The organism is Tenacibaculum sp. AWR4_210 (genome assembly GCF_056160945.1).
Genome location: NZ_JBSWYF010000005.1, coordinates 56559 through 114229 on the forward strand (window position 1 = coordinate 56559; position 57671 = coordinate 114229).

The window sequence follows — 57671 nt, forward strand, 5'->3', positions numbered from 1 at the left end:
GTAGGAGGATTACGCGTATTAGATGCCAATTATAAGCAAGCTAAAGAAGGGGTGTTAACCGAGACTCCAGGAGTATTGTCGAACGACTTTTTTGTGAACTTGTTAGACATGGCAACCTATTGGGAGCCTAAAGATGAGGAAGGTGTCGTATTTATCGGAAAAGATAGAGAGACGAAAAAAGAAAGATGGACAGCCACAAGAGCGGATTTAATTTTCGGTTCAAATTCAGAGCTGCGCGCCATTGCTGAGGTGTATGCAAGTAGTGATGCAAAACAAAAATTTGCGGAAGACTTTGCCAAAGCATGGGAGAAAGTAATGAACCTTGACCGATTTGACATAAAACAGTAGTAGTAGTTTAATGGTAACCACCTGTACTTGGAAAATTATAGCCAGTATAGGTGGTTTTTTTATTACAAATTGTATATTTGTCTCACACTGGGGATGTAGCTCAGTTGGCTAGAGTGTTTGACTGGCAGTCAAAAGGTCGCGGGTTCGAGCCCCGCCTTCTCCACAAAAGAACCCCGAAATTTTTCGGGGTTTTGTTTTTATAAATACTGTTGCCGTTGAAGTAGTGTGAACATGAATTATTCCGGGGCTTAGACCTTGCCGGTATCTCCGGGAAGTTACCGAGCACGTCGCTGCGTAGGCAATGAACAAACCATTAAAATGACAATTACGAAGGTTAATATTAAGAGTCCACATCTAGCTGTATTTTACGTGTTATTTCTGTGTTTAGCCATAGGGATGTTGGGATATTATTTTAAAACGGATAGAGTAGATATTCTCTATGTTTCAGGAGGATTATTTTTGTTTGTAGGTCTCTTGATTTTTATTGGGACGTCGACCAAAATTCGCATTGAAAGGAAGGGAATTACACAGCGTACCCTGATGAAAGATTGCGGATTGCAATGGCACGAAATTAAAACCATAGGTGTGTACCGTATTAATAAATTTGGCCTGAAGGTTATGCAACCAGAAGAGTACGATACTTTTAGTTTGCTAGGACAAAAGTTTATTTACGTATCCAATCAACCGGAGTATGTTCCTAAGCAAAACGAAGCAGCTTCAGAAGCCTATGTAAGTTTCCATTGGAGAAAAGAAGCATGGGATGAAATTCAGAAGTACAAAACTAAAATGCAATAGCGATTAAAAGAGTTACTTCTTTATAAAGCAGGAAGTCGCTACGAAAAATAAAAAAAACCGAAGAAATTCGGTTTTTTTTGGTATTAATCGTGCTTAATCTTTTAGAAAATCAAGGAGATTTTTGATGTTTTGTTGGGTAAGATCTTTAAATTGATGCTTGTAATTGAAGGTATTGGTACCTACATTTATTTGTAAGGCAAGTGGATGCTGCTGTCGCAATAAGGAATCTTCAGCCCTAATAAATGCTCCGAAAATATCAGGAGGCATTTGGAGATTTCCCAAGGCAGGGCCGATGAGTTTTTCTGATACTTTATGGCAACTTGCACAAAGTGCTTTAAAAAGTTTTTTCCCTTCTTTTGTTTTAGGATTTTCTAAGGTACTATCAATGAATTCAGTGCCGCAGGTGGCCACTGAACTTGTTTCCGACGGCATAAAAGAATACAGCACCATAAAAATCAAGGTGGCGAATACTACAGAGTACGATATTAGTATTTTGGTCTTGATGGACATGTTTATCTTAAGGCTTGTTTTGCTCGCTCGTATTCTTCGGGAGTGTTGATATTTTGGATGTATTTTTCATCTACAGTTACGAGAGCAACGTCGGCATTGATGAGCATTTTTCGAGGACAGGAGTACCCTTGTGCTAGGTATTGTAACAATTTTCCGTAAGCTTTGGGTTCGTAAATACAAATAAGAGGCTCTGGAAAAGGTTTGTCAGTTCCAATAATCGCGGTTGCCACCTTACTCGGATCCCTCTTTTCCAATAGTAATTGAATGAGCTCTTTATTTACAAAAGGCAAATCACTCGCGATTACCAACCACGCGGTATTGGGATTTTTCTGAAAAGCGGAACAGATGCCTCCAAACGGTCCTAGATTTAAAAAGGTGTCATGAATTTCATCATGAGCATTGCGATTGCTTTGAACTGAAAAAAAGCTGGTTAAATTACAGGCTTCTAAGAGTTCTTTAGCGTATTCTTTTTGAGGTTTCCCGTGGTAGTCTAATACTGTTTTATCGGTACCCATTCGCGTACTTTTTCCGCCGCTCAACACCAGTCCTTGAACGGGAGCAATGGCTCCTTTAATGAGGCGTTCTATATGGTTTGTGATGCCTTCGATATCTTCAAGTGCATAGCAGGTACTATTTTTTATAGTTGGAAATCGTTCTACTAAACAATCAAAGTATTCAGATTCGTCATCTAATTTAATAACGAACTCAATGTTTGTAAATTGGTCTAATCGCTTTTGTATAGAGGCCTCTTTGTTTTTGTCAAGGATGATGATTTGCTTTGCCGCCGGATAGTGATTTCCGTTTATAAAGACCAAGTCGTGATGGTAAAATTGCAGGCGTTGTTCGTAGTGGTTAATGGTACTTCGCGTAGTAAGGGTTAGGTTACCTTCGTGGTGAAATGTATATTCACTCAAGCTATTCGGAGTGACTTCCTTTGCGTGAGAAGCATCGAAATACCCCAAGTTGTATTGAGAAAGTCGTTGACTTACCTCATAAACTAAATCGGCGATGATGCCGCATTTGGTTCCTACTATAGCTAATTCGTTAGGTGCGTATTGATCGTTGTCTTTACGTGTAAGGTTGGTGTGTTTAGTGTGCTTTTTCTCCATAGTGATAATCGGATTTTCCTCCCGTTTTTTTCAGTAGTTTAATTTCTTCTATGCGCTGTTCATGGCTCAGTGCCTTGCACATGTCATAAATGGTAAGACAACAAGTAGAGGCTCCTGTAAGAGCTTCCATTTCAACTCCTGTTTTACCTTCGATACTCACGGTACACAGCACGCGAATACGCGTGGTACTGATGATGTCGATGTCGATGTCGACCCCGCTAATTAACAGGGGATGACACATAGGAATAAGCTCAGAAGTTTTCTTGACTGCTTGAATTCCTGCGATGATAGCAGTTTGAAAAACGGGACCTTTTTTCGTGGTTAATTCGTCGTTTTCAAAATGCTGAATAATCGATGTTCCTAAATACATGGTCGCCTGTGCTGTTGCACTTCGTTTCGTGATGTTTTTTTCCGAAACGTTGACCATTTTAGGATGATTTTTATCGTTGATATGTGAAAAACTACTCAAAATATTGTGGTTTTAGCTGTGTTTTAAAGCCAAGTATATGGCGTTGTTTTCTAGTACATTGTTCGGTATCCTACATAGGTATAGACGCTGCCTTTGGCATAGGTTGTGCCTTCCTTTTTAGGCAAGCAAATAAATCCGTCTGCTTGAACCAAACTCGCCAAGTCTCCTGAACCATTTCCTTTTACTGGAGTGGCGAATAATTGTCCATTTTCAACATGGGTCACTACTTGTAAGAAATACGTTAACGCCGGTTTAAAGTGGACCTCTTCGGTGAGAATTGCACTGATTTCAGGTACCGTAATACCTGTAGTTTGATAGTACCATGGCGTAAAATACATCATGCAGTTTACATAGGTAGATACCGGGTTTCCGGGGAAAGCAAAAATACGACACTGTTTGTAGGTTCCCATCCAAAAAGGTTTTCCTGGGCGTTGACTTACGCGGTGGAAGAGTTTTTGGACACCGAGCTCGTCAAAAACTTCAGGGAGGTAATCGAACTTACCTTTGCTCACTGCTCCACTGCACAAAATAGCATCGTACGCTTGTAAGTACTGTTTCATACTTGCTGTGATCTGAGCTTTTTCATCGTTTAAATGGATGAGAGTTACGGGAATCCTATGTGCTTCTAAAAGGGCTGCAAGGCTGTGAACATTACTCTTGCGTATTTGATGCGGTAAGGGTTGTTCTGAAATATTGACCAATTCATCACCGGTAGAAACAATTAAAACTTTAGGGAGTTTAGCGACTGTCACTACTGCTTTTCCTACAGTTGCCAACACGCCGATTTCTGCGGCTGTAATTCGCGTTTCTTTTGCGATCAGCAGACTGTCTTTTTCGGTGTCTGATCCTTGGGTATGTACGTTTTGTCCTTCTTTAATTTCTGTGAGGTTTACACTGGCCATCAGTGTTTGAATATCGAGATCTTCATAGCGAATAACGGTATCTGTATTTGCAGGTAAACAGGCACCAGTCATGACTTCATAGCAGTTTGCTGCGTTCTCTAAAGTTTGTTGAGCTGCTCCTGCGGCTTGTATACCTTCAATCTTAAAATCTCGTACCCCATATTGAAAAAAACGGTAATTGATGGCTATTCCATCCATAGCAACGCGATTAAAGGGAGGGAAATCTCTATCGGCATAGATGTCTTCCTTTAAAATCCGTCCCAATGCTTGCGCTAAGGGAATGCATTCGGTACCGAAATCGCCGGGGTGTTGTAAAATGAGTTCTTTGGCTTCTGCTACGGTTATCATATTCGTTTGGTGTATTAACCTCCAATGGTTGACATGCTTTCCGAAACGGAACCTCGTTTTCTGTTTTGTTCCGCTTCGAAACCGTTTTTTGGTTTCTGTTTTACCAATTGGAGAAACAATTGTTTTAAGTCATCGTTGCTAGCTCCCTCTCGTATAAAATCGCGAATATTAAAAACGCCATCATCGAACAAACAGTTCTTTAAGAGTCCGGTAGAGGTGAGACGTATGCGATTACAGTCATTGCAAATAGTTCTGGTAAAGGCAGGAATAATTCCAACAGTACCCAAATGATTTGCAGCGCGGTAATTTCTGGAGGTTTCCGAAGGAGCCCCCGGTAGTTTTGTCAGTGAAAATTCTGAGGAAATTTCATTTAAAATACGTTGGAAGTTCCAAGCTTCTTCCAAACTACGCTGTCCTTTACCGTTAAACGGCATTTCTTCAATAAAGCGAACGGCAATGGCTTTGTCACGCGTTAGGCGCACAAAATCGTTGATTTCATCCGTATTAAACCCGGATTGTACTACTACGTTGAGCTTGAGGTCAAGAGAGCTTTGCTCGAGCAGTTCGAAACTTTCAAAAACTTCCTTGTAAACATCGCGTCGGGTGATGGTATGGAACTTTTCTGATTGAAGGCTGTCAATACTGAGGTTGATGCTTTTGATTTTTGACAGTTTTTCGAGCGTAGGAATGTGTTTTGCTATGAGTGCACCGTTGGTGGTAATATTGATAGTTTCTAAGAGGTCGTTAAACGAGAGCATCTCCAAGAACTGAACAAAATCTTTTCTTACAAAAGGTTCTCCACCCGTTAAACGTACTTTTTGAACGCCGAGTTCAGTAAGTACGCGGATAATGCGGTACATTTCTTTATACGTCAACAGTTCCTTTCTCGGAACGATGTCGATTCCTTTTGCAGGCATGCAATACTGACAGCGCAAATTACAGCGGTCTGTAACTGCCAAGCGCACGTAATTTATTTGTCTACCAAAGTTATCAACGAGTTTCTGCATAAGACAAAGGTACGGATTTCGTACTGCTTCCGATACAGGAAAATGAAATTAAGGAGCCTAAACGAGTAGTCCTAAACGATTTCCATTTTTTTGAGTAAAAACGAAGCATTCATATTTTTACAAATTCCGGTTTTCATAGTATAGTCAAAACTCAATTCGTCCCCAGTAATCGTAGCTTCAAAAAAGTAATTGTGGATGCTCGGAACTTCCGTTGCGAGTTCACACAGGCTAACGTCGTGGGTAGCGATGATTCCCGTTGAATTAGAACGACTCAGCTTGTGAACGAACTGCTTTGAACCTTGTGCTTTATCAAAGCTATTGGTACCTTTTAAAATCTCATCGAGAATAATAAAATAACGATCTGTTTTAATGGTATCTACGATAAATTTAAGTCGCTTGAGTTCAGAGTAAAAGTACGATTCATCTTCTGCGAGCGAGTCGGCCGTTCGCATGCTGGTAATGAGTTTGATAGGACGGTATTTAAACGAGTTCGCACAAACAGGTAAACCGCAATTGGCGCTGACTATAGCCAGTGCTACGGTGCGTAAAAAGGTGCTTTTTCCCGCCATGTTTGCTCCAGTTACAATAAAGAAATCGGCTGTCTGTATTCCGAAATCATTGGCTACACGGACCGTTGGCTTCAGTAAGGGGTGAGCCAAAGAGGAGGCTTCAATTCCCGCATCGTGAGATTGTAACTCTGAGGTACAAAATTCAGGGTGGTTGTATTGGTAATTCGCCAGAGAATTGTAAGCGTCAAAAAACTGTACTGCTTCAAACCAAGAGGCTACTTGAATTTGATAATGTTGTAGCCATTGTTCAGCTTTGAAAGCTTGTTTCCAGTCCCATAAAAACAGCCCATTCCCAACAAGAGCAACAATGATATTATTGCGTTGATCAAAGGCGTCGAGTATTTTTGAGAATTGCTTGATAATTGCCGAGGCTTTGCGTTGTTCACTTTCAATAGCACGTTGTTTTGCGACGAGTAAAGAAGCTTCAAACTGTTGATTTTCGATCTCTTCGAGTAGCAGTTGGTACTGCTTAAACAAATCTTTCGCCGCGCTCGCTTGGGTGTAAATGGCTTGTGTTTTTTTTAGTTGGGTAACACTGATGGCAAGGCCACTGATTAGCAGGGCTACTAGCACTCCTATGGGGAGTATACCGAATGCTGTGAGTACTAGGGTAACTACTGAAATACCACCAAAAACTAAAGGTACAAAAGCACTGTATTTGGGCAAGTCACTACGGTAGTTTTTAATCCAGTCGATAAGAGCATCGGTGGTCTTGTCAGAATTTACAGTACTGGCTTTGGCAGAAAAATCTTGACGCCATATAGCTTTTGTTGCCAATTCTTTTACAGCAGCTTGTTTATTGGCGATTTCAGTGATGTCATTACTTGTAAGCAAGGTTGCTAAATGTTGTTTACCATCGCGGGTAACCGTCCTGTTCACGTATTGGAAAAAAGATCCTTGTCCAAACAAATCAATGTCGTGACTGAAGGAATGTGAAGGATTGGAAAATTCTTTACCGGTGCTTGTGAGCACCGAAGTATCTCCATTGAGCACAGCCAGTTCTCGCAGGTTGTAGTCACGCTTGAAATTCAGGATTTTTAAGCGGTGCTTGAACTTTTGAAATTGGACGACGAGTACCGTAAAAACAGCGAGCCCGCAAGCACCAGAGCTCACGAGGATATACGGTTGAGAAAAATAGAAATACATACAAGCAGCAACACTTAAAAAGACAAGTAAGCGCCCTATGCGAAGGCTATTTAATGTTTTTTTTGTTTTCTCGAGTTCTTTATCTAAGAGGGATACCTGATTGGTATAAAAATTGATTGGACTAGTCATGCTATATTTTGAACGGATAAAAGTAAGCTATTAGCTGCATATTTTTTTATAAAATCGTATTTTCGTAGTATGCCAACAGCATTAGAATTACAAGTAAAAACACTCCCAAATCAGCCAGGAGTATATCAGTATTTTGACAAAAATGATACCATAATTTATGTAGGGAAGGCGAAGAATTTAAAAAAGCGCGTTTCCTCTTATTTTACCAAGAATCACGAACACGGTAAAACCCGAATTTTGGTACGAAAAATTGTGCGCATAGAACACATCGTGGTCGATACCGAGACGGATGCCTTGCTGTTGGAAAATAACTTGATAAAGAAGTACCAACCTAGGTACAATGTACTCTTAAAAGACGATAAGTCATATCCGTGGATATGCATAAAAAAAGAACGATTTCCGAGGGTGTTTTCTACGCGGAGAGTCGTAAAAGACGGTTCGGAATACTTTGGTCCCTATACCAATGTAAAAACCGTTACAGCGCTTCTTGAACTCATCAAAGAGCTCTACAGCTTGCGCACTTGTAATTACGATTTACACGAAACAAAAATCCAAGCAGACAAGTACAAAGTATGCTTAGAATATCACTTGGGAAATTGCAAAGGCCCTTGCGAAGGCATGCAAACAGAAGAAAATTACCAACGCGATATCAAAGCAATACGAAATATCATTCGCGGAAATTTTAAAGACAGTTTGGCGTATTTTAATCAGGTGATGATGGATTACGCCGCTGAAATGAAGTTTGAAGAGGCTCAAAAGATCAAGGAAAAGTTAGGGGCACTTCAAAACTATCAGGCGAAATCAACCATTGTAAATCCATCGATCAACAATGTGGATGTTTTTTCGATTATTTCGGACGAGCAACACGCCTATGTCAACTTTTTTAAAGTGATGAACGGGGCTATAGTCCAGTCGTATACCACAGAAATTAAAAAGAAGCTCGACGAGACAGATAAGGAAATCTTAGAGCTTTTTATTTTTGAAACACGACAGCGTTTTACTTCCCTTTCGCGGGAGGTGTACGTGCCTTTTGAGGTGGATTTAGGAGAAAAAATAAAAGTGATAGTTCCTAAATTGGGAGATAAAAAACGCATTGTTGACCTCTCAGTACGGAATGCTAAATACTACCGTCAAGAGCAGTTTAAGCAGGTGAAAATAGTAGATCCTGAGCGTCATGTAAAGCGCATTATGGCACAGATGCAAAAAGATTTGCGTTTGCGAGTTGAACCGAGGCATATCGAGTGTTTTGACAACTCCAACATACAAGGGACCAATCCCGTTGCTGCCTGTGTTGTTTTTAAAGACGGTAAACCCAGTAAAAAGGACTACCGCCATTTTAACATAAAAACCGTGGAAGGTCCAGATGATTTTGCATCGATGGAAGAAGTGGTGTACAGGCGTTATAAACGATTGTTGGACGAAGACAAACCCCTGCCTCAGCTCATCGTGATCGATGGGGGTAAAGGACAGTTATCGTCGGCATTGAAAAGTTTGGATGCCCTGGGGTTACGCGGTAAAATTGCCATTATTGGTATTGCCAAACGCTTGGAAGAAATTTACTATCCCGGTGATAGTATTCCCCTGTACTTAGACAAAAAATCAGAATCGCTAAAGATTATTCAATTTTTGAGAAATGAGGCGCACCGCTTTGGAATTACATTCCACAGGAACAAGCGAAGCAAGAGTGCTATTCAATCCGAATTGGAACAAATACCGGATATCGGTAAACAAAGTATTACAAACCTGTTGCGAAAATTTAAATCGGCAAAACGGGTGAAAAGTGCTAGTTTAGAAGAATTAAAGGAAGTTGTAGGGCATGCAAGAGCCCAAAAAGTATATCAGTTTTACCACAAAGATTAACCTATGAAAAAGCTACTATTACTACTACTGTTAAGCACTGGGATTTTTGCCCAAGAAAAACCCCGCATCGGATTGGTGTTGAGCGGAGGTGGAGCTAAAGGATTTGCCCATGTCGGCGTTTTAAAAGAACTGGAAAAAGCCGGAGTGCAAGTTGACTATATCGGTGGTACCAGCATGGGAGCCATAGTAGGTGGACTCTACGCCGCGGGATATTCGGCGAGTCAAATTGAAAAGGTAATTGATGAGGCCGATTTTATGTCCTTGTTACAAGATAAAGTTACCCGTGATGCTAAGCCGTTTTTTAGGAAACAATACGGAGAAAAATACGCCATTACGCTGCCCATAAAAAAAGGAGGCGTAGGTTTGCCTTTGGGCCTCTCCAAAGGACAAAACGTACTTAACTTTTTGACAGAACTCCTCTCACCAGTAGACGAAATAGAAGATTTTTCTAAGCTTCCTATACCTTTTTATTGCATTGCCACAGATATAGAAGCCGGAAAACAGGTAGTATTAGAAAAGGGATCATTGCCCTTGGCGCTCCGAGCCAGTGGGGCCTTCCCATCACTACTTAATCCTGTAGAAATAGACGGACGTCTGTTAGTAGATGGAGGTGTGGTTAACAATTACCCCGTCGATATCATGCGTACCAAACCCGTTGATTTGGTTATTGGAGTCAACGTTCAAGGGCAGTTGCTTAAAAGAGACGAGTTGTCGTCTGTGGCGTCCTTGCTGCTGCAAATCATCAATTTCCAAATGTATAAGAAAGCAGATGAGCAGGTTAAATTACTCGACATTTCGCTCAAGCCTAATATTTTGGAATACAGCGTAATTTCTTTTGATAGAAAAGGAGAAATTCTGAAAGAGGGTATTCGGGCAGCAAAACCTTACCACGCGGTGTTTGACAGTATTGCTAAACTACAGAAGCGAAAGAAACGCATTTTGACACAGCCCAACAACAATGCTAAATTTTTGGTTGACAGAATTATTATCAATGGAAACAAAAACTACACGGACAATTACGTTTTAGGAAAGCTACAATTGCGTGAAGGAGACAGTGTGTCGTACAAAGATGTTTCAAAAAAAATCAGTTCGTTAACAGCCACTAATAATTTTGAGCGCATTGATTATCACTTCCAAAAGTCGTTTCAGGGTAAAAAACTAGTACTTACCGTAAAAGAAGATAAAATTAAATCGTATTTGCGTTTTGGACTGCATTACGACCTGTTGTACAAATCGGCGGTATTGCTAAACTACCACGATAAAAAAGTGCTGCGTCAGAACGACGAATTCAATTTTGATGTCGGTATCGGTGACCGTATACGTTACGAACTCAATTACTTTGTCGATAATGGTTTGCTGCCGAGTTATGGGTTTACCTCGCGATACAATTCATTTAAAGGTTCTTTTTTCTTCGATGAAGATGTGAACATCAATTCTATAAATTTGAGGTATTTAGACTTTACCAATGCCTTGTATTTACAAACGACTATTGATAAGAAATTTGCCTTTGGTGTGGGGGTTGAAAACAAGCGAATCAAAATTACTTCTGATACCTTTTTAACCAACGGAGAGGAAACTATTTTTGACAATAGTAATTATATCAACCTGTACAGTTTTTTAAAGTTAGACTCTTATGATCACGCCTATTATCCTACGCGAGGTGTCCATGCAGACATCGGGTTCAAATGGTATGTATGGTCTGACCGAAATCGAAAAATGGCACAATTTCCGCAAGGAAGTGATGGCTACAGTCAGTTTTCTCAAATTTCTGGAAGCATAGGTGTGGCGACCACATTTTTTGACCGATTGACTTTTCAATATACCTCTTCAGCGGGCTATACTTTGGGGAACTTATCCAATGAATTATTTGATTTCCGTTTGGGAGGCTATAACAAAAACTTCATTAATAATTTCGTGTCTTTTTACGGATATGATACGGGCATGCTCAACGATCAGTCGTACTTAAAGTCAGAATTTGCGTTTAGGTACCGCGTAATACCCAATCATTTTGCGAGTTTTATAGCCAACTATGCGCGTGTAGAAAACGATATTTTCGCTGGAGGAAAACTCTTTGATAATACCAAATCGGGGTATGCGATTGGTTATGGCGTAGATACCTTTATCGGGCCGATAGAAATTAAATATTCCTGGTCACCAGACCACGATGAACAGTATTGGTTATTCAACTTAGGTTTTTGGTTTTAAACGGCTTTTTCTAGGGTAAATGAGAACTCAGAACCTTCTCCGAATTTACTTTTGAGCAGGATGGTTTCTCCGTGTGCTTCGATGATGTGTTTAACGATAGAGAGTCCTAACCCTGAACCTCCTTGTTCGCGTGATCTACTTTGATCAACGCGGTAAAAGCGCTCGAAAAGTCGTGAAAGGTGTTCCTGTTTAATTCCCTCTCCATTATCGGTAACCTTGATGATGAATTTTCTGGAATTGTAATTTTCGATACTCACTGTAGTAATACCGCCTACTTTACCGTATTTGATAGAGTTTACAACGAGGTTAATGAGTACTTGTTCTATGCGTTCCATATCACCTTTTACGAAAAAGGGAAATTCATAAACGCGATCAAAAAGCAACTTGATTCCGCGTTTTTTTGCCTTCATCTCGAACAAATCAAACACGTTTTGGATGAGTTCTAAAATATTAAAGGTTTCGATATTCATTTTCATACCCTCTGTTTCTAGTTTGGCAATCATGTCCAAATCTTTGATAATTGAGGTCAAACGTTCGACTCCTTTATTGGCGCGTTCTAGGTATTTTGTACGAATTTCTTCATCGTCAGCCGCTCCTTCCATAAGCGTTAGAATATACCCTTGTACTGTGAATAATGGAGTTTTTAACTCGTGGGCAACATTCCCAAGAAAATCGCGTCTAAAAGAATCTCTTTGCGTCAAATGCGCAATTTCTTCACTCTTTCCTTCCACGTATTCCTGCACGGTTTTAGTCAATGCTTCTACATCGGTAGTAACTTTTTTTCGTTTGAGATCATTGACATCTAAAATAGAAATGTTCTCGTAGAGTTTTTTAATTCGCTGATAAATAAAATGTTCGGCGCGGTATTGAATGACAAAAAATGAAATTACAAATAGCAGGAGCCCAAAAATAACCACCGTCACAAATCCTAAGTATTTAAATAACAATAAATAAGACAGAACGGCAAAGGTAATTGACAGTATGGTCAAGTAAAGGGCTGAAGACAGCGCGTATTTGTAGGTTTTTTTAATTTTCACGAGTAAGAAATTTTACTTTTGCTGTGTAAATAATAAAAGTAGATTGCGGTAAGGCAATCTACTTAGTGTATGGTATTTTTTTAAGTTTTGGGGCTTATTTGTCTGCGTTTTCCAGTACAAATTTATACCCAACACCTTTTACAGTTTTAAAATAATCGTCTCCAATTTTTTCTCGGAGCTTTCTGATGTGAACGTCGATGGTACGACCTCCCACCACAACTTCATTACCCCAAACACTGTCTAAAATTACTTCGCGTTTAAAAACTTTTCCAGGTTTAGAGGTCAGCAATGAAAACAATTCGAATTCCTTTCTAGGTAAAGAAATCTTATTCTCTCCCTTGAAAACTACGTATTCATCGCGGTTGATAACAATATCACCAATCTTTGTCGTAGCGTCTGCTTGTTCTTCCGTTTTAAGCCTGCGGAGTAGTGATTTTACCTTACTTACAAGTACCTTAGGTTTTACGGGTTTGGTGATGTAGTCGTCAGCACCAGCGTCAAATCCGGCTACCTGTGAATAATCTTCTCCTCGTGCCGTTAAAAAGGAAATAATCACATCTTCTAACGATTTGATTCCCCTAATTTTTTCGCAAGCTTCAATACCATCCATCTCTGGCATCATGATGTCTAACAGAATTAAATGAGGACTTACTTTCTTCGCGGTTTTCACTGCTTCAGCACCGTTATTTGCTGTAAAAACTTGATATCCTTCAGATTTCAGGTTGTAACCAACTATTTCTAAAATATCTGGCTCATCGTCTACCAACAAAATCTTAATATCACTAGTATTCATACGTGTTTTTTTAGGTAATAATACCCAAAAGTAACGATAAAATAACAATTTGACTGCATCGTGCTTTAACTTAACGTTGATTTAATGTTACTGAAACTTCTACGAGTCCTAGCCTTTATTTTTCAGGTACTTAACGTTAAGTTAATATACAATGCGCTGCGGTTTTATAATTTTGTTCGACAAAAATTAAACCTACAAGCAAATGAAAAAAAATTACTTTTTTGTATTATTATTAATCCTTTGCCAAGCAACTTTTGGCCAGGCTACTGATCTGTACATTAGTATGTACGCTGAAGGGAGTAGTAATAACAAGTTTATCGAAATTTACAATGGAACGGGAGCGAATGTGGACTTATCGAAGTACAAAGTTCGCGGATCTAACAACGGAGGAGATTGGAAAGCCGAAAGAGATGTGGCTTTGACAGGAACTTTAAACGCCGGAGCCGTATACGTGATTGCGACAGATGCAGCCGATGCGACTATTTTAGCGAAAGCAGATTTAAAATTAGCCTATGAAAGTCCTGTTCACTATAATGGAGATGATGCTATAGGTTTGTTTAAAGACAACGGTTCAGGAGCCTTTACCTTAATCGATGTGGTAGGAGTTCCTACTACTGACCCAGGAACAGCTTGGGAGGTAGCAGGTGTTGCCAATGCAACCAAAGACCATACCTTAACGCGTAAAGCAACGGTGTGTAAGCCGAACGCAGATTGGGCAGCCTCTGCAGGAACCAATGCAGGAGATTCTGAATGGATAGTAACGGCTAAAGATTCAGAGTGGGGAAGTTTAGGAAGCTTTAACGGATGTTCTTCAACACCTTCGTTAAGCATTTCTTCACCTACCGAAAATCAAGTAGTACCTTATGCAGCTACCGTAACGGTGAAGTTTAACGTAACTAATTTTAACGTGGCTACCGGTGGTACTGGAGATGGATATATCAAATGGAAATTGAATGACGTAGCGCAAGCAGCAAAATACGATACCAATGACATCAGTATTAATGTAACTGCTGGAACGAGTTATAAGGTTTATATGGAGTTGGTAGACAACAGCGGAAATCCTTTAGCTACAGCGGTGAATGTGACCAGAAATTTCACGGTAAATAAACCTTGTGATTTAGTTATTGGAGCTATCGAAACGACCTGTGATGCACTTACAGCAGGTACCGATACTTTCAGCGGATCAATTGCCTTTACTGGTGGAAATACAGGGGTTACTTATACGATTAAAGCACAAGTAGGCGGTTCAGATGTTGGAACCATCGGAGGTGACAACCCGAGCACTGTGGCTTCTGGTAAAATCACATTTACCGGATTAACGGAAGGGACAGACGTAAAAGTAACCATCGTCGGGGATGCTACGAGTAGCTGTGATTTTTCGAGAACTTTATACAGTCCTACCTGTACAGCGTTTCCAATTGTAGAAACGTTTGATTACGCTGCCGACAGTAAATTAACAGATGCAGCTTTATGGCAAACAACGTCAACTTCAACGGACAAAGTAAAAGTAGTAGCGGCCACTTTAGGAAATCCTTACCAAGCAGCAGAGTTCCCAAATCCAACAGGAAACATGGTGAGTTTTGACGGAGCTGGAGCCGATCCATACCTAGAGTTTTACCAACAAAAGGCAGGTACTGTATATGTATCATTTGTATTTACAGCTGCAGATATCACGAAATTGACCAATGCAAACGGCGGTTATTTTGCTGTTTTAGCAGAGCCAGGAGGATCGTATAAAGGTAGAATTTGGTTAAAGCAAGATGCTACCGATGCTACCAAGTACAAAATCGGAATGAGCACAGGAAGCAGCAGCGCGAGCTATACAAGTACTTTACACACTCCAAACGAAGAAGTGTTTTTAGTAGTTGGATTTGATTTTACGAGCAAAGAATTGTTGTTGTGGGAAAACCCAGCACCGGCTTCTTTTGCAGCAGCCTCAGCACCAGCAGCTACGTTAAAGGCAACAGCTACAGGAAACGATATTCCAAGTAGTTTAGGACGTTTCTTATTGCGTCAAGATTCAACCAGTGAAACACCGAGTATTTTATTCGATGAGTTGAGAATTGCAACTTCTTGGAAAGACGTGACTCCAAAAGGAGCAACAGCCTCGATAGATAAAAATAGCATCGCCGGATTTGCTGCCTATCCAAACCCAGTTTTGGATAAAGAGTTTGCGTTGACAACAGCGTCAAGCGAAGCAAAGAAGGTAGAAATATTTACAGTTTTAGGAAGCAAAGTTCACACCGAAGTGGTAAAAGGATTGACAAACCGTATAGATCTTCACGGATTGAATGCCGGTATTTATTTATTAAAAGTTACCGAAGGAACTAAAACAGCGACTAAGAAATTAGTAGTAAAATAAAAGAACTGCCCGTCAGTTACACCAAAGAGAGTCATTAAAAAATGGCTCTCTTTTTTTGTGCTAAGAAATGCTACATTACCTAAAAAAGACCAAATGGGTAAGAAAAAGTTGGGGCTGAATTCCCCGTTTACACGGCGTTCGGAGAGGTCGAGTTGTCTGCGGACTTTGAGTACATTGCTATTTATTGATATTGAAACTGTACCTCGCTTTGAACACTGGAATGAGGTACCTGTAGCGGAGCGGCAGTTGTTCGAAAAAAAGACCGCCTATCTGCGCAAAGACGTATTGCCAGAAATTTACTACGAACGCGCTGGTATTTGGGCAGAGTTCGGAAAGGTGATTTGTATTTCTACAGGCTTTTTTACAAGCCTAGAACCGACTCGAAAATTCTGTGTGAAGTCATTTTATCACCGCGATGAACATCAATTATTAAAGGCTTTTAAAAGGTATTTGTACAAGGAGTTTAACTGTAATACCTTGTTGTTTTGCGCTCACAACGGTAAAGAATTTGATTTTCCGTATTTGGCAAGACGCATGCTAATCCATAATATCAGCCTGCCAAAGGCATTGGAATTTTTTGGTAAAAAACCTTGGGAGATCCATCATATAGATACTTTGGAACTCTGGAAATTTGGTGATTTTAAACATTATACTTCCTTGGCGCTATTGAGCCATATTTTAGGAATTCCTTCGCCAAAAACAGCTATGGAAGGCAGCGATGTTGCAAGGGTGTATTACCGAGATAAAGACCTTCGAAGAATTGTGAGGTATTGCGAACGAGATATGCTAACGGTAGCTCAAGTGTACTTGCGATTGAACGACCTGCCTTTATTGCAAGCGGCAGAATTACAAGGACAGTTTGGCTGAGGGTATAAAAACACCTCCAAGTAGCAGTATCGCTTTGGAGGCGTTATATTTGAACTAATTTACAGGTACTACCTTTTCCTCGTACAGATCTTGTCCGTTTGAATCTTTCCCTTTCCAAAACTTAAATACATAAGATTGGCGCTGAGTCACCTGAATTGGAACAATCAATTCGCGTTCAAATACTTGTTCTATACATGCCGATTCCAAATCTTCAAGAGCTCTGATAGCAATGATGCGTGCAGTATCTTGATATTGGTAATACAAACTGTGGTAGCTATGACAGCTATTGGGCAATGAATATTTTATTTTTATCGTATCGACAGTTCTATACGTGAAACTACTGGGAGTCTCAAACGAGTCGATAGGCAGGTATTTAGCAGCCAAGTTTTTATTGTCTAAACAGCTGGTTAAAAAGCTAAATATCAAGCCTAGTAAAAGTATTTTTTTCATGATGATTGGATTAAAATTGATAAATAAGTCCCGAATAAATTCCTAAGTTGTACGGTTGAAAACCGTTGGAATTTTTCGAGAAGGTTTGAAAGGGGACCTTAAACATAGGGTTGATACTCAATTGGAGCTTAGCGTTTAAGTCGTATTGAAAATCCAAACCTATATTTCCACTAAAATTAATACTGTTTAAGTTATTCGCTTTTCCGAGCACGCGCGAACTGCTTTCTGTGTGCAAGAGAATTTGGTTCTGTTGTAAAAATAAAGAACTGACACCTCCGACGAGTTTCGAACGGAATCGCGTTCCTTCCAAGAAGGTATACTGAACTTCTAAGGGAATTTCTATATAGCGATAGTCTTGCACTAACTGCGCATTTTGTGCGCTGACATTAGCGGTGTTCAAGGCTACAGCCTTATCCGTAATTTCTGAGTTATTCACGAGGTACACGGCTTCTCCTTCGTACTCGATTCCCGATAAGGCACTATTGCGCACATTCGACAAAACAGCGAGATTTCCATTAGAGAATCCCATTTTTTGCAGTATTACGCCCGATTGCAAGGTCCATTTTTTATCGAGTTGTAAAGCAACACGGAGTCCGTAAGCAAACGCATCTTTTCCTTGAGTTTTGGTAGTATTTAAACTGCGGTCAACAGGTGATGCATTGCCAAATGAATTGGCTTGGGTATAGGCAAAAACAGGTGCTACCGACCAGCTTTTTTTCGATTTTGACGGAAGGTCTATACTGTCTTTGTTTGCCATGGCCTTTACAAAGTCTTTTTTAGCTTTGGAATGCTTGGCTACGCGTTGCAAACTATCGTTGTCAACAGTAGAAATATCGGTACTAAAAATCTTTTCCATAGCGCTTTTTAGTACATCCGATACAACCCCTTCTTTTGCTGTATCGGAAGGTTTTTCATAAGCAATCACAGTACCAGTATCTCGTTGTTTTGGGATGTTAGTAATTTTAGTTGCTGTTTGAACTCCTCCGGAAGCGCCACCCATGGAACGCTGTTGAGGCGAATTGGTAGCGACTTCTACAGGAGCGTCATCAGACGTATGAATAGTATCAACCGGTACAACTAAACTAGGTTGATCTAGAGGTCTCTTTACGGGTTCTTCCGTGATAATTACAGGGATTTCAGGAATTTGCTGAGGACTGGTTCCGCTGAACAAAGGGTACAACAAATACGCTAAAAGCAATAGGGCAGCCACACTGCCGTACAACCACCACATAGGAAGTACGCGTCTTTTTTTCTTTTCAAGTCGCGCCTCGATTTGTTCCCAAACTTCTGGACGTGGCTGTGCCTCAAACCCTTCTAGTTTTTCCTGAAACAATCTATCTATGTCTTTTTGAGTATTCATTTACGCTTCTTTTTGTATTTTTTGCTGTACTTCAATTTTTTCTTTCAAAATCATACGAGCCCTAGAAAGGTTAGACTTTGAGGTTCCTACGGTAATTTTTAACAGTTCGGCAATTTCCTTATGTGCGTACTTGTCCAATACGTAGAGGTTAAAAACCAAGCGATATCGATCGGGTAATTCTTGGATACAGCCGAGTAAAAAATCTACGGGTACACTGTTTTCATCATATACAACCTCTTCAATTTCTTCTACATCATCGTCTTTTACTATTTGCAAAGGCGTGTGTTTTCTGAATTTCTGTAGTGCCGTATGTATGGTCAATCGCTTTAGCCATCCCTCAAACGATCCGCGGTGCTTAAACTGGTGTATTTTTTTAAAAATATTGATAAAACTATCTTGTAAGGTATCTTCTGCATCCTGGTAATTCCGGGAATATTTTAGGCAAACGGCAAAGAGTTTAGCAGCGAAAAGTTGGTACAGTTCTGCTTGTGCCTTGCGGTCTTGCTGAATGCATTTTTCTATGATAGCCTGTAGGTTAATAGTTTTGAGTTTTTTTAAAAATACTAATAAATTAGTTCAGCGCTCCCGTTATTACAGCGAATTCCAACGGGTTTTTGAGTCATACTACAATCAGAAACGATCCCCCATTTTTCGTTGAAAGCTCGTTCTTTTTGCGTGTAGCGAGCTACCTTAGCTAAAAAGGAAGTAGTATCGATGTTGGTAGGGTAAGCTAGGTAGCCTTGTGGGCCACCACAAGCCTTATTGCCATAGGCGGTATACTTCCAGGTTGTCGCATCGGTACAAGGAGTGCTGTTCGCTGTACTTTTTATTTCCGTTAGGAGTTCTAACAGTACTTTTTGGTCATTTTCCTGACTACTTGCAGGTACAGTATCTACCTCATTGCAACTGAAGAGGAGAAGTGTTATTACAACTGCGAGTAAGGGTGTTGTTATTTTGTCCATAAGATAATTTCATTGGTTTTGGTAGTTTCAAAATCAGGACAGGTGTTGAGGCCAGCAACCCCGCCAAATTCACATACTTTTTCACCGGTACAATTGTATACCGTAATTAAATTGTCAGCACAGCCTTTACAAGGGTTTACTAGGTAAACAGTTTGATTTTTATAGAAGTACTGAATGATTTCCTTTTGTCCGGCAGTGGTTGACTGCTCTAAGCTCGTTTTAATGCTTTGCAACCAGGGCAACTGTGTTATCGGATCGCTCGCGTTACAAGTATTGGTAAAGGGCTTGGAATCTTCACACGACAGAAAACTGAGCGCGATAAGAAATACGATGAGTTTTTTCATGAGTTTACAGCTAAAGGTTGAGGTAAATTTCGAGAGTTTTTTTGCGTTTTGGTAAATATCCGGACTAAAGAATAGTTCGGGACGGTTGCATCGGGTGTAAAGTCTTTGCTTACCAATACTTCGTATTCATACGATAACTCGTAGTGAAATCCGTGAATGGGTAGGGTCCATCGCTGCCATTGTGAGCTTCCGCGATCTTTTACAAACCACCCTTTGTTTTCATCGTTCACCACCCAAGGTGTCGAGGCAATGGTGAGGTAGCGTTCTTGTCGCTTTTTCGAGTGCGCATTTCCATGGGCTACGCGAAAGAGCTTTTGTAATGTTGAGTATGCGGTTCGTATCATAGTTACAGATGTTTTTAGGTTGTAGACTACTTAAAAATGGTATTTATGAACGTTCTTTTATAGCTAGATGCGGAAAAACTAAAAAGGTTGCGTAGAATACTTGTATTTTTGTAGCGATTATGAAAAACAAGGTATTCAATATCCAGTCAGAGGAAGATTTTAAGGAATGTGCTTTAGAAATCTTTAAGTTTCAGTTTGCGAATAATAGGGTGTATCGTTCGTTTTGCGATTTGCTGTACATCCATCCATCCGATGTTCGTGAAGTGCATCAGATTCCGTTTTTACCGATCCAGTTTTTTAAAACTAAAGAGGTGCTCGCCAGTAAGGATCCCGTACAACAGAGTTTTTCCAGTTCAGGTACTACCGGTACTGTGACGAGTAAACATCATATTACGGATCTCAGTTGGTACGAAGAGAGTTATAACAAGGGGTTTAACCATTTCTACGGTTCAGTTGAAGATTTGGTCGTACTAGCTTTATTGCCTAATTACCTCGAGCGTCAAGGCTCTTCACTAGTGTATATGGTTGACGATTTAATTAAGCAGTCTAAACATCCTGAAAGCGGATTTTATTTGAATAATTTAGACGAATTGGCAACAACCTTGCGAGCGGTGGAGGCAGCAGGAAAAAAGACCTTACTCATAGGGGTGTCTTTCGCCTTGCTAGACCTTGTTGAAACCACACAATTTGAGCTAAAGAATACCATAGTAATGGAAACCGGAGGAATGAAAGGCCGCAGAAAAGAGCTCATTCGAGAAGAACTACACAGCATTTTGCAAGATGGGTTTGGAGTTGGTGAAATCCATTCGGAATACGGAATGACGGAATTGTTAAGTCAAGGGTATTCTAAAGGTCAGGGCATTTTTAACTGTCCTCCTTGGATGCGCATACTCACCCGCGATCCAGAAGATGCACTCAGTATTCACGCACCGGGACGCTCAGGAGGTGTCAATGTCATTGATTTGGCAAATTACAATTCCTGCTCTTTTATTGCTACCCAAGACCTAGGTAAGGTATACGATGACGGTAGTTTTGAAATTATTGGTCGCTTCGACAATTCGGATATTCGTGGGTGTAACCTCATGGTACTGTAGGGTATACACTGGAAAGTAAATACAGACCGACTGGTCTGTTTTTCGTTTTTTTTGCTATATTTGAGAGGATTAGCATAAAAAAATGGCAAGAAATCACAAAGAAGTCATCGTAGAGAAAGCTTTTGAGCTCTTTTTAAATAAGGGCTATGAAGCTACCAGTTTGCAGGCAATTATCACGGCTGCAAACAGTTCAAAAGGAGCGGTATACCATCACTTTCCCAGCAAGTACCACATATATTTGGCAGTGTTGGACTCGTACTTTTTTTCGCTTTTTGAAAGAATACAACTGAAGGATGTGGCCTTGTCTTTTGAAAAAAGAATTCAACAGCGTTATTTCTTTTTTGTTGAGTTATTACATTTTATTGAGCTAACCGGTTCAGGGGTTTCGTTTCCGATTCGCAAGTATTTTTTGTTTCAATTGTCAAGTGAACGCGATGCAGCTATTCGCGAACGCATACAAGCTACTTTAGGAGAATACCACCACGAGGTACTTACCATAGTCACGCAAGCTAGAGAGGCGGGAGTGCTGCATACAGGTATCAGTACGAGCGCTGTTGCCCAGCAATTGATCAGTATGATTGAAGGCCTGGTAATTCACCACTCAACAGTTGAGCGTGGAGTGAAAGCACTGCTCAGTGAAAAATACGAAGAGGTAATAGCTCCGTACTTACAACTACTAACCAACCGTTCAAATCATGAGTAAAACTTTAAAAAACTGGGCACAGAATGTTCGTTGGAACCCCAATGAGGTAGCTTTTCCAAGCTCTCAAGAGGAGGTGCAACAACTCGTTCAGCAGGCCATTGAAAATCATCGCAGAATACGTTTAATAGGAACAGGACATTCGTTTACGCCGCTGTGCAGTACTGCGGAATTACTAATTAGCTTGGATAACTACCAAGGTATTATAGAGGTCGATAAAACGACAAATCAGGTTCGGGTGAAAGCTGGAACTAAGCTATGGAAATTAGGAGCCTTGCTGTTTCAAGAAGGTTTAGCCATGGAAAATCTCGGAGATATCGACGTCCAATCAATTGCGGGAACGATTAGTACGGGTACTCATGGTACGGGAATAGGATTTGGTTCTATTAGTACTCAGGTCGTTGCATTGCGGTTTATAAACGGAAAGGGAGAGCTCGTAAGTTGTTCTCCGTCAGAGCAACCTGAATTGTTTAAAGCAGCTCAAGTATCTTTGGGGTGTTTGGGGATTATAACGGAAATTACCTTGCAATGTGTACCTGCGTACCGCCTGCGTTTGGAAAATAAAAAAGAACCCATTCAAGAGGTGTTGGCAAGCTTAGAGGAACGAAAAAAGAAACACAGAAACTTTGAATTCTACTGGATTCCTCATACGGAAACAGCTTGGACTAAAACTTCGAACATCGCTGAGAATTCAGAGCCTGATAAATTGAATTTTTTCAATTACTGGACCGAATACGTTTTGGAGAATTACGTATTCAAACTCTTTTGTGAATACGCTAGGTGGTTTCCTTCTCAAAATGAGCTGGTTTCCAAAATAACTGCAGCCAGCATTAGTAATGTGGCAAAGGTATATCAGAGTCACAAGGTGTACGCTACCAAGCGAATGGTGAAATTTTACGAAATGGAATACAGCGTTCCTGCAGAGTGTTACCAAGATGTGTTTAAAGACATAAAGAAACTACTAGCAGCCAAAAAATTTCGCGTGCATTTTCCAATTGAAAATCGATGGGTACGTCAAGATGATATCTACATGAGCCCTGCCTATGGACGCGATGCGGCCTATATTGCCTGTCACGTATATAATAAAAAAGAGTACCGTGAGTACTTTGATGCCTTAGAACCGATATTTAAGAGTTACCAAGGACGACCACATTGGGGAAAAATGCACAACTTCACAAAAGAAGATGTGGTGCGCAGTTATCCGAAATTTATTGATTTTTTGAATTTTCAAAAGCAACAGGATCCCGATAAGCTTTTTGTAAATCCTTATGTACAGCAATTGTTCGGTTTGTAAATGATGACTATGGAGTATTTTGAAACACTGACACAAAGTTTGCAAGCTCAAAACAGAGCACTGCCTACTTTGTTGATTGATTTGGACAAGCTAGATCAGAACATTGCGGCGGTATTGGCAAATTTTCCAAAGCAGAAAGGCTTGCGATGGGTTGTGAAATCACTTCCTTCTCCGGAATTGTTGCACTATATCATGAAGCGATCGCAAACGGAAAGGCTCATGGTTTTTCACCAACCCTTTCTGACGGCCTTGGTACCTCTACTGTCCGAAACTGCCGATGTTTTGTTAGGTAAGCCTATGCCCGTAACGACTGCGGAGTACTTTTATACGAACCTGCCCGAAACTGCGACCTTCAATGCGGTCAGTCAAGTGCAGTGGCTCATAGATACTGAAGAGCGATTGATAGCCTATGCAAATTTGGCGGAAAAGTTAGGTCAAAAATTAAGAGTTTCTCTCGAGATAGACATAGGACTACACCGCGGTGGATTTTCTTTTAAAGCATTGTTTAGCGCTTTGCATACACTGCAATCGTATCAGCACTGTTTGGAGTTTAGTGGGTTTATGGGCTATGACCCACACGTGGTAAAATTGCCAAAAATACTGCGCTCTGCTTCAAAAGCATTTAGCATGGCCAATACGGAATACAAGCGATGCATTGACCTGGTTACCTCACAGTTTCCGGAACTCTGTAATTCGGAATTGGTATTCAATGGCGGAGGAAGCCCAACGTTGGAACTGCACAAAACGGGTCATACGGTACTCAATGAAATTGCAGTAGGATCGTGTATACTCAAGCCGAGTACCTTTGACATCCCGAGTTTAACCGCCTACCAACCCGCCTGCTTTATTGCGACTCCAATTTTGAAAAAATTAAACGGAACACGGATTCCTGCGATAGAATTTTTAAGTGGCCTCATGGGCTTTTTAAAAAAGAAATTGGGGCGTTCTTATTTTATTTACGGAGGCTATTGGAAAGCGAACTACTGCTATCCACCGGATGCCACAGAAAACGGGCTGTTTGGAGCGTCTACCAACCAGAGTTTGGTCAATACTACTAGCGATTTAGCAGTAGGTGATTACGTGTTTCTCCGCCCTTCACAAAGTGAATTTGTACTGCTGCAATTTGGGCAGCTTCAACCGGTTCGCAACCAGGTACTACAGGCTCCTTGGAATCTTTTAAAAAACTATTAACTGTAAGTTTATACAAACTTCTTCGACTTTTTTAGCAAACCCGATATCATGAAAAACACAATTCTACTCTTGTTCTTAACAATTTCTTGCGGGCTGTATGCACAGCAAATAGACTACAACACCAAAAACGGATTCATCGCTGAAGGCTATGATGTAGTATCGTATTTTACCAAACCGGCACCGGTAAAAGGAAAAAAGAAGTTTCAAACCACCCATGACGGTGTCAAATTTGCATTTGCAAATGCCGAAAATCTAAAAATTTTTCAAAAAAATCCGACGGCGTATATTCCACAATACGGGGGGTACTGTGCCTATGCAGTTGCCGCTAAAAAGAAAAAGATGTATATCGACGCCGAGGCCTATGAAATAAGGGATGGTAAACTGTATTTGTTTTATAATTCTTGGATTTCTAACAAGTTAACAGACTGGAAAAACGGTGATACAAAGCAGTTACAAAATCAAGGAGATAAAAACTGGAGCGAAATAAAATTTAAAAATTAAAAAATAAATGACTAAATTAGTATGGATTTTTTTACTGATAACTTCTTTGGTATCAGCACAAACGAGCTTTAATCAAAAGAAAGGAGCGGTAGCTAATGGTTACGATGTCGTAGCGTATTTTAACAACAAAGCCGTTAAAGGAAGTAAAAAAATCACCACAGTATACGAGGGGGCAACATTTCGATTTTCGAATCCGGAAAATCTAGCTGCATTTAAAAAAGACCCAACAAAGTTTGTACCGCAATACGGCGGTTACTGTGCCTATGCTATAGGAAAAAAAGGGGAGAAGGTGGGGATCAATCCAAAAACATTTGAGATTAGAGACGGAAAATTATATCTGTTTTACAACGCATGGGGTACCAATACCTTAGAGTTATGGTTAGAAGAAAAACCAAATGAACTCGTACGCCAAGCCGATAAAAACTGGAGGATGATTGGTCAATAGATAATTTGTTGATTTATTTAATCCGGGGGACCACGAAAAGAGCTGAATTTTTCAGCTCTTTTTATATTATATGCCTTTGAATTATGTTATTTTTGTTGGAAAACAGCTTACTACCATGAACACCTTTTCATTTTTCAACAGATCTAATTGTAAAAAAGAACTACAAGCTACCGAATTCGATATGCTTATTATTGGAGGAGGGATTACCGGAGCCGGAATTGCTTTAGACGCTGCCTCGAGAGGAATGAAAGTGGCCTTGGTAGAGAAAAATGATTTTGCTTCAGGTACTAGTAGTAAATCTACCAAACTGATTCACGGTGGTTTGCGCTACTTAAAGCAATTTGATTTTTGGTTGGTAAAAGAAGTCGGAACAGAGCGCGCCATTGTGCATAAACTCGCACCGCATTTAGTAATCCCAGAAAAGATGATTTTACCGCTAATTGAAGGCGGAACTTACGGGTCGTGGTTAACCTCTATCGGATTAAAGGTATACGACATTTTGGCTTCAGTAGAAGGGGATGATAAGAGAAAAATGTTAGACAAAGAGGAGGCACTTGAAAAGGAACCCTTGCTTCCTGAAGGAATTTTAAACGGAGCGGGATACTATGCAGAGTACCGAACGGATGACGCCCGATTAACCATAGAGTTGATGAAGACGGCTAGTCAGTACGACGCACAGATTTTGAACTACGTAGAAGCGGCTGAATTTTTGTACGAAGACAATCGCGTGGTGGGAGCCAAAGTAAAAGATGTACTCGACGGAGAGCAGTTTGACATCAAGGCCAAATACGTAGTCAATGCTGCCGGTCCTTGGGTTGATGAATTGCGACAAATTAACAATTCGAAAATAGGAAAACGCTTGCACCTGACTAAAGGAGTGCACTTGGTGGTACCTCATGAAAAATTACCTGTTCAACAATCGGTGTATTTCGATATTCCCGACGGTCGTATGATGTTTGCCATTCCAAGAGGACGTGTAACCTATTTCGGAACTACAGATACCAACTACCAACAAAACAAAGACGAGGTAACTACATCGGTGGTCGACGCTTTGTATTTGATAGAAGCTGTAAATAATATGTTTCCTGAAATAACACTAACACTTGATGATATTGAATCGTCTTGGGCGGGTTTACGTCCTTTGATTCACGAAGAAGGAAAATCGGCTTCAGAATTGTCGCGTAAAGATGAGATTTTTGTCTCTGATACCAAGTTGATATCTATTGCAGGAGGAAAGCTGACAGGTTATCGCAAAATGGCGGAGCGCATAGTAGATTTGGTTGCCAAAAAAATGTTGAGGCGTTTTGAGCAGCAATTTGACGAAATTCAAACGGAGGAGATTGTCTTGGCAGGAGGCCCTTTCCAAAACTACAAATCGGTACAACGCTATACCAAGCAAGTATATAAGCGCATAAAAGAAGATGGGTTTACCAAGGAAAATGCACAGTACTTAGTTCACAATTACGGAAAGCAAGTAGATGTCATATTGGACAAATACGACGAACTCACCGATGCGAATAAGGAAGAGCGTTTACTGCATGCCGAACTGTGGTTTACGGTTCAGCACGAAATGACCTGTACTCCTACTGATTTCTTTATGCGAAGAACAGGACGCGTATTTTTTGACAAGCCAAGTGTAGACAAACACAAGGAATTTGCCTTAAAGGTTTTTGCGGAGTATTTTAACTGGGATGCAAGCTTGCAAGAGCAGCATCGAATGGAACTGGACAAACAGCTACAATTTGCCGTACAATTTAACTAATAGCTCTTCGATAAAGTTTTTTAAAACACCGCTACTCCTCGTATTTTTTTGTGGAGTTTTTGGCGTTTCTACTAGTTTTTCACAAGACTACCACGCAGAATTTGACTCGGTAGTACAACGTGGCTTAAAAGCTTATTACGCTAAAGATTCTGTGGTTTTAAAAGGAGCCATTGATAGGTTAGCCCAGCTGTATGCACTGCGGAATGATTCGTTGGTACTAGCGAAGTATTTTCACTATAAGGCTCTTCACAGTAAAAATATATATCGTCAGGATAGTGCCATGTATTATTACCAAAAATCAGCAGATGTATCCAAAGCAATAAGCGATTCACTAGAAGTAGGTAGGCGCTTGTTGAGTATGGCTAATATTCAAAGAGAAGTTCAAGATTACATAGGGAGTGAAACAAACACAATCCAAGGGCTAAAATACATAGATAATAGATCGGATAAAAGGTTTGTTGTTTCCTTGTATTCAAATCTTGGTTTGATAGCAACGGAACAGTCTATGTACAGCAAATCGTTGAGATACTTAGGCAAGGCACGTTTGATGTGCAAGGAGATACGAGATGAAAGGAGAAGATTGAGGGACGAACTACAACTAATTAATAGCATAGGTTTGGTTTATCAAAGAATGGGAAATCAAACTAAAGCATTACAGTTTTTCGAGGAAGGCTTAAGAAGTAAAAATTTGGAAACTAATCATCCATTAGTCTATGCTATGATTTTAGAAAATTTGGCTGCTAGTACGTATTTAAGTGGAAGTAGAACAAATGTTTTGAAGATGTATAAAGAAGTGCTGGATATAAGAATAAGGGAAAAGGATTTTTATAATTGTTCGGTTACCTGTATCAATTTTTCTGACTATTTTAAAGATGAAGATAATTTGAATCTAGCAGTAAAATATGCACTAGAAGCGATTTATTATTCGAGACTATCCCATAATCATCATTATACTTTACAAGCATTAAGGAGATTGACTGAATTATCGAGTGGTAAGGCATCCAAAGCCTATATGCGTCAGTACATCCACTTAAACGACAGCTTGATAAAAAAGGAGCGCACCGTAAAAAATCAGTTTGCGAGAATACGTTATGAAACTCAAAAAAAAGAAGAGGAAAATCAGCAATTGCTGGCAACGAATAAAGCCAATAAAGAAGAGATTCGTTTTCAAAAGCAGCAAAAGCTCTTTGGTTGGTTGTTTGCAGCCTTGAGTTTATTGGGGTTAATCATAGGTGGTTTGCTCGTTGTACTGCGAAGAAAAGAGCTCCTTCACAAAGCGCAATTGCAAAAAGAGCGAGCTCGTTTTGAAGAACGTGATCGCATAGCCAAGGAGTTGCACGACGGCATTGTAGGAAGGCTTTTTGGAGCGCGTTTTGGCTTGGGAATGGTGCAGCTTCAAGAGGTACCAGAAGGCGTGTCAGAGGTATACCAACAATACTTAAACGAGCTTCAACAGATAGAAAAAGACATCCGTGATGTTTCGCACCGCTTGCAACAAGAATTACCCAAAGACGAAGATTTTATTACGGGCTTAAAAAGGTCGATGGAGCTTCAATGTGAAGCAGTATCCTTGGAGTACCAAATAACTACGGATCCTCAAATCCGTTGGGAACTGATAGAAACAACGGTTTTATGGCATGTACTCAGAGTGGTTCAGGAAGCGGTACAAAATGTAATTAAGCATGCGAACGCAACGGAGGTACGAATAGAATTTCAGCAGCAAAAAGAAATGCTTACCCTTAAAATTTCGGATAACGGACGAGGTTTTGATCCGTTGACTGCGAGTGAAGGTATAGGATTGCGGAACATCAAATCGCGATTGACGGAAATTGGAGGAGAATTGACCATTACATCCAAATCTGGGGAGGGGACAAGCTTGTTGATTTTTCTGGCTACTTAGTGGCGCTAAGCCTTATGAATAGTACTAAAAACACCAAAAATAGACTAAAATATACCTGTTAAACTGCTTTTTTGTTGAATTGTACAATAAAAACGATGAAAAAGAGTTAAAGTCTTTTGATTAATCATAGAAAGCGTTATTTTTAAGGAAACTTTATTAGATATAAAAAATAACAAAATGAAAAACGGTTACACTTTAAAACAGCAAGCTATGAGATTAGGTGGAGGCGATGACTTCCAAAATGGCGGAGGCCAAGGAACAGGAACTGGAAACGGAGACAACACCGGAGGTGGTGGAAACACAGGTAATACAGGAGGAGAAGGATAATCAACTTTCCTGAAAATTTATTAAAAGTTAAAATGAGAGCTATTTGGCTCTCATTTCAATGTTTGTAAAAATGTTGTAGCTTTGATTGTCCATATTCCATAAAGGAATACGCTGAATTTAGAACGTTATGCGAATTTTTTTCCTCTTACTATTTTATTCGATTTCTTCCTATTCTCAAGGTAATGCCCCGACATTGTATCAATCTCAAAAACAAAAGATAATAGAGATTGGATTAAAGGCCTATTTTGCTAGAGATACTTTTGGTCTTAGAAAATCTACTAATCAATTGAAACGTTTTTATCTAAGAAAAAATGATTCATTTGCTTTAGCTAATCATTTACATTTTAAAGCTCTTTTGCATAGATTGGATTTCTCGATAGATAGTGCTTACTACTATTATCATGAGTCAAAGAATATTTCTATCAAGTTAAAAGATTCCTTAGAGGTTGGTAGACGTTTACTAAGCTTGGCCAATATGCAAAAACAAGAGAAAGATCTAGTAGGTAGTGAAGTTAGTTCTATAGAGGCCTTAAGGTATTTAGAGCCAATCAAATCGTATAAATATTTAGAAAGTACTTACAATAATTTGGGAATTGTGTCTGAGGAGCTAGGAGAATCTGAAGAAGCAATACTTTATTATAACAAAGCTTTGCTTAGTAACAAAAGAGCAAAAAAAGAAAGAAGAAGGGATATCACTTATTTGTTGATAAATAATAATTTGGGTATTCTTTATCAAAAAAGAAATGAACACAAGAAAGCTCTTAGTTTTTTTAGTAAAGGACTAGAGTTTGATAGTTTAAAAATTAAATACCCATTACAATATGCTTTACTTTTAGAAAATTTTGCATTCAGCAATTTTTCTATGAATAATACCAAGGATGTACTAAATCAATACTTTGAAGTAGTAAAGATAAGGGAAAATGAAAAGGACTTCAAAGACCTTAGTGGCGCACATGTTAACATTTGTGTATTTTATAGAGAAAATCAGGATTATGGTAAAGCCATGGAACATGCCAAAATAGCTTTCAGGTATGCTAGATTATCGCACAACAATGAAAGGTGGTTACAATCTTTAGAGTTATTATCGGAGTTATCTCCAGGGAGAGAAGCTAGAGAGTATTTCGAACAATACGTTTTTCTGAATGATAGTTTATTACGTAAAGAACGTAGAATTAAAAATCAATTTGCGCGTATACGTTTTGAAACTGGGAAAAAGGAAAAGGAAAATGCTTTTTTAAAGTCAGAAAATCAGCGAAACCAAGACGAGATTGTCCGTCACAAGCAACAAAAGATAATCGGTTGGCTAGCGGCGTTGTTAGCATTTGTAGGCTTAGGGTTTACCATTACTGTATTTGTATTTAGAAGGAGGAAATTATTATTCCAGGCGCAGTTACAAAAGGCTGAAGCTCGGGAGCAGGAGCGCAAGCAAATTGCCAAAGCCTTACACGATGAGGTGGCGGGAGATTTGCGTTTGTTACATCGCAAGCTTGAAAAATCTAATCTTTTGGAAGAGGCGACGAAATTGAATGCTGTCAAAGACAATGTGCGTAATTTATCGCATCAGTTAAGCAGTGTTAGTTTCAAGAAAGTCGGTTTTAAAGATCAAATTATTAATTTGGTTTCTGACTATTTCGAGATGGATTTTCGAATTTTTGTAAAGGGCATCAACGATTATGACTGGGAAGAGGTAGACAGTGCTATTAAGCGCTTGCTTTATATTTGCTTACGTGAGACGATACAGAACAGTAAAAATCACGCGGAGGCATCAAAAGTGGAGGTCACTTTTTCAATACACAAAAAAAATGTACTTTTGAATGTTGCTGACAACGGTGTCGGATTTGACACGAGTAGTAGCAAAAAAGGAATAGGATTACAGAACCTACAAGAACGGGTAGAGGAGCTTCAAGGGAGTTTTGCCATTACCAGTGAACGGGGTACTGGAACCGAAACCCACATTCAAATACCATTAAATGTCTAAGAAAACCAAAATACTATTTGTTGATGACCATCAACTAATTATCGAGGGGATACTGTCGTATCTTCGTGATATTGATGGGCTGGATATCACGAGCACTAACTCTTGTGATGAAGCGTTAAGCTTGGTGAAAGCGCATGCAAAAACAGATCCTTACCACATATTATTTACAGATTTAAGCTTTGACAATGGCAGTGATAATATGAATATCGACGGCGGTGAGAGTTTGATTAAAGCCATACAAAAGGAGAATCTTCCTATTAAAATTGGGGTAATTACTGGGCATTCAGAAACGAATAGAGTATATAATGTAGTACACAATTTAAATCCTTTGGCCTATATATTAAAGGGACAATGCAACACTAATGAATTGAATTTTGCGATTCAAAAAATGTTGGCAGATCAGGTGTATTACACACATGAAATTCACGAAAAATTATTAAAAAGGGCTATGGTAGAAATCCAGATGGATGATGTAGCCATTCAAATTTTAAAAGAACTTCCTAAGCACACCAAAATTTCGAATATGGAAGGTGTGATTATGAAAGGTAATAATGCGGTTAAAATTCGAGCTATTGAAAGTAAATTGGCAAAATTACGCACGGACTTAAATGCAAATAACAACACTGATTTAGTACTGAAAGCAAAGGAATTAGGTATTTTAGACTAGTACTTTGCGGAAAATTACATTTCTTTCTGCGGAAATCCCCTTTTCTACGCTGCAGTTGTCAGCTATCTTTGTATCAGAATTACTAAAAGGGAGAAATTCTAACGAAAGAAGAGGAAAGATAAAAAACCTTTGAGGCAGCAGTCTTAAAGGTTTTTTTATGCTTTAAAACTACGCTACGGAAATCCGCATTTTTAACTGCGGAATTCCCCTTTTGCATGTTTGGGGCTCGGTATATCTTTGAAGTATCTCTCAAAACAATTGAGCGGATAATTTAAGAGGAAAAATAGACCTTCTGATCGGAATGATGAGAAGGTTTTTTTTGTTTTTTAGGTTTTTGACAATCAGTTTTTTAAGTGTTGATTATCAATTTTGTGGTGAATATTGAACTTTTTTGGCAAGGAGTTTGTAAAATATAAAATAAGTGTCACTCAAAATAATTGAGCGATCTTTAAGGGGAAATCAAACTTCAGTCTTTTGACTGAAGTTTTTTTGTTTTTGTTCATTTTGCTGGTTAAATCAATAATAACATATAACTGGAAGGTCCATGTAATAAAAATACTCTATCAGGATATTTGACCTAATGAGTAAGCATAATTGTCGGTCGGGACCCCGACATCAAAAACTATATGACTTATATTTTTCGACAAGAGTGAGTAACTAGTCTGTGCGACATTAACAGAGTATGAGTAAGCGTATTCGTCGGTCGGGACTCCCGACGCATGAGTGAGTAATTAGTATGTGTGTGATTCGCACTGCGGAAAAACACAAAAATAGATGCGGAAATCCCTTTTATACAATTGAAAATGGGTTGTATGTTTGCAGTGTCACTCATATAAGTGAGCGGATAATTTAAGGGGAAAAATGAATAAACTTCAGGCAAGATGTCTGGAGTTTTTCTTTTTTGGATGATATATGATTAATAAAAGAATAGTGGGGCGAGACTTTCACTGCATGAGTAAAATAGTTAGTGCGACATTAACAGAGTATGAGTAAGGATAATTGTCGGTCGGGACTCCCGACGCATGAGTGAGTGTATTTGTCTGTGCGACACGCACGGTGGGAGTCCCACCTGACAGGTAAAGTTAGGGGTGGGTAATATCAAAAACTGTATGACTTATATTTTTCGGCAAGAGTGAGTAACTAGTCTGTGCGACATTAACAGAGTATGAGTAAGCGTATTTGTCGGTCGGGACTCCCGACGCATGAGTGAGTAATTAGTATGTGTGTGATTCGCACTGCGGAAAAACGCAAAAATAGATGCGGAAATCCCTTTTATATAATTAAAAATGAGTTGTATGTTTGCAGTGTCACTCATATAAGTGAGCGGATAATTTAAGGGGAAAAATGAATAAACTTCAGGCGAGATGTCTGGAGTTTTTCTTTTTTGGATGATATATGATTAATAAAAGAATAGTGGGTTGAGACTCTTACCACATGAGTAAAATAGTCAGTACGACATTAACAGAGTATGAGTAAGCATATTTGTCGGTCGGGACTCCCGACGCATGAGTGAGTGTATTTGTCTGTGCGACACGCACGGTGGGAGTCCCACCTGACAGGTAAAGTTAGGGGTGGATAATATCAAAAACTATATGACTTATATTTTTCGGCAAGAGTGAGTAACTAGTCTGTGCGACATTAACAGAGTATGAGTAAGCGTATTTGTCGGTCGGGACTCCCGACGCATGAGTGAGTAATTAGTATGTGTGCGACTCGCACTGCGGAAAAACACAAAAATAGATGCGGAAATCCCTTTTACATAATTGAAAATGAGTTGTATGTTTGCAGTGTCACTCATATAAGTGAGCGGATAATTTAAGGGGAAAAATGAATAAACTTCAGGCGAGATGTCTGGAGTTTTTCTTTTTTGGATGATATATGATTAATAAAAGAATAGTGGGTCAAGACTTTTACCACATGAGTAAAATAGTCAGTACGACATTAACAGAGTATGAGTAAGCATAATTGTCGGTCGGGACCCCCGACATCAAAAACTATATGACTTATATTTTTCGGCAAGAGTGAGTAAATAGTCTGTGCGACATGAACAGAGTATGAGTAAGTATTTGTCTGTCGGGACTCCCGACGCATGAGTGAGTAATTAGTCTGTGCGACTCGCACGCGGATACTTTAAGGGGAAAAATGAATAAACTTCAGGCAAGATGTCTGGAGTTTTTCTTTTTTGGATGATATATGATTAATAGAAGAATAGTGGGTTGAGACTCTTACCACATGAGTAAAATAGTCAGTACGACATTAACAGAGTATGAGTAAGCATATTTGTCGGTCGGGACTCCCGACGCAAGAGTGAGTAACTAGTTTGTGCGACATTAACAGAGTATGAGTAAGCATAATTGTCGGTCGGGACCTCCGACATCAAAAACTATATGACTTATATTTTTCGGCAAGAGTGAGTAATTAGTATGTGCGACTCGCACCGCATGAGTGAGTGTATTTGTCTGTCGGGACTCCCGACGCATGAGTGAGTAATTAGTATGTGTGATTCGCACTGCGGAAAAACACAAAAATAGATGCGGAAATCCCTTTTACACAATTGAAAATGAGTTGTATGTTTGCAGTGTCACTCATATAAGTGAGCGGATAATTTAAGGGGAAAAATAAAAAACTTTAAGCTGAGGGCTTAGAGTTTTTTTTTGCGGTTTATTTATGGTGGTACTCGTTAATTTATTAGATCTCGAAGGTCTTTGAAGGGATACTAGTTTATGGCGACTCTCACGGTGGGAGTCCCACCTGACAGGTAAAGTTAGGGGGTGGGTAATATCAAAAACTGTATGACTTATATTTTTCGGCAAGAGTGAGTGATAAGTTTGTGCGACATTAACAGAGTATGAGTGAGTGTATTTGTCTGTCGGGACCCCCGACATCAAAAACTATATGACTTATATTTTTCGGCAAGAGTGAGTGATAAGTCTGTGCGACTCGCACGCGGATACTTTAAGGGGAAAAATAAAAAACTTTAAGCTGAGGGCTTAGAGTTTTTTTTTTGCGGTTAATTTATGGCGGTACTCGTTAAAATTCAATACATCTTGATAGAACTATAGTTTGTCAGGACATGCTATAGATGAAGAACAATAATTTCACGCGACATTAACAGAGTATGAGTAAGCATAATTGTCTGTCGGGACCCCCGACTATGAGTAAGCATATTTGTCGGTCGGGACCCCCGACATCAAAAACTATATGACTTATATTTTTCGGCAAGAGTGAGTAATTAGTCTGTGCGACTCGCACCGCAAGAGTGAGTGTATTTGTCTGTGCGACACGCACACGACAGGTGCCTGATAGGTGTTATTATAAAACACTGATACTACAAGGGTTAAAAATGGAATTGCGGAAAACCGCATTTTTTTCTGCGGAAATCCCCTTTCTAAAAAGGGGTATGTCAGCTAACTTTGTCTTGTCACTCATTTAATGAGCGGATAATTTAAGGGGAAAACAAACCTTCTAGTACTACTATCTAGGAGGTTTTGTCATTTTTATACTCCTTTATTTTTGAAAATCAGCAATCTAATAATGAATGATGAAAGGTTGTACAAGAACTCTTACACCTTATAAGCATAGTAGATTAAATAAAACAGGCAAATTTCAGCGGAATTGCTACAGGTTAACTGCAGTGGTGACACCAATAAAATAGAACGACAGAAATTTACCTCTTCATACTGCGGAAAACTGCAAAAGTATCTGCGGACTTCCCCTTTTAGATATTCAATGATAACTGTAATTTTGGACCATCACTCAATGCAATGAGAGGATATATTTGAAGGGGAAAAAAACTTCTGGTTTCGTCGAAGCTGGAAGTTTTTTTTATGTTGAAAATCAATATTTTAGTTCTTGCGGAATTTTACATTTTTATCTGCGGACTTCCCCTATTTTAACCTGATTATCAGCTGTATATTTGTAGTGTATTTATTCAAATGCAACACTTAAGGGAAACTAAAAATTTTATTAAAATGGGGAAAAATTTAGTAAAAAAAGCCAACGATGTTTTAGGTAATGTTTTAGCAACTTTAGCTGAGTTTGGAAAAGGAGCAAGCTACGCACTAAGAAACTAAAAACTAATCAAACAAACTTGTAGACCTTCCAGAATTCATTTTCTGGGAGGTTTTTTGTTTTTATAGTATGTAATTAATTGTACCTTGGGGGGGTAAAATGCTAGTAACTACATGGAAAATAAATACATTCTTGCCCTTGACCAAGGCACTACGAGTTCCAGAACGGTATTGATTAATGAACAAGGAGCAATTGTTGGTATGGAGCAACGCGAGTTTGCACAGATCTTTCCGACCTCTGGTTGGGTAGAGCACGATGCCACTGAAATTTTAGAAACACAGCTTGAAACCTTAACCACACTGTTAAAAAAAACGGGGGTTCGTCCTTCGGAAATTGCGGGAATAGGAATAACCAATCAGCGTGAAACAACGGTAGTTTGGAATCGGTATACGGGGGCACCTGTGTACAACGCCATAGTATGGCAAGACAAGCGCACTTCTGATTTTTGTACGCAACTAAAAGAGAAAGGCCTCACAGAGCACGTTCGAAAAACTACAGGATTGGTAATAGATAGTTATTTTTCGGGAACCAAAGTACACTGGATACTTGGAAATGTTCCTGGAGCAAAAGAACTGGCTGCTGAAGGAGCTCTTTTATTTGGAACTATAGATACCTGGTTATTATGGAATATGACAGAAGGAAAAACTCATGCTACAGACTACAGTAATGCCTCCAGAACTATGCTATTTGATATTCAAAAATTAGACTGGGATCCGACCATGCTTGAGGCTTTGAAGATACCTAGCAATATGTTACCTGAGGTATGTCCTTCATCCCATCATTTTGGCGACTATGAGTTGCAAGGGGTAAAAATTCCAATTGCGGGTATTGCAGGTGATCAACAGGCGGCATTATTTGGCCAAGCGTGTTTTGAGCGCGGAGAAGCGAAAAATACCTATGGTACGGGGTGTTTTATGTTACTAAATACTGGGGAACAGTTAGAATATTCACAAAACGGACTGCTCAGCACTATTGCTTGGGGTATAGGAGGTAAGGTATACTACGCCTTGGAAGGAAGTGTTTTTGTAGCTGGTTCGGCCATACAATGGCTACGCGATGGCTTGCAAATAATACAGTCTGCCAGTGAGAGTGCACAATATGCTCAGGAGGTGACTGGAGAAAACCCAGTATACGTAGTTCCGGCCTTTGCTGGTCTTGGTGCTCCTTATTGGGACATGTATGCTCGAGGAGCGGTGTTTGGACTGACGCGTGATACGGGAAAGGCTCATCTCATCAAAGCTACACTTGACTCTTTAGCCTACCAAACCAAGGATGTTCTTAAAGTGATGGAGAAAGATGCTGCGACGCATTTGAGTAGCTTAAAAGTTGACGGTGGTGCTTGTGCGAATGATGTACTGATGCAATTTCAGGCAGATCTTCTCGACGTGCAAGTAGAACGTCCTGAAGTCATTGAAACCACGGTTATGGGAGCGGCGTATTTAGCAGGAATATGTGTAGGACTTTGGCAATGGGAACACATTGCTAAAAACAGGAAAATCAACCGAGTATTCACACCGGCTATCGAAGCAGAAAAACGCACTAGGCTCTATGCTAAATGGCAAAAAGCGGTAGCGAGAACTAAAGACTGGTTAGACTAATAACAAAACAAGTTGACATGGCTAGATTTTACAAAAAAATACCGACGAGAATTCAGCAGTTTATCAAAGCGCAAAAAATGTTCTTTGTCGCTACGGCACCTGCGGAGGGGCGAGTAAACCTCTCTCCGAAAGGGATGGATTCATTTCATATTATTGACGAGCATCAAGTTGCTTGGTTGAGTGTTACCGGAAGTGGTAATGAAACCTCTGCGCACTTACTAGAAAACGGACGCATTACCTTGATGTTTTGTGCTTTTGAAGGTGCGCCTAACATTGTGCGACTTTATGGAACGGGAAAAGAAATACTACCTTCAGATGCAGCGTGGGAACAGTACAAACCGCTGTTTCCTGATTATCCTGGCATGCGTCAAATATTCTTAATTTCTGTCGCAAGTGTTCAAACATCTTGCGGATCGTCTATTCCCTTTTACGACTATAAGGGAGAGCGCAATCGACTCAATGAGTGGGCGAAAGAAAAGGGCGAAGAAGGTATACGGGAGTACTGGGAAGAAAAGAACCGCGAAAGTATCGACGGTTTACCTACAAAACTTTACAAATCCTGATAAATGTCATATTCTAAGCGAAGCACCAAAAGTATCTTTGTATAAAAGTTTACGATATGATGCAATTAGTTAATATTCCATCAGTCTCATGGACAAATGGGACTATTATGATAATTGTTTTTGGTATTGTTAGTTTAGGATTAATAGTTACTTTATTAATACTACTAAACAGTGGATCCAAAAAGAAGTAACTATTGACTTAGTGATTTTTAATAGTTGATTGTAAGAAGTGTTCCAGTACTCCGGGTTGTTTTTTGTATGGAACACTTCTTTTTTATTTTTACTTATTTAAAGGCGTTTAAGCCTGTGATATCGAGTCCGGTTATCAGTAGGTGAACATCGTGAGTTCCTTCGTAGGTAATAACACTTTCTAAGTTCATCGAGTGGCGCATGATCGAATAATCTCCGGTAATTCCCATAGCTCCTAACACTTGTCGTGCTTCGCGTGCTATACGGAGTGCCATCTCTACATTATTTCGTTTTGCCATAGAAATTTGTGCTGAACTCGCTCTATTTTCGTTTTTAAGAACTCCCAAACGCCAAGTTAGTAACTGTGCTTTGGTGATTTCGGTAATCATTTCAGCCAATTTCTTCTGTTGCAATTGAAACTGTCCAATAGGTTTCCCGAATTGTGTGCGTTCTTTTGCATAGCGTAAAGCGGTATCGTAGCAGTCCATTGCGGCACCGATAGCTCCCCAAGAAATTCCATAGCGAGCAGAATCTAAGCAGCCTAAAGGCGCTCCCAATCCTGACTTGTTAGGAAGCAAATTTTCTTTAGGGATTTTGACATTGTCAAAAATCAACTCACCGGTAATAGAAGCTCGCAACGACCATTTATTATGAGTTTCAGGCGTGCTAAATCCTTCCATTCCACGTTCTACAATCAGTCCGTGAATACGACCTTCTTCATTTTTTGCCCATACCACAGCAACATCGCTTATGGGAGCGTTGGAAATCCACATTTTAGCACCGTTTAACAAATAGTGATCTCCCATATCCTTGAACTTGGTTTCCATACCACCGGGGTTGGAACCGTGGTTAGGTTCTGTTAATCCAAAACAGCCAATCCATTCACCACTGGCAAGTTTGGGTAAGTATTTTTTACGTTGGGCTTCATTTCCGTATTTAAAAATAGGATACATTACCAAGGACGATTGAACAGAGGCTGTAGAACGAATTCCACTATCGCCGCGTTCTAGTTCTTGCATAATTAAACCATATGAAATTTGATCGAGTCCAGCCCCTCCGTATTCTTCTGGGATATACGAGCCAAAGGCACCGACATCAGCTAGTCCCTGCACCAATTCGGTAGGGAACGTCGCTTTTTGAGCGTACTCTTCAATTATAGGTGATAAGTTTTTCTTCACCCAATCACGGGTTGTGTTGCGAACTAACTTGTGTTCATCCGTTAACAATTCATCAAGGTGATAATAATCAGGAGCTTGAAATAAATCAGGTTTCATATTGTTTGTTTTTAGGTTGGTACTTACTAATAAAAAGTTTAACGATAAGGGTATTAGTAAAGTAAAATTGAATTGAGAATAGCTAAAAAACTCGTACTCAATCCTTTCAAAAATAGTCAAAAAAATGGTTATTCCTAAAGGTTTGCGTATGTTTGTATATCATGAGATTTACTTTAGGCAAAGAAGAGCGATTAAAAAGCAGAAAATTAATCGGGAAATTATATGAGGAAGGAAAGTCTATTAAGGTATTTCCTTTGCGCATGGTATACGTTCCGGTAGCGCACGGTACGAAATTCCCAGTACAGGCAGGGTTTTCTGTTCCCAAACGAAACTTTAAAAGAGCGGTGCACCGCAACAGAATTAAACGTCTTTTAAGAGAAACCTACCGTCTGGAAAAATATACGGTATATTCAGAAGTAAAAGAACCCTATGTGTTCATGATTTCTTATATTGGCAGAGAGGAGTGGAAATACGAGGCTATTTCTGCGAAAATGAAAAAACTTTTGGCGCAGTTTGTCGCCGAAACAACAACAAATATCCATGAATAAAAAGCGTATCATTATCGGGTTGAGTATTGCGGCGGTTTGTTTTTCGTTTCAATCTCGATTTTTCGAAATAGCCAAGCAAATCGAAATTTACAACAGCGTTTTTAAAGAGTTGAATGTCAATTATATCGATGAAATCAACCCCGGAGACCTCACGGATAAAACCATCAAAAGCACCCTAAAAAATTTAGATCCCTATACTAACTTTTTCAACGAACAAGATGTAGAAGAAGCTAAAATTCGACGCGAAGGGGAGTATGGTGGCATCGGAATTCGCTCCTATTATTCAAAGAAAGGGATTTTAGTAACGGAAGTATACAAGGGGTTTACTGCTGACAAAGCAGGTATTAAAGCAGGAGATCTTATTGTTTCTGTAGACGGACAGTCAGTGGTTGGCTTGGAACGCGATGCCTTGTCTCAGGTGCTCAAAGGATCGCCAGGAAATGAGCTTTCGTTGACTATTATGCAAGGGAAACAACGCGTAGAAAAAGACTTGATGCTCGACAAGGTCATGGTGAATCCAGTACCGTTCTACGAGATGATAGACGAGGAAACAGGCTATATCGTGCTGACCCGATTTACGAGTCAGAAAGCTACAGAGGGAGTGATGCAAGCATTTAAGGCACTCAAGGAAAAAGGCATGAAGAGCTTGGTATTTGACTTGAGGAGTAATCCTGGAGGTTCCCTGTTTGACGCCATCAATATCACCAACCTATTTATACCTAAAGATAGGGTTGTGGTTGATACTCGTGGAAAAGTAGCGAGTAATTCAAGAGTATATAAATCTAGAAATACGCCTTTAGATACAGAAATACCAATGGTTGTATTGATAGATAACAGATCGGCATCGGCGTCTGAAATCGTATCAGGGGCATTACAAGATTACGACCGAGCAGTGATTATGGGAGAACGTTCGTTTGGAAAAGGATTGGTACAACGATATTACGATTTGAGTTACGGAACACAAATTAAAATCACCATCTCTAAATACTATACGCCGAGTGGTCGTTGTATTCAAGAATTTGACTACGAAAACAGAGATCCTAAAACCGGGAAAGTCCCTAAGTTTTCCGATGGGAAAGTGAATGCCTTTACAACGCAAAATGGTCGTATGGTATACGACGGAGGAGGGGTTACCCCTGATATAAAAACCAGAGTGGAGGCCCGTGAGGGAGTCGTAAACAATTTGTTGAGGTCTAATGCAGTATTTAATTTTGCAACTGAATACTGGCGTTCGGGAAAACCAGTAGATTCACTGGAGTTTAAAGTAACTACTGCTGATTTTCAGCAATTCAAGGATTACTTAATGCAGCGCGATACCACTTTTGTAACCGAGCAAGAAAAACTATTCAAACGCGCCTATACTGCCGTAAAAAAGAACGAGCAAATCAAAGACGAGTACAGCCAACTCGTAACCAAGCTCAAAACAGCTAAAATAGCCGCTTTGAATGCGCATGAAAAGAGACTGCTAGCGAAAATAGAAAAAGAAATAGTAAAGCAAGTGCACTATCGTGAAGGAATGTATCGCCATCAACTGCGAAACGATGCGGAAATTCAGCGAGCTACAGCTTTGTTAAAAAATAAAACAAAGTACCGTGCAATACTTGCGAAATAGAAGAGTTTATAATTTAATTTGATTTATAGAATATGTCGAAACCTAACCAGAAAGAAAGAACAAGAGCACAGGAGTCAACAAATGCCATTGAGCGTTTATACATTTCAATGAGGCATTTGTTTAGTAGAGGTTTTTATAAGCCGATGGGTGTATCTGGAGAAACGTTAAGAAAGTCTTTATTAGCGTTGCGTCCCGAAATTTACGGGTCTATCGCCGAAGATAAGACAGAGTTAAATGGGTTAAAATATATTATCGAACGTTTGCCGGAAGGAATTGAAGAATGTCAGTTTATCAACTTAACTGCTGATGAAGGTTACAGACACTCTAACTTTAAAGTGATAGTTCCTCCCAAAAGACGTAGAAACTGTTATCGAATCGATAAGGACCAAATGAATATCGAAATTACCAGAGGACGATCTGAAATTTACGATATTCTTACACATCTTACCTTTTTATTTATCGAGTCTTATAAGATTAAAGACAAAGTAATGATTGGTAATTCTGGTGAAAAATTTATCAGAGAATGGGTGTTTTTGGAAGATGTGGTACTCAATAACCGCAGCTTAAATGACGAAGATCGCGATGTGATGATTGCGCATTTAGGAAACGTTTTAGGTCGTACCTATGACGAGGTGTACGAAGCGTACAATTCCTATAGTACAGAGGAGAGTCCTAGTAGATTTTTACACTTGATTTATTGGTTAGGAAAACTAGCTATCAATGAAGTAGTACACAACGAAAAACGTTCAATCAAGTTCAGTTCAGTACTCAATGAGGAAATAGGACATCACTATTACGGAGAAATCTGGGCGAACAATATCAAAGAAAACTTACTTTCAAACGGCTTAATTGAGCGACCTATACACATTATAAGTGCCAACATGCACAGTGTTATGAACAGCTTATACGCTCCAAAGGCATTGCCTAAAGAAGCAAAAGCAAACGCAGGATTTGAATTGTTCGAACTATTGAGTAGTCCGAGCAGTGGAACCCAGCAATCAAAAGTGAAAAACTACGCTTCTGAAAATGGATTGATTTACTTAAAAGATACCTCAGGTACCAATATCAACGTACAAATCATTGACACGGCTAAAATTGACCTGTCGGGAAGTTTGTACAGTGAAGAAGTAGCAAAAGCTGAGAAGCCGGTGATCATAGTTATGGATTACGCATTCGGTGAACAAGCGTATGAAACGATGGATGAGCTTTTAAAACCTTACAAAAAAGGAAGTGAAAACATTCACCTAAACGTGACTTCGGTTTCGATTATGGGGAAAGCTGGAATTTTGGAAGGAGGAAAAGGAGATATCATGATTCCTTCGGCACATATTTTTGAAGGAACGGCTGATAATTACCCATTCCACAACGAATTATCGAAGGAAGATTTAGAAGGTTTTGGAGTAAAGGTATTTGACGGAGCTATGGTTTCTGTTTTGGGTACTTCTTTACAAAACAAAGATTTGTTGAAATTCTTCCACGATTCTACCTGGCAAGTGATTGGGCTAGAAATGGAAGGGGCTCACTATCAAAAAGCAATACAATCGGCATCAAAAATTAGAAAGACCATTCGTGAAGATGTGCAAGTACGTTATGCGTATTACGCATCGGATAACCCACTTGAAACAGGAGCTACTTTAGCTTCTGGAGGATTAGGAATGAGTGGAGTAACGCCGACGTATGCGATTACACAGAAAATTTTAGAACAAATTCTATAACAATGGAATACAAAAACAACGAAGAGGAAGCTGATTTAGGTTCCGTGTTTTCCGTAATTGGAAAGGGAATTGCGAATCTGGCTAATTTTATCGGGGGGATATTTAAAGGGCTGTTTCACTTTTTAATGATTTCTTTACTTTTTGTAAAGCAAAACATGATCAAATTGGGAATTGCTTTTGTTCTGGGAGCTGGTTTAGGATTGATTATTGAACTCAATGAGGAAAATCAGTTTGGTTCAAACTTATTAGTACAAACCAACTTTAACAGTGCACGACAGTTGTACAGTAATATCGATTACTACAACAACTTGGTTAAGCAGCAAAAAACACCACTGCTAGCCGAAATCTTTAATATCTCCGAAGAGGAAGCTCTATCGTTGAAAGAATTTACCATTTTACCTATAAAAAACGGCAACGACATCATCACTACTTATGATGAGTTGTTGCTGTCTGTGGATAGTTTGACCGTAAAGAGTTATTCGTTTGCCGACTTTAAACGTGCCTTTACAAAGTTTAATTACAAGGTACACGACATAGAAGTTAAATCGACCAGAAATAACGTGTTTCACAAGTTAGACGAGGTGATTATTGCTGCAATCGTAGAGAACAATTACTTCAATAAACTGAAGGAGTTAACCAATGAGAATTTAAATAGAACGGATAACCTACTCAGAAGAAACCTAGCACAAACGGACAGTCTGCACCAAGTATACAAGGCAGTGCTCTTGGAAAAGGCAAAGCACGGTAGCCAAGGAACTACTATTGAAATGGGAGGAAAAGAGCAGCAGGCAGCAGAGCTGGAATTGTTCAAAACCACCTTAAAGTTAAACAAAGAGCTAAAAACGGTTAGTAAAGAAAAAACAGAAAAGTCTGAAGTTGTAAATATCATCTCTAATTTCCAGCCTGTTGGGTATGAAATTAAAGGGGTATACGAAAACAGATCGGTACAATTGGCCCTGTTGTTTTTGGTGGCAATGATCGGTTATCTATTACTGTTAAAGCTCAATCGTTATTTAGATACTTATAAGCAGTAATTTATGAAGCTTATTTCTACTCCCTTAGAGGGGTGCTTTATTCTGGAACCCACATTGTTTGAGGATGCCAGAGGTTATTTTTTTGAAAGTTACAATCATCAAAACTTCAAAGATCAATCGGGTTTGAAAGTGAATTTCGTTCAAGATAACGAAGCCTATTCGCATTTGGGAGCCCTGCGTGGCTTGCATTTTCAAAAAGGAAAACACGCGCAGGCTAAGTTAGTACGTGTCATCCGTGGAAAAGTACTGGATGTAGCCGTTGATTTACGTGCGAATTCTTCCACCTTTGGTCAGTATTTTTCAGTAATTTTATCAGGAGAAAATAAGAAACAGTTATTTGTACCTCGAGGCTTTGCTCACGGGTATGCTGTTTTAGAGAACGATACGGTATTTAGCTATAAGTGCGATAACTATTATTGCAAAGATGCCGAAGGAGGAATTCGATATGACGATCCTACCTTAGCTATCGATTGGCACTTGGAAAGTTCGCAGATTACCTTGTCTGAAAAAGATGCGGTACTACCCTTTTATGATGCCGATTCTTATCAGAATGTATTCTGATTTTTAGGGTTTTTGTAGCTATTAATGTTTTATTAACAGAGCTTTAGTTAGCAAAACCCAACTAATTAACTAACTGACTAAAAAATAGAACATGAGAATTTGTCTAGACCTCGATGGGGTTATTTGCGGATTTAAGCAAAAGGGAGATACATACCTCGATGTAAAACCGATCCCTGGAAGTATTGAGAAAATCAAGAAGTTAAAAGAAGCTGGGCATTATATAATTATCAATACTGCCAGACACATGAAAACCTGTGAATCTAACTTAGGATTGGTAAATGCGCGTGTCACTAAAATGACCTTGGAATGGTTGGAAAAGTACGAGATTCCTTACGATGAAATCTATTTCGCCAAGCCTTGGGCACACGTGTACATAGATGACAATGCATTCCGTTTTGAATCGTGGGATGCGATTAATGATACAGGAGACAATTTACCTAATTACAGTGACTAGCCTATGAATTTCGTAATACCGATGGCCGGTAGAGGAAGTAGGTTTCAGAAAAAAGGATACGCGCAGCCCAAGTACCTCATAGAGGTAAATGGAAAATCGCTGTTGCAGTACTCCTTAGAAAGTTTGCCCTTGAATTTGGCCACAAAACTTATTTTTATCCTACTAAAAGAACATCAAACGTCTTTTGATGTGATTGCTCATATACGACGAGAGGTACCGAACAAAGTACTTGAGTTTGTCGTTATTGATGAGGTAACTCGCGGGCAAGCAGAGACGGTTTTACTGAGTAAACCCTATGTAGATTTGGATAAAGATTTGTTGGTATTCAATATCGATACGCATTTTAAATCGGAAGGCTTAACGGCGGTGTTGAGTGATGAAAAAAGAAAGAAAGACGGTGTTTTAGGAGCTTTTCATGCCGAAGGAACCCACTGGAGTTTCGCGGAACTCAACGAGCAACAGGTGGTGGTTAAAACCGCAGAGAAAGAACGGATTTCTGAGAACGCACTCACCGGTTTGTATCACTTTACAAATCCTGATGATTTTTTTAGTGTGGCAGCCTATTGTATCGAGCGTGGAATTACGGATAAAAATGAATTTTACATAGCACCTATGTACAATCAGCTCATCGCAAATGGGAAGGAATTTGTATTGGACTTCGTGTCTGAATTTATTCCGTTGGGTACTCCAGAAGAAGTAGAACAATACAAGGCTAAACTATGAAAGGAGTAGTATTGTCGGCAGGAAAAGCCGATCCTAGTATCTGTCAAGTTTACGGTAACATCCCTACCGCGTTAATACCGATTTACGGGAAACCTATTATCTTTTATATTCTGCAAAACTGCTTGCAGTTGGGGCTAAAAGAAGTCTATATTACGGTTGGTTTCGAAGGAGATAAGGTAAAGAGGTTTGTCGATAAATTCTTTAAGTCAGCGGCTCTAAAAATACACTTTGTACCTGTTGACGAACAAAAAAAACCGGGAAACTCTCTTTTCGCAGCACTGAAAGAAATTAAAAAAGGCAAGGTTTTTATTTCGCTAGCTGATACGATTTGTTCTGTGACCAAGGATGACTTGGCCGATGGAAATATCATTATGGCCTCCAAAAATTTTGATAGGGCGGAATTGTGGTGTACCGTAACCAAAGACCAAGATGGTACTTTGATGCATATACGTGATAAAGAACGCCATCTGTCGAAGAATGAACTGGCACTCACGGGAATTTACCTACTTGAAAATTGTGAGATTATCAGTGAGCTCGAGGCAGAGAACATGCCAGAAAATTTTGAGATTTCTCACCTGTTAGCCACCTATAATAAAAAAGCACCCATACAGGTAAAAGAAACGGATCAATGGTTAGATTTTGGACATATAGAAAAGTACCAACGATCAAAAAAACGCTTATTAGAAGCGCGCTCGTTTAATCATTTGAGCTTTAACGATGTATTGGGTACCTTGACGAAAAAAAGTACGTATACCCATAAGTTCGTAGCGGAAATTGAGTGGTTGTTAAACCTACCAAAATCACTTAAGGTACTTTCACCTCGAGTGTTGGACTATTCGCTAGATCGTGAAAATAGCTATGTTACCATGGAGTACTACAGCTATCAAACCATGACGGAAATTTGGTTGTTTTCCAATTTTAACAAGCGTGTTCTAAAGAGTATTGTCGATAAATTATTAGACATACTCTACTTGTTTGAGACGGAAAAAAGAACGGTGCGTAAAGAAGACTATCAGAAAGTGTACCTACAAAAAACTACAGATAGGGTAGCGCTCATTGATACGACAAAAGTTCCTGCTTTAAGGCATTTATTAGAAGGTAACGACCAAGGATTGGTTTGTATTAACGATGTGTATTACAAAAGCTGGGAACGCCTACAAGAGGGCATACTGCAGTTTGCAGACGAGCAGTTGTTTAATGAAGCACATAACTGTTTGATACACGGTGATTATTGTTTTTCAAATTTGTTATACGATATCAACAGTGGAGTGGTTCGTTTGATAGATCCAAGAGGAATTTGGGGCAGCAGTGCCGCAGGGGATATCAAATACGATTTGGCGAAGTTGAGGCATTCGATTAGTGGAGATTACGATTTTATTGTCAACGATTTATTTTCATTGGACATCAATGAGAAGGAGATTAACTATACCATAGAAAACAACGAAAATCAACAGCGTATCAAAAAGTACTTCGATAAAAAATTGGCCAAGCGTTTTGATTTGGCTCACATTAAACTCATAGAAGGGTTGCTGTTTTTATCCATGATTCCATTGCATGACAATGCGCCCAGAAGACAGGTGGTACTGTTGTCAAAAGCCATAGAGAAACTGAATACATTTGCGGATGAATAAGGTGTTAAAACACATAAATGTTTCCAAGCTATTCGTCCTTTTAAATTACGTGGCACTGTTTACGGGCTTGCTGAACACCTATTTTCGCCCTAAGTTTTTTGAGCGTTATTTTTCTAGTAGTAATTTTGCCTTTTTGTTGTTGATATTCGGTTATGCGGTGTATCTAACCTTTTTAGATGGAGGAGTGTCAAAGCCATTTTACGCGGTTTTGAGAGCTGCATTTGTGAAAAAGGGACAAGCGGATAAAAAACTATTGATACAAGCGTTCTCCTTTTACAATATCGTGTTTTTAGTAGCGCTGCTGTTGTTTTTCTTGCTGTTACTAGGCGTGAGCTTGTTTGTGCCCACTAGCTTGGGCATGGGAATCCTCTTTTTATTAGCGCTGCACCTAGTACTCAATTTTCAATTATTGAATTACAAACACGTACTCCAGGCTGTAGATGCTTATGAATTTTACCAAAAACTGGAAGTGCTAAGGCGTCTTATAAATTTAGGAATGTTACTGTCGTTACTGGTCGATCCGAGCTTGCTAACAGGAAGTGCAATTGCGAATATTTTACTCTTAGTCCTAGTCTGGAAAGTTCATAAACAACAGGGAGTTTCCCTGAATCAACTCAGCTTTTATAAAGCCGTTGACTGTTATCGGACCTATTTTCCAATGGCGAAAAACTTTTTCCTATTCACTGTTAATGAAACGCTCATTTACAATAGCGGATTTATTTTGGTTCCCCTGTTTTTTGGAGAGCGAGAAATCATAGTTTTTGGTCTATTGCTAACAGTGTACAATGGGGTTGCTTTGTTTTCAAGGTCTATCATTGATATGTCTATTCACGAAATTACCAAATCGTACCTAGAAGGAAATACGCGAAAATCGAAAAAGGTTTTTAACTATTCACTCTTGGTATCTGGAGTTATTACCTTGCTGATGTTTACGGGTATTTACCTGTTGGCGAGCCCTATTTTCTCTGTGTGGGTAGGTACGGAATACTTGTTTTCTGATGCTATGTTTATCGGAATTCTTATATTTTTGTTAGGAAATGTGTTGCAACACGTTTCAGGAACTTTTTTATTGTCGGTAAATAATAATTACAAGACCATGAAAAAAATGAGTTTTTGGATTTTGTTGGGCATTGCAATAAGTCAATTGCTTATCTGTTGGTTTCAAAAGTCCTTAGAGTACTTTTTTGTGGTTACTGCCGTTATTTACGCATTGGGTTCTTTGGTGTACTTCGTGAAGGCGCAGCAGCAATACGCACTCAATAAAACTTAGTTTAATACGTTGAATTTTTATGAAGATTACAGTTGGTATTCCCGTATATAATCGCAAGTCTCGAATTGCAGCTTGTATTGACTCTGTACTTACACAGCAGGTGAATTCAGCCTTTACCTTTTCAGTATTAGTAGTAGATAATGCTTCTACTGACGGAACTCGTGAGGTGTTGGAAGGCTATGCTTCAAACGAGCAGGTTCGTGTTGTTTACAACGAAAGTAATGTAGGCATGGCACCGAATTGGACGAAAGTTTTTGCAGAGGCCGATGCTGATTACATCTATTTATTGCATTCTGATGATTTTTTGTTACCAGGGACACTACAAAAAGTAGCGGATTTTGTAACGGAACACCCTGATTGTGATTTCGGATTTGGAGCTGTTCATATCGATACTGGTAAATCCATTCGAAAAGATATTTTTAAACTCAAAGGACAAGCAACAGGCATCGTACCAAACTCCTGGCTATTGGAGGAGTATTTTTACAAAGCCAGCCATCCTTGCCCTCCGCAAACCTGGTTTGTTAAAAAGGGGGTTATTGAAGCTATGGGAGGTTTTATAACGAATAATATGTGCTGCGATTTTAACATGTCATTTAAAATTGTAGCTTCCAATTATACCATAGGATACATCAATGAAAGTTTGAGTATGTGGGTACTTCACGACGAAAATATCGGAGGTGGTGATATCAGAAAACACAAGAAAGACTTGTTGGCTGCTATTGCTGATATTCAAGAAAATGCAGTAGCGTTAAAATTGGATACTTCCAAACTGGCCGGTATTACCGATTGGGTTGCTAAGGAAGAATTATTGAAGTTCTTAAAGATAGGTGATCGCGCAGAGGCGAGTTTGAAAGCTGCGGACTTGACAGCACCTACTTTTGATAAATCATCTTTAAAAGAGTTGTTAATGTGGCTGTTTAAATACACCAAAATTAACTTGATCCGCCCATTTTACAAGGTGAAAACACTATTGGATACGCTGTAAAAGCTTATGAAACTAGCCACGATACTCCTTTTTTTTATTTTGCTATTTGCCGTTTATCAAGATTTTCCTCTGGTAAACTCTTTTGGTGAACTGGCAAAAAGCCCCATCGTTTTTCTGATGCCTTTTTTCTTGTTGTACATACTCAATGCAAGAAAAATGCCCGTATCTGAATACGTACAAGTGTATTTGCTGTACCTCGGATATGCCTTGGTGATGTCGGTGATATACACGCTGTATTTGGTGATTAAAAACCAGAGTTTTTACGTTTTTGATCAGCACTTGGTAGTCAAGAATATTAAAATGTTGGCCTATCCTATCTGTTCGCTATTGTTTTACCAGTTTGTCTATGTTTTTCTAAAAAGGACTCAAAATCTACTGCGTTTGTACCAGGTAGTTTTTGCGATACAAATAACCATGCTGGTTTTCCTCTTATTTGAGGCACAGGTGTATAAAACTAGAGAGGTATTTTTACCTTTTTTACATTCCAACCCAGAGAAGTATTGGAGAATTCGACTCTTGACATTTGAATCGAGTTGGTCGGGTTCTGTAGTAGTAATTCTCACTTTTTTACCCGTGTTTTTTACGGAGTATTTAAAGCGTACCACCACCGAAAAGTTGTGCGTATATGTAATATCAGCATTTTTCTTTTTCTATTATACCCTGCACAGTGAGTCAAAGGGATATTTGTTTTTGGTACTGATATCGCTCTTGCCGATGTTGTTGGCCTATATGTATAAAAACAAGCGCTTGCGCTACGTGCTTTTTGCGGCGCTAATTCCGTTGGTGATAACTTTCGGAATTGTTTTTGGCGCTTTGCGCGATGAGATTTTGATACAGCTGAATACGAGTATCACTTTCGGAACTAGGTTTACGGGGTACTTGGCATCGTTACAAACATTTTTTAACCATCCTTTTGGTATCGGATTTGCTCCTTACACGGAAATTTATACCCAATCTATTGAGCGTATTGTGCAAACGGAGTTTATGCAGCAATACAATTTGAACGAGGTAAAAATGTACTTAGAATCGCCACAATTTTTATCGTCAAAAACCTATTTCTTCGATCATTTACTGTTTGGAGGCCTAGGGTTTTTACTGTTTTTTTATTTGTTTTTTATCAGGCGATTAAGACGTATAAGTAAAATTAAAAATATTTATCCGTTGCGTATCGTACTAGTATATATCATTTTGGCCAGTATTTTTTATTTGACATTTCACATCAAATACGAGGTCTGGTTCTTTTTAGCTTTTTTAGATTATTTTGAAAACAACCACGCCCATGAAACCAGCTAAAATAGTTGTTGTAACTGGATTTTTCCCTTACCCACCCTTGCACGGTGGTATGGTTGATGTATGGAAACGCATCGAGGGACTCAAAGAGTTGGGGTTCCAAATAGATTTGGTGTATACTGCCAAGGAGTCTCCCTTAGATGCCGATAAGCAGGCTGCTTTAGCATGTGTTAATACGCTTATTGAAGTACCGAGATCGAATAGTGTTTGGGGATTGTTTTTGAAACAACCCTTGCAGGTAGTTTCTAGGAGAGCATTAAAAACAGTACCTCTCGAACGAACGTATGACGCCGTGCTTCTCGAAGGAGATTACGTGGGGATGTTTTTGGAAAATGAGTCGGTGAATTATCAAAAAAGTATTCTTAGAGTACACAATAATGAGGCAGTGTATTTTAAGAATTTGGCTAAAAGTACTCGTAGCATTTTGAAGAAAATCTACTACCGTATCGAGGCCTTTAAATTCGGATTGTATTCGGAAAGATTGTTTAAAAAAGTGTCGAGTTTGTGGTATATATCACAGGAAGAGTTGGCACAAGACAGCCGTAAGGTGAAAACAATCGAAAAACTGTGGATGCCGCCTCCTTTTAAATTGACAGAATTGGGTGCTCCCTCTCTCCATGGAAAGAAAGTATTGTTCGTAGGATCTCTATTTATGGACAACAATAGTGAAGCACTCCGTTGGTACTTGGAAAAAGTACATCCGTTGTTACGAGAGAAATACGATGATTACCAGTTGGTAATAGCAGGAAGTTCCGGAGATAGAGACGAGTTTGATTTACGAACGCAGTACGAAAGTTATTCGCAATGCGAACTGCATATCAATGTACGAGATTTGAGCAATATATATCAGGAAGCCACCGTATTTATCAATCCGATGCAACACGGTGCGGGGGTCAAGATAAAATCGATTGACGCCTTGGTTAGAGGTCTCCCTTTGGTGTCGTCGTCAGTAGGTGTAGCAGGAATTGGTTTGGATAGGCAACGGCATTATTACCACGCCGATAAACCAATGGAATTTTATGAGCGTATTGTTGAGGTTTTTGAAGGCAAGACTCTTGCGAAAGAGAAAGTGCAGGCGGCTCAAAATTATTTGAAAACACACCATTACAAGGAAGTACTTAAAAGAGAATTAGATGCAGTTACAGAAGGTTTATAATTACAGCTTTTTAGGCATTGCGATGTTTCCGGTGCTGGGATTAAAACTGGCGACAAAGACAATTATTATCTGGGCACTACTGGCAATAGCGGTCGTTTTCAAAAACAAAAGCTATCGGAATATAAATCGAAAATCGCTGAGAGACTTAGTGATGTTAAGCGGATATTACTTGTTTTTGATCGCCAATTATGTTTGGAGTGGTTTTGATGATTCACTCTTGAAATTTTTGGAAACAGGAGCTCCGTTTTTAGTGTTCCCTCTTTTTATCGTATTGACCAGGGATGAGATTTCTAACAAAACATTACATCGGAGTTTAGCAGTGTTTTACGCGGCCAATACGATATTGGCACTGCGCTGTTGGATGCGAATTTTACAAGAGGGCTTTCTTGAACTACAAGCGCAGAATACGTTCTATAAGCCGGTGTTTAGAAATTTGTTTTCAGAAGTGACAGGCATACATTTACCCTATTTAGGCTTGTTGTTTGTCTTTGCGATATTCATTGGTTTTTGGAGTATCAAAGAGTTGAAGCTAGCGCTGTATACCAAAGCTGTACTCTTAGCAGTTAATGCCTTGTTATTGGCGTCTATTGTGACCTTTTCCGCTCGAATGGCCTTGGGGATTTTTGTCGTAGGAACGCTGTATGGAATAGCTACCCAATTAAAATCGAGAAAAAGTAAGATTGCAGGGGTTGGCCTACTGACCATGGTGGTACTAGGACTGCTCGTTTTTACCCCTATTAAAGCCCGAGTCCTAGAAGTAATCAATACTAAAATGGAATTACCGAGTGAGCGCATCAAAGACGAAGAGCATACCGTCAACTTCAGGTACGGAATTTATCATTGTGCGCTTGGTATTGTTAAAGAACATTTCTGGTTGGGTGTAGGAAAACAAAATGTGTCAAAAAATATGCAAGCTTGCTATAATACTTTTACCTTTACAGGAGTAAATGATTTTAAGAATGTAAGATACAATTCCCATAACCAGTATCTAGACTGGTTGATGTCTTTTGGAATATTTGGTTGTCTTTTATTGGTAATCAGTGTTTTCTGGGGATTTGGTAGGGTTACGAACTCATTGTATGTTATATTGTTACTGAGTATTGCTCTGGGCCTACTCACTGAAAATCTGTTTGCTAGACAAATAGGAGTCGTATTTTTTACATTTTTTAATACGCTCTTTTTTATTAATGATACTAAACAAAACTAACCCCATGAAAAAAGCATTAGTACACGATTGGTTTTATACCCATGCAGGTGCAGAAAATGTGGTACAATCAATTACCAATGTTTGGGATGATTTTGATTTTTATTCACTAATTGATTTTCTGAATGATGAGGATCGCAAAGCGGTTTTAAAAGGAAAGCACTGTACAACTTCGTTCATTCAAAAATTTCCAACGGCAAAATCTAATCACCGTAAATTTTTGCAGTGGTTTCCAAGAGCTATTGAAAGTTTAGATGTCTCGCAATATGACGTGGTCATTTCGTCGTCGTCGTCGGTAGCAAAAGGGGTGCTTACCCATCAAAATCAATTGCATATTTGCTATTGTCACTCGCCCATGCGTTATGCGTGGAATTTGTATTTCGAGTATTTGAAAAGTAAAGGTTTAGAGCGTGGTATAAAAGGATGGTATGCTCAAAAAGTGCTGCATTACATTCGTCAATGGGATGTTATTAGTACACCTCGAGTGGATTATTTTATCGCAAATTCAAAGTATATTGCTCAGAGAATAAAGAAAATTTACAACCGTGAGGCTACCGTTATTTATCCGCCTGTAAACACTGATGTATTTACCTTAGAAAATGACAAAGAAGAGTATTATATAGCGGCTTCTCGCTTGGTTGCGTACAAGCGTATTGATGTTATTGTTGAGGCCTTTAGTAACTTGCCAAACAAAAAATTGATCGTCGTTGGTGATGGGCCGGAGATGAAGAAGTTAAAGAAGTTGGCAAAGAAAAATGTTCAGTTTGTAGGTAAAGCCGATCAAAAGGCTATGATTGCGTATTTACAAAAAGCAAAAGCTCTGGTGTTTGCCGCCGATGAGGATTTTGGAATTCTGCCAGTAGAAGCTCAGAGCTGCGGTACTCCTGTAATCGCCTTTCAAAAAGGAGGCCTACTAGAAACTGTAATTGACGGTGAAACAGGCGTGTTTTTTGATCGACAAACTCCTGAGGCTATTGAAACAGCCATTGCTGCTTTTGAGTCGATGAAATTCTCTCCAGAATTGATCCGTAAGAACGCACTTCGCTTTAGTAGAGATCGTTTTGAAAAGGAATTGAACGCGTTCGTAACTGAAAAAATTAATGAATTTTACCCTTGGAAAAAAGATATTCTAAATACATAAACAGTCTATTTTTGCTGCTAGATTTATCAGTACTTGTCGGGGTTGTTTATTTTTTGAACGACCTGGAACATACTTCATACAAGTTTTTGGGGTATATGCTGGTTTTTTGGGTGTTTTCCACACTGTTTACTGGGTATTATCGCGTATTCCGATATACGTCTTATTACCGTGTTTTAGGGCTCTTGATCAATCAAATAATACTTGTTGTTTTAGGGTACTATACGTATTTTTCAGTTTTTCGTGAAGGAGTACTCGTAGGAAATCAAGCCCTGTTTCTGAGTTACTTTTTTACAGGACTGACTGCTGTGAAAGTAGTAGGTGTTTTTCTGCTAAAAAAATACCGAACCTATGGAAATAACTACCGAAAAATTATTGTTTTAGGTAGTGATAGTTCTTCCAGAAAATTTGTGCGATTAATACGTAAAGAAAAAGAGTTGGGATATCAATATTGTGGTTTCTTTAGTAAGCAAACAAAGCGTTCGGAGGATTATATGGGGGGTTTAGAAGAAAGTTTTGCATATGTTCTCGAGCATGAAATAGACGAAATTTATTGTTCCGTTACTGAGCTTACCGAAAAAGAAATTAAAAAAGTCACGAAGTTCGCCAATGAAAATAACCGGATTGTAAAGTTGATACCGAATACGAATGAGCTCTATAATAAAAATACGGTAACGGAATACTACAGTAATTCTACATTGGTATTACGAGTAAAAGAATTACCGTTTGAGTTGGTTGAAAATCGATTGATTAAACGTGTATTTGATATCGTATTTTCTTTGTTGGTATGCGTATTTGTGCTATCGTGGTTGTACCCTTTGTTGTTTGTGTTAATCAAGTTGGAGTCCAGAGGACCGGCAATATTTAAACAAAAACGAGAAGGATTACACGGAGGGGAATTTGTGTGTTATAAGTTTAGATCTATGTATCTCAATGACGTTTCTGACAAGGAACATGCCCGCAAGGGAGATGAGAGAATTACAAAGATTGGTGCATTTTTAAGAAGTACGAGTTTGGATGAATTTCCGCAGTTCTTTAATGTGCTTATAGGTTCGATGAGTGTCGTAGGTCCACGACCTCATATGAACAAACAATCGGATCTCTTTACCAAAGAGGTTCGAAATTATATGAAAAGGAAATCAGTAAAGCCAGGAGTAACAGGACTCGCTCAAGTAAGTGGTTACCGCGGTGAAATAACTAAAAAAATAGACATTGACAACCGGGTACGATTGGATATTTTTTACATCGAAAATTGGTCGTTGGCCCTTGATGTAAAGATCATCGTACAGACGATGTTGAATGTTTTTAAAGGTGAAGAAAAGGCGTATTAAAGATTTGAATAATAAAGTAAGCATATCGGCCGCTATAGTACTTTACAAGGAAGACCTTGAAGAGTTAAGAGATACTATACACAGTTTTCTCGAGGTACCACTGTCAAAAAAATTGTACTTGATTGATAATACTCCTAACTCGGAGTTCGAAGATCAATTTGCAGGGAGTAAAGATGTCGTATATATCGCGAATAGTGAAAATGTTGGTTTTGGTAAAGCACACAATCAGGTAAAAGAATTGATTGCTGAAACATCTGAGTATCATTTGATATTGAACCCAGATGTCGCCTTTGAAGCAACTGTAATTCCGAACTTAATTGAGCGTTTTTCAGAAGATAAAGAACTCGCAATGATTGCTCCAAAGGTGTTGTTTCCAGATGGAAGGCATCAGTATTCTTGCAGGAAGTATCCGAGTTTTTTTGAATTGTTGATCAGACGACTAGGACCTCTAAAAAGCCTGTTTAGAAAGCAGATAGAAAAAGGAGAATACAGAGATTTAAACCTGTCAAAGAGTTTTTATCCCGAGTATATTACAGGGTGTTTTCAGTTGTATAAAACAGTTGATTTTATGGCTATAGAAGGTTTTGATGAACGTTACTTTCTGTATATGGAAGATGTAGATATCTGTAAAAAAATTGATGAGCTCGGTAAGAAAAAGCGATATGAGCCTTCTGAAATTGTTGTTCATAATTTAAAACAAGGCTCGTCAAAAAGTCCGCTATTGTTTTTGTACCATTTAAGTTCTGCAGTAAAGTATTTTAAAAAGTGGACTTAGGTGACTATCCCTAATTTTATAGCCAATTTAACCAAGCCAGCACTGGTTTTAATTTGAAGTTTATTGTAAATGTTTTTTTTATGAGTTTCCACGGTGTGTTTGCTCAAAAATAAGAGTGCAGCAATTTCATCGACAGTTTTCTCTTCGGTTATCAGTCGGATGATTTCTTTTTCTCGTTTGGTAACGATGTTGTTTTTAAATTCAAACTGTGCAGCTTTAAAGTCCTGATCAAAAAAGTAGCTCTTTTCATCCCAGACAATAGTTTTAATAGCCTTTGTCACCTCGTCTAGACTGGCATCTTTTAACAAGTAGCCGTCGTAAAATCCGGTTTCATTATGTAGGGGGTTAAACATGCTAATCACCAGTGTTTTTGCATTGGGCTGCAATTTTTTAAGTTTTTTTATCAGCTCAATGCCGTTCATGTCTGGCATGGAAATATCGGTAATAACTAAATCAACGGGATGCTTTTGAAGGTATTTGAGCGCTGAATTACCATTACTAAATGTATTTTTTACCTCGATAAAGTCAAGCTTGCTCAAGGAGGTACTGAGTCCGTCTAAAAATAATTGATGGTCGTCGATAAGTAGTACAGAGATGTTGTTCATGGTTAATTCGGAATTTCAATAATGACTGTTGTTCCTCTTTGAGGGTGTGAATCTATATGTAGGGTTCCCTCTAAATTAGCTACGCGTTCTTGAATGTTTAATAGGCCTATTCCCTTGTTGTGGGCTTCGGTGTTAAATCCAATTCCGTCATCTTCTACCACCAGTGTTA

The 57671-nt window shown here is 39.2% G+C and carries 52 protein-coding genes and 1 tRNA gene (2 of these 53 cut by a window edge); 36 read left to right on the plus strand and 17 right to left on the minus strand.

Annotation, left to right across the window (positions count from 1 at the left end; translation table 11 throughout):
• The 3 genes from katG to ACXAG7_RS10230 form a co-directional block, all read left to right on the plus strand.
• Positions 1 to 348, plus strand: the end of a protein-coding gene (gene katG / locus ACXAG7_RS10220) for a catalase/peroxidase HPI (RefSeq protein ID WP_476666746.1). It extends 1932 nt beyond the left edge of the window; the window shows 348 of its 2280 coding nt (coding positions 1933–2280); its start codon lies off the left edge, out of view; it ends in the stop codon at positions 346 to 348.
• 89 nt (positions 349 to 437) lie between these two features.
• Positions 438 to 511: transfer RNA gene (locus tag ACXAG7_RS10225), tRNA-Ala, on the plus strand.
• A 155-nt stretch (positions 512 to 666) separates the two neighbouring features.
• Positions 667 to 1143 carry a hypothetical protein gene (locus ACXAG7_RS10230; protein ID WP_408045641.1) on the plus strand — a complete coding sequence of 159 codons (477 nt, stop codon included), beginning with the start codon at positions 667 to 669 and terminating at the stop codon, positions 1141 to 1143.
• 93 nt (positions 1144 to 1236) lie between these two features.
• Here the strand turns inward: ACXAG7_RS10230 and ACXAG7_RS10235 are convergent, their stop codons facing one another.
• From ACXAG7_RS10235 to ACXAG7_RS10260, 6 genes are all read right to left on the minus strand, one after another.
• Complete coding sequence (locus ACXAG7_RS10235; RefSeq protein ID WP_476666747.1) at positions 1237 to 1653, minus strand: c-type cytochrome; 417 nt, start codon at positions 1651 to 1653, stop codon at positions 1237 to 1239.
• A gap of 2 nt (positions 1654 to 1655) precedes the next feature.
• The gene (locus ACXAG7_RS10240) at positions 1656 to 2762 is read right to left on the minus strand and encodes an NTP transferase domain-containing protein (RefSeq protein ID WP_476666748.1); all 1107 of its coding nucleotides are present in this window, start codon (positions 2760 to 2762) and stop codon (positions 1656 to 1658) included.
• Entirely contained in the window at positions 2743 to 3231 is a 489-nt protein-coding gene (gene moaC / locus ACXAG7_RS10245; protein ID WP_408045638.1) for a cyclic pyranopterin monophosphate synthase MoaC, read from the minus strand. Before moaC ends, ACXAG7_RS10240 begins: the two co-directional genes overlap by 20 nt.
• Positions 3232 to 3281: 50 nt before the next feature.
• On the minus strand, positions 3282 to 4481 hold the full coding sequence (locus ACXAG7_RS10250) for a molybdopterin molybdotransferase MoeA (protein ID WP_476666749.1): 1200 nt from the start codon (positions 4479 to 4481) through the stop codon (positions 3282 to 3284).
• Positions 4482 to 4495: 14 nt separating this feature from the next.
• Positions 4496 to 5488: a GTP 3',8-cyclase MoaA gene (gene moaA / locus ACXAG7_RS10255; protein ID WP_408045636.1), complete on the minus strand. Its 993-nt coding sequence runs from the start codon at positions 5486 to 5488 to the stop codon at positions 4496 to 4498.
• A 71-nt stretch (positions 5489 to 5559) separates the two neighbouring features.
• Entirely contained in the window at positions 5560 to 7332 is a 1773-nt protein-coding gene (locus ACXAG7_RS10260; RefSeq protein WP_476666750.1) for a MutS-related protein, read from the minus strand.
• A gap of 69 nt (positions 7333 to 7401) precedes the next feature.
• Here ACXAG7_RS10260 and uvrC point away from each other — a divergent pair, with 69 nt between their 5' ends.
• Both uvrC and ACXAG7_RS10270 read left to right on the plus strand, forming a co-directional pair.
• Positions 7402 to 9192 (plus strand): excinuclease ABC subunit UvrC, encoded by a 1791-nt coding sequence (gene uvrC / locus ACXAG7_RS10265; RefSeq protein ID WP_476666751.1) that lies wholly within the window; start codon positions 7402 to 7404, stop codon positions 9190 to 9192.
• 3 nt (positions 9193 to 9195) lie between these two features.
• Positions 9196 to 11397 (plus strand): patatin-like phospholipase family protein, encoded by a 2202-nt coding sequence (locus ACXAG7_RS10270; protein ID WP_476666752.1) that lies wholly within the window; start codon positions 9196 to 9198, stop codon positions 11395 to 11397.
• On the opposite strand, the gene ACXAG7_RS10275 is transcribed toward ACXAG7_RS10270, so the two are convergent.
• On the minus strand, positions 11394 to 12434 hold the full coding sequence (locus ACXAG7_RS10275) for a sensor histidine kinase (RefSeq protein WP_408045632.1): 1041 nt from the start codon (positions 12432 to 12434) through the stop codon (positions 11394 to 11396). The two genes, ACXAG7_RS10270 and ACXAG7_RS10275, sit on opposite strands and share 4 nt — an antisense overlap.
• A gap of 94 nt (positions 12435 to 12528) precedes the next feature.
• Entirely contained in the window at positions 12529 to 13227 is a 699-nt protein-coding gene (locus tag ACXAG7_RS10280) for a response regulator transcription factor (protein WP_408045631.1), read from the minus strand.
• Positions 13228 to 13429: 202 nt separating this feature from the next.
• Here ACXAG7_RS10280 and ACXAG7_RS10285 point away from each other — a divergent pair, with 202 nt between their 5' ends.
• Together ACXAG7_RS10285 and ACXAG7_RS10290 are read left to right on the plus strand one after the other, a co-directional pair.
• Entirely contained in the window at positions 13430 to 15589 is a 2160-nt protein-coding gene (locus tag ACXAG7_RS10285) for a T9SS type A sorting domain-containing protein (protein WP_476666753.1), read from the plus strand.
• Positions 15590 to 15682: 93 nt separating this feature from the next.
• Positions 15683 to 16456 carry a 3'-5' exonuclease gene (locus ACXAG7_RS10290; RefSeq protein ID WP_476666754.1) on the plus strand — a complete coding sequence of 258 codons (774 nt, stop codon included), beginning with the start codon at positions 15683 to 15685 and terminating at the stop codon, positions 16454 to 16456.
• A 54-nt stretch (positions 16457 to 16510) separates the two neighbouring features.
• On the opposite strand, the gene ACXAG7_RS10295 is transcribed toward ACXAG7_RS10290, so the two are convergent.
• From ACXAG7_RS10295 to ACXAG7_RS10320, 6 genes are read right to left on the minus strand one after another with little or no spacing between them, the layout of a single operon-like run.
• Positions 16511 to 16906 carry a hypothetical protein gene (locus ACXAG7_RS10295; protein ID WP_408045628.1) on the minus strand — a complete coding sequence of 132 codons (396 nt, stop codon included), beginning with the start codon at positions 16904 to 16906 and terminating at the stop codon, positions 16511 to 16513.
• Between the two features lie 10 nt (positions 16907 to 16916).
• On the minus strand, positions 16917 to 18266 hold the full coding sequence (locus ACXAG7_RS10300; RefSeq protein ID WP_476666755.1) for a hypothetical protein: 1350 nt from the start codon (positions 18264 to 18266) through the stop codon (positions 16917 to 16919).
• A complete protein-coding gene (locus tag ACXAG7_RS10305) occupies positions 18267 to 18806 on the minus strand; it encodes an RNA polymerase sigma factor (RefSeq protein WP_408045699.1) in 540 nt (179 codons plus the stop codon). It abuts the gene before it with no gap.
• 23 nt (positions 18807 to 18829) lie between these two features.
• Positions 18830 to 19228: a hypothetical protein gene (locus ACXAG7_RS10310; protein ID WP_476666756.1), complete on the minus strand. Its 399-nt coding sequence runs from the start codon at positions 19226 to 19228 to the stop codon at positions 18830 to 18832.
• Positions 19216 to 19572, minus strand: a complete 357-nt coding sequence (locus tag ACXAG7_RS10315; protein ID WP_408045625.1) for a DUF6970 domain-containing protein — start codon at positions 19570 to 19572, stop codon at positions 19216 to 19218. The genes ACXAG7_RS10310 and ACXAG7_RS10315 overlap by 13 nt, the downstream gene beginning before the upstream one ends.
• Positions 19569 to 19916 (minus strand): DUF4377 domain-containing protein, encoded by a 348-nt coding sequence (locus tag ACXAG7_RS10320; RefSeq protein ID WP_408045624.1) that lies wholly within the window; start codon positions 19914 to 19916, stop codon positions 19569 to 19571. The genes ACXAG7_RS10315 and ACXAG7_RS10320 overlap by 4 nt, the downstream gene beginning before the upstream one ends.
• A gap of 119 nt (positions 19917 to 20035) precedes the next feature.
• Here ACXAG7_RS10320 and ACXAG7_RS10325 point away from each other — a divergent pair, with 119 nt between their 5' ends.
• The 13 genes from ACXAG7_RS10325 to ACXAG7_RS10385 all read left to right on the plus strand — a co-directional run bounded on the left by ACXAG7_RS10325 (position 20036) and on the right by ACXAG7_RS10385 (position 38007).
• Entirely contained in the window at positions 20036 to 21010 is a 975-nt protein-coding gene (locus tag ACXAG7_RS10325) for a LuxE/PaaK family acyltransferase (RefSeq protein WP_408045623.1), read from the plus strand.
• 82 nt (positions 21011 to 21092) lie between these two features.
• Positions 21093 to 21713: a TetR/AcrR family transcriptional regulator gene (locus ACXAG7_RS10330; RefSeq protein WP_476666757.1), complete on the plus strand. Its 621-nt coding sequence runs from the start codon at positions 21093 to 21095 to the stop codon at positions 21711 to 21713.
• A complete protein-coding gene (locus tag ACXAG7_RS10335; protein WP_476666758.1) occupies positions 21706 to 23004 on the plus strand; it encodes a D-arabinono-1,4-lactone oxidase in 1299 nt (432 codons plus the stop codon). Before ACXAG7_RS10330 ends, ACXAG7_RS10335 begins: the two co-directional genes overlap by 8 nt.
• A 9-nt stretch (positions 23005 to 23013) precedes the next feature.
• Positions 23014 to 24195 carry an alanine racemase gene (locus ACXAG7_RS10340; RefSeq protein WP_476666759.1) on the plus strand — a complete coding sequence of 394 codons (1182 nt, stop codon included), beginning with the start codon at positions 23014 to 23016 and terminating at the stop codon, positions 24193 to 24195.
• Between the two features lie 48 nt (positions 24196 to 24243).
• Complete coding sequence (locus ACXAG7_RS10345) at positions 24244 to 24696, plus strand: YHS domain-containing (seleno)protein (RefSeq protein ID WP_408045619.1); 453 nt, start codon at positions 24244 to 24246, stop codon at positions 24694 to 24696.
• A 7-nt stretch (positions 24697 to 24703) separates the two neighbouring features.
• On the plus strand, positions 24704 to 25141 hold the full coding sequence (locus tag ACXAG7_RS10350) for a YHS domain-containing (seleno)protein (RefSeq protein ID WP_408045618.1): 438 nt from the start codon (positions 24704 to 24706) through the stop codon (positions 25139 to 25141).
• Positions 25142 to 25256: 115 nt separating this feature from the next.
• Positions 25257 to 26903, plus strand: coding sequence for a glycerol-3-phosphate dehydrogenase/oxidase (locus ACXAG7_RS10355; RefSeq protein WP_476666760.1), 1647 nt, complete (start codon positions 25257 to 25259; stop codon positions 26901 to 26903).
• The gene (locus ACXAG7_RS10360) at positions 26884 to 28803 is read left to right on the plus strand and encodes an ATP-binding protein (RefSeq protein ID WP_476666761.1); all 1920 of its coding nucleotides are present in this window, start codon (positions 26884 to 26886) and stop codon (positions 28801 to 28803) included. Before ACXAG7_RS10355 ends, ACXAG7_RS10360 begins: the two co-directional genes overlap by 20 nt.
• Positions 28804 to 28980: 177 nt before the next feature.
• A complete protein-coding gene (locus tag ACXAG7_RS10365; protein WP_476666762.1) occupies positions 28981 to 29130 on the plus strand; it encodes a hypothetical protein in 150 nt (49 codons plus the stop codon).
• Between the two features lie 127 nt (positions 29131 to 29257).
• Positions 29258 to 31108 carry a tetratricopeptide repeat-containing sensor histidine kinase gene (locus tag ACXAG7_RS10370; protein WP_476666763.1) on the plus strand — a complete coding sequence of 617 codons (1851 nt, stop codon included), beginning with the start codon at positions 29258 to 29260 and terminating at the stop codon, positions 31106 to 31108.
• Positions 31101 to 31775 carry a response regulator transcription factor gene (locus ACXAG7_RS10375; protein ID WP_408045613.1) on the plus strand — a complete coding sequence of 225 codons (675 nt, stop codon included), beginning with the start codon at positions 31101 to 31103 and terminating at the stop codon, positions 31773 to 31775. The genes ACXAG7_RS10370 and ACXAG7_RS10375 overlap by 8 nt, the downstream gene beginning before the upstream one ends.
• A gap of 4184 nt (positions 31776 to 35959) precedes the next feature.
• A complete protein-coding gene (gene glpK, locus ACXAG7_RS10380) occupies positions 35960 to 37444 on the plus strand; it encodes a glycerol kinase GlpK (protein WP_476666764.1) in 1485 nt (494 codons plus the stop codon).
• 17 nt (positions 37445 to 37461) lie between these two features.
• The gene (locus tag ACXAG7_RS10385; RefSeq protein ID WP_408045611.1) at positions 37462 to 38007 is read left to right on the plus strand and encodes a pyridoxamine 5'-phosphate oxidase family protein; all 546 of its coding nucleotides are present in this window, start codon (positions 37462 to 37464) and stop codon (positions 38005 to 38007) included.
• Between the two features lie 284 nt (positions 38008 to 38291).
• Here the strand turns inward: ACXAG7_RS10385 and ACXAG7_RS10390 are convergent, their stop codons facing one another.
• Positions 38292 to 39470: an acyl-CoA dehydrogenase family protein gene (locus ACXAG7_RS10390; protein WP_408045610.1), complete on the minus strand. Its 1179-nt coding sequence runs from the start codon at positions 39468 to 39470 to the stop codon at positions 38292 to 38294.
• A 161-nt stretch (positions 39471 to 39631) separates the two neighbouring features.
• Here ACXAG7_RS10390 and rnpA point away from each other — a divergent pair, with 161 nt between their 5' ends.
• The 16 genes from rnpA to ACXAG7_RS10470 all read left to right on the plus strand — a co-directional run bounded on the left by rnpA (position 39632) and on the right by ACXAG7_RS10470 (position 56897).
• Positions 39632 to 40018, plus strand: a complete 387-nt coding sequence (gene rnpA / locus ACXAG7_RS10395; RefSeq protein WP_408045609.1) for a ribonuclease P protein component — start codon at positions 39632 to 39634, stop codon at positions 40016 to 40018.
• A complete protein-coding gene (locus ACXAG7_RS10400; RefSeq protein WP_476666765.1) occupies positions 40011 to 41630 on the plus strand; it encodes a S41 family peptidase in 1620 nt (539 codons plus the stop codon). Before rnpA ends, ACXAG7_RS10400 begins: the two co-directional genes overlap by 8 nt.
• A gap of 32 nt (positions 41631 to 41662) precedes the next feature.
• Entirely contained in the window at positions 41663 to 43345 is a 1683-nt protein-coding gene (locus ACXAG7_RS10405) for a DUF6909 family protein (RefSeq protein ID WP_476666766.1), read from the plus strand.
• A 2-nt stretch (positions 43346 to 43347) separates the two neighbouring features.
• Positions 43348 to 44379: a hypothetical protein gene (locus ACXAG7_RS10410; RefSeq protein ID WP_408045606.1), complete on the plus strand. Its 1032-nt coding sequence runs from the start codon at positions 43348 to 43350 to the stop codon at positions 44377 to 44379.
• Positions 44380 to 44382: 3 nt separating this feature from the next.
• Positions 44383 to 44940, plus strand: a complete 558-nt coding sequence (gene rfbC / locus ACXAG7_RS10415) for a dTDP-4-dehydrorhamnose 3,5-epimerase (RefSeq protein WP_476666767.1) — start codon at positions 44383 to 44385, stop codon at positions 44938 to 44940.
• A 91-nt stretch (positions 44941 to 45031) separates the two neighbouring features.
• A complete protein-coding gene (locus tag ACXAG7_RS10420) occupies positions 45032 to 45394 on the plus strand; it encodes an HAD family hydrolase (RefSeq protein WP_408045604.1) in 363 nt (120 codons plus the stop codon).
• Between the two features lie 3 nt (positions 45395 to 45397).
• Positions 45398 to 46117 (plus strand): glycosyltransferase family 2 protein, encoded by a 720-nt coding sequence (locus ACXAG7_RS10425; RefSeq protein ID WP_476666768.1) that lies wholly within the window; start codon positions 45398 to 45400, stop codon positions 46115 to 46117.
• A complete protein-coding gene (locus tag ACXAG7_RS10430; protein WP_476666769.1) occupies positions 46114 to 47748 on the plus strand; it encodes a phosphotransferase in 1635 nt (544 codons plus the stop codon). Before ACXAG7_RS10425 ends, ACXAG7_RS10430 begins: the two co-directional genes overlap by 4 nt.
• A complete protein-coding gene (locus tag ACXAG7_RS10435; protein ID WP_476666770.1) occupies positions 47741 to 49018 on the plus strand; it encodes a lipopolysaccharide biosynthesis protein in 1278 nt (425 codons plus the stop codon). Before ACXAG7_RS10430 ends, ACXAG7_RS10435 begins: the two co-directional genes overlap by 8 nt.
• Positions 49019 to 49037: 19 nt before the next feature.
• Positions 49038 to 50003, plus strand: coding sequence for a glycosyltransferase family 2 protein (locus ACXAG7_RS10440; protein WP_476666771.1), 966 nt, complete (start codon positions 49038 to 49040; stop codon positions 50001 to 50003).
• 6 nt (positions 50004 to 50009) lie between these two features.
• The gene (locus ACXAG7_RS10445) at positions 50010 to 51296 is read left to right on the plus strand and encodes a hypothetical protein (RefSeq protein WP_408045599.1); all 1287 of its coding nucleotides are present in this window, start codon (positions 50010 to 50012) and stop codon (positions 51294 to 51296) included.
• Positions 51283 to 52449 carry a glycosyltransferase gene (locus tag ACXAG7_RS10450; protein WP_408045598.1) on the plus strand — a complete coding sequence of 389 codons (1167 nt, stop codon included), beginning with the start codon at positions 51283 to 51285 and terminating at the stop codon, positions 52447 to 52449. The genes ACXAG7_RS10445 and ACXAG7_RS10450 overlap by 14 nt, the downstream gene beginning before the upstream one ends.
• Positions 52427 to 53656, plus strand: coding sequence for an O-antigen ligase family protein (locus ACXAG7_RS10455; RefSeq protein WP_476666772.1), 1230 nt, complete (start codon positions 52427 to 52429; stop codon positions 53654 to 53656). Before ACXAG7_RS10450 ends, ACXAG7_RS10455 begins: the two co-directional genes overlap by 23 nt.
• A 4-nt stretch (positions 53657 to 53660) precedes the next feature.
• Positions 53661 to 54794, plus strand: coding sequence for a glycosyltransferase (locus ACXAG7_RS10460; protein ID WP_476666773.1), 1134 nt, complete (start codon positions 53661 to 53663; stop codon positions 54792 to 54794).
• Between the two features lie 11 nt (positions 54795 to 54805).
• Positions 54806 to 56122, plus strand: coding sequence for an exopolysaccharide biosynthesis polyprenyl glycosylphosphotransferase (locus ACXAG7_RS10465; protein ID WP_476666774.1), 1317 nt, complete (start codon positions 54806 to 54808; stop codon positions 56120 to 56122).
• A 4-nt stretch (positions 56123 to 56126) separates the two neighbouring features.
• Positions 56127 to 56897: a glycosyltransferase gene (locus ACXAG7_RS10470; protein ID WP_476666775.1), complete on the plus strand. Its 771-nt coding sequence runs from the start codon at positions 56127 to 56129 to the stop codon at positions 56895 to 56897.
• Here the strand turns inward: ACXAG7_RS10470 and ACXAG7_RS10475 are convergent.
• Both ACXAG7_RS10475 and ACXAG7_RS10480 read right to left on the minus strand, forming a co-directional pair.
• Complete coding sequence (locus tag ACXAG7_RS10475) at positions 56894 to 57502, minus strand: response regulator transcription factor (RefSeq protein WP_476666776.1); 609 nt, start codon at positions 57500 to 57502, stop codon at positions 56894 to 56896. The genes ACXAG7_RS10470 and ACXAG7_RS10475 overlap by 4 nt on opposite strands.
• A gap of 2 nt (positions 57503 to 57504) precedes the next feature.
• Positions 57505 to 57671 carry the 3' portion of a tetratricopeptide repeat-containing sensor histidine kinase gene (locus ACXAG7_RS10480; RefSeq protein WP_476666777.1) on the minus strand. It continues 1711 nt past the right edge of the window, so the window shows 167 of its 1878 coding nt (coding positions 1712–1878); the start codon falls outside the window, past its right edge; it ends in the stop codon at positions 57505 to 57507.

Excerpts from the sequence above, each read along its gene's own strand:
- ACXAG7_RS10400 (WP_476666765.1), top strand. The coding sequence starts at position 40,011 with ATGAATAAAAAGCGTATCATTATCGGGTTGAGTATTGCGGCGGTTTGT.
- ACXAG7_RS10475 (WP_476666776.1), bottom strand. The coding sequence starts at position 57,502 with ATGAACAACATCTCTGTACTACTTATCGACGACCATCAATTATTTTTA.
- ACXAG7_RS10370 (WP_476666763.1), top strand. The coding sequence starts at position 29,258 with ATGCGAATTTTTTTCCTCTTACTATTTTATTCGATTTCTTCCTATTCT.
- ACXAG7_RS10390 (WP_408045610.1), bottom strand. The coding sequence starts at position 39,470 with ATGAAACCTGATTTATTTCAAGCTCCTGATTATTATCACCTTGATGAA.
- ACXAG7_RS10455 (WP_476666772.1), top strand. The coding sequence starts at position 52,427 with ATGCAGTTACAGAAGGTTTATAATTACAGCTTTTTAGGCATTGCGATG.
- glpK (WP_476666764.1), top strand. The coding sequence starts at position 35,960 with ATGGAAAATAAATACATTCTTGCCCTTGACCAAGGCACTACGAGTTCC.
- rfbC (WP_476666767.1), top strand. The coding sequence starts at position 44,383 with ATGAAGCTTATTTCTACTCCCTTAGAGGGGTGCTTTATTCTGGAACCC.
- ACXAG7_RS10340 (WP_476666759.1), top strand. The coding sequence starts at position 23,014 with ATGGAGTATTTTGAAACACTGACACAAAGTTTGCAAGCTCAAAACAGA.
- ACXAG7_RS10450 (WP_408045598.1), top strand. The coding sequence starts at position 51,283 with ATGAAACCAGCTAAAATAGTTGTTGTAACTGGATTTTTCCCTTACCCA.
- ACXAG7_RS10410 (WP_408045606.1), top strand. The coding sequence starts at position 43,348 with ATGGAATACAAAAACAACGAAGAGGAAGCTGATTTAGGTTCCGTGTTT.
- ACXAG7_RS10270 (WP_476666752.1), top strand. The coding sequence starts at position 9,196 with ATGAAAAAGCTACTATTACTACTACTGTTAAGCACTGGGATTTTTGCC.
- ACXAG7_RS10325 (WP_408045623.1), top strand. The coding sequence starts at position 20,036 with ATGAAAAACAAGGTATTCAATATCCAGTCAGAGGAAGATTTTAAGGAA.
- ACXAG7_RS10445 (WP_408045599.1), top strand. The coding sequence starts at position 50,010 with ATGAAACTAGCCACGATACTCCTTTTTTTTATTTTGCTATTTGCCGTT.
- ACXAG7_RS10345 (WP_408045619.1), top strand. The coding sequence starts at position 24,244 with ATGAAAAACACAATTCTACTCTTGTTCTTAACAATTTCTTGCGGGCTG.
- ACXAG7_RS10335 (WP_476666758.1), top strand. The coding sequence starts at position 21,706 with ATGAGTAAAACTTTAAAAAACTGGGCACAGAATGTTCGTTGGAACCCC.
- ACXAG7_RS10385 (WP_408045611.1), top strand. The coding sequence starts at position 37,462 with ATGGCTAGATTTTACAAAAAAATACCGACGAGAATTCAGCAGTTTATC.
- ACXAG7_RS10240 (WP_476666748.1), bottom strand. The coding sequence starts at position 2,762 with ATGGAGAAAAAGCACACTAAACACACCAACCTTACACGTAAAGACAAC.
- ACXAG7_RS10260 (WP_476666750.1), bottom strand. The coding sequence starts at position 7,332 with ATGACTAGTCCAATCAATTTTTATACCAATCAGGTATCCCTCTTAGAT.
- ACXAG7_RS10405 (WP_476666766.1), top strand. The coding sequence starts at position 41,663 with ATGTCGAAACCTAACCAGAAAGAAAGAACAAGAGCACAGGAGTCAACA.
- ACXAG7_RS10315 (WP_408045625.1), bottom strand. The coding sequence starts at position 19,572 with ATGAAAAAACTCATCGTATTTCTTATCGCGCTCAGTTTTCTGTCGTGT.
- moaA (WP_408045636.1), bottom strand. The coding sequence starts at position 5,488 with ATGCAGAAACTCGTTGATAACTTTGGTAGACAAATAAATTACGTGCGC.
- ACXAG7_RS10375 (WP_408045613.1), top strand. The coding sequence starts at position 31,101 with ATGTCTAAGAAAACCAAAATACTATTTGTTGATGACCATCAACTAATT.
- ACXAG7_RS10250 (WP_476666749.1), bottom strand. The coding sequence starts at position 4,481 with ATGATAACCGTAGCAGAAGCCAAAGAACTCATTTTACAACACCCCGGC.
- ACXAG7_RS10365 (WP_476666762.1), top strand. The coding sequence starts at position 28,981 with ATGAAAAACGGTTACACTTTAAAACAGCAAGCTATGAGATTAGGTGGA.
- ACXAG7_RS10310 (WP_476666756.1), bottom strand. The coding sequence starts at position 19,228 with ATGGACAAAATAACAACACCCTTACTCGCAGTTGTAATAACACTTCTC.
- ACXAG7_RS10300 (WP_476666755.1), bottom strand. The coding sequence starts at position 18,266 with ATGAATACTCAAAAAGACATAGATAGATTGTTTCAGGAAAAACTAGAA.
- ACXAG7_RS10355 (WP_476666760.1), top strand. The coding sequence starts at position 25,257 with ATGAACACCTTTTCATTTTTCAACAGATCTAATTGTAAAAAAGAACTA.
- uvrC (WP_476666751.1), top strand. The coding sequence starts at position 7,402 with ATGCCAACAGCATTAGAATTACAAGTAAAAACACTCCCAAATCAGCCA.
- rnpA (WP_408045609.1), top strand. The coding sequence starts at position 39,632 with ATGAGATTTACTTTAGGCAAAGAAGAGCGATTAAAAAGCAGAAAATTA.
- ACXAG7_RS10425 (WP_476666768.1), top strand. The coding sequence starts at position 45,398 with ATGAATTTCGTAATACCGATGGCCGGTAGAGGAAGTAGGTTTCAGAAA.
- ACXAG7_RS10330 (WP_476666757.1), top strand. The coding sequence starts at position 21,093 with ATGGCAAGAAATCACAAAGAAGTCATCGTAGAGAAAGCTTTTGAGCTC.
- ACXAG7_RS10430 (WP_476666769.1), top strand. The coding sequence starts at position 46,114 with ATGAAAGGAGTAGTATTGTCGGCAGGAAAAGCCGATCCTAGTATCTGT.
- ACXAG7_RS10350 (WP_408045618.1), top strand. The coding sequence starts at position 24,704 with ATGACTAAATTAGTATGGATTTTTTTACTGATAACTTCTTTGGTATCA.
- ACXAG7_RS10420 (WP_408045604.1), top strand. The coding sequence starts at position 45,032 with ATGAGAATTTGTCTAGACCTCGATGGGGTTATTTGCGGATTTAAGCAA.
- ACXAG7_RS10440 (WP_476666771.1), top strand. The coding sequence starts at position 49,038 with ATGAAGATTACAGTTGGTATTCCCGTATATAATCGCAAGTCTCGAATT.
- ACXAG7_RS10435 (WP_476666770.1), top strand. The coding sequence starts at position 47,741 with ATGAATAAGGTGTTAAAACACATAAATGTTTCCAAGCTATTCGTCCTT.
- ACXAG7_RS10295 (WP_408045628.1), bottom strand. The coding sequence starts at position 16,906 with ATGAAAAAAATACTTTTACTAGGCTTGATATTTAGCTTTTTAACCAGC.
- ACXAG7_RS10290 (WP_476666754.1), top strand. The coding sequence starts at position 15,683 with ATGGGTAAGAAAAAGTTGGGGCTGAATTCCCCGTTTACACGGCGTTCG.
- ACXAG7_RS10235 (WP_476666747.1), bottom strand. The coding sequence starts at position 1,653 with ATGTCCATCAAGACCAAAATACTAATATCGTACTCTGTAGTATTCGCC.
- ACXAG7_RS10280 (WP_408045631.1), bottom strand. The coding sequence starts at position 13,227 with ATGAATACTAGTGATATTAAGATTTTGTTGGTAGACGATGAGCCAGAT.
- ACXAG7_RS10320 (WP_408045624.1), bottom strand. The coding sequence starts at position 19,916 with ATGATACGAACCGCATACTCAACATTACAAAAGCTCTTTCGCGTAGCC.
- ACXAG7_RS10285 (WP_476666753.1), top strand. The coding sequence starts at position 13,430 with ATGAAAAAAAATTACTTTTTTGTATTATTATTAATCCTTTGCCAAGCA.
- ACXAG7_RS10460 (WP_476666773.1), top strand. The coding sequence starts at position 53,661 with ATGAAAAAAGCATTAGTACACGATTGGTTTTATACCCATGCAGGTGCA.
- ACXAG7_RS10230 (WP_408045641.1), top strand. The coding sequence starts at position 667 with ATGACAATTACGAAGGTTAATATTAAGAGTCCACATCTAGCTGTATTT.